The following is a 41,019-nucleotide window of genomic DNA, read 5'->3' on the forward strand; positions in this document are numbered from 1 at the left end:
CCAGCCAGCATGGTGAATCAGAAACAAGCTGATTTGGGAATCCCAAATCGATTCAACCTAACCCCATCCCGCTTTAGTTGCTTGATGAGCGTTTCGAGGCGCGAGGCCATGTTGACGGCAGGGCCTATGACGGTGAAGCCGGGAGCGCGAGCCGATACAGTTATCCCGAACGGCGGCGCTTGGCTCCATCCGGACTACGGCTTTCGGCAGCCTTCGCCAATCCCAGGTCGGCAAGGTTCGCTGGTTCCTGTGCCGCCTTTCGCCATTGCGCCGGCGTGATGCCCATGTGGCTCTTGAAGGCGCGCTGGAATGCGGCCTCGGATTGATATCCTGCTATCTCCGCAACGCCTGCGGTCGAGATCGAGGATTTCCGCAATTCGTTCGCCGCGCGCGCCATGCGGATGTCCGTCAGGAGATCGCTTGCAGACCGTCCCAGTTTCTCCTGGAATTGACGGGCGAGCGTGGCACGCGACATATTGCACAGGCGCGCAAGCTCGGGCAGCGACCACGCGCGCGCCGGCTCGTTGAACAGAACGGCGACGGCCGGGGCCACGCGAGGATGACCAGCCAGCGCGAGGAGACCCCGCGGCGCATCTTCGGTCTCACTTGCAAGGCGCAGCACGAGCGCGAACATCGCCGTTGAAAGCGCGTTGAGCATTGCACGGCCACCCAAGTGATCGTCCGCCGACTCGCTGCGCATCAGCGCAACGAGACCGCCAAGCTGCGCACCGGTGTCCCTTTGCACCGCGCGCGCGCCGGCATGCACGACCAGGCGTGGAGGGAGATAGCTGCGCAAAAACCGATCGTGCGGGGGCGCGATCGCGAAATGTCCGCACAGCAAGTCAAGCCGTTCGCCTCCGCCAGCGTTTTCACTGATCACGAGATTGAGCTCTCGGCGATTTCGTGCCGGCTTCGGCCGCGCGCCGCTCCCGTCGTGCATCACATGGCGCGGATTGCCGGGAAGCAGCAGGATGTCGCCCGTTTCCAGGTGAAGCGACCGTCCGCCCGCTGGATCTTCGAGCAGCGCCGAACCGCCGACAACCGCGTGATAGGGGATTTCGTTCGCCTCGCCCGGCCCCTGGTCGATGCGCCAGGGCGCACCGTAGGCGCAGCGCAGATCGAGGCGACCGTGCACCGGTATCATCTCGAACAGCCGGCTAAGCCAATCCACGACGACCTCCCGACCGGGAAATGAGATGATTGAGCATATATATGAGTTATTGCGACATTCAAAGACTCAAGCCGCGATCATATTGTCACTCCGCAATCGTTCACGAACCCAACGAAGGAGTGTCACCATGTCTCGTCTTACTGTCCCCAACCTCGAAACCGTCGCCGGCCCGTCCGGTCAGGTCTATGCCCAGATCAAGAAGGCCGTCGGCAGCGTGCCAAACACGTTTGCGGCCATTGCCGCCCACGGTCCCGCTGCGCTCAAGTCGGTTCTCGCCGCCGACGCCGTGCTCGCTGCGGGCAGCCTGACCAAGCGCGACCAGGAAGTGATCAAGCTTGTCATCAGCGCCGCCGGCGGCTGCGACTACTGCGTCGCCGCCCACAATTATCTCGCCAAGCTCGCCGGCGTGAAGCCGGAGGAGCTCAGGCAGATCCGCGAAGGCCAGCCCACCGGCGATGCCAAGCGAGACGCGCTGGTCGAGTTCGTGCGCAAGCTCGCTCGGTCCAGCGGCACCGTCAGTGACGAGGATTTCGCCGCGATCAAGGCTGCCGGCTACAGCGACGCCCAACTGGTCGAGATCAGCCTGGCTTTCGCAACCACCGTCTTCACCAACGTGTTCAACCGCATCAACGACACCGAGATCGACTTCCCCGCAGTCGCGTGAAGCGACCATGCAGTCAGATCTTGAATGAAGGACTCGCGACCATGACCGTGCTTGCCAAGACCACTCAAAAGACCACACAGAATTCCCTTGTCCGTGTGCTGCACAGCTCCGGCCTGCTCGCGGACGATCTCGACTATCACGTCGTCCGCGCCTCGATGGTGATCATGTTCTTCTTCTTCGGATATCAGAAATGGTTTCCGTACGAGTTCGAACGCCTGGTCCCGTTCATCAGCAACGGGCCGCTGATCTGGTGGCTGTACCCGGTGTTCGGCCACGCCGGCGCCAGCTACTTCCTGGGCGTTTCCGAGTGGACGTTCGGGTCCCTGCTGCTCGCGGGCTTCTGGGACAAGCGGCTCGGCATTCTCGGCGCCCTGGGCTCGACCGGCACGTTCATTGCGACGGTCACCATCATTCCGTTCATGCCGGAAGGCTGGGACATGGCCGCAGGAGGTTTCCCTGCGATGACGGGCAACGTGCCCTTCCTGATGAAGGATGTCGTTCTGCTCGCCGTCTCGCTCTACGTGCTGAGGCAGGACGTGGTTCGCCTGACGCGGCAATAAGGTGGCACTCTGCTGATGGCGATGCGTCGCCGGCCAGCTTCCCGCTCGCCGGCGATTGCGCGTCTTCGGCCACGCCGAACCGCGCAGCGAAATCCGGGAGGCCGACGCAAGTGGCCGGTCAATCTTCAGCCGTGATACGCAAACAGCTCGACCGGCTCGTTGAAGCCGCGCACCGGATGCTCGCCGACGCGCTCCAGCTCGAAGTCGTTCTTCACGAGATCGGCGAAGGCGCGCGAGAGCAGCACGGTTCGCCCAAATTGCTTGGTGAGAGTTTCGAGACGCGAGGCCATGTTGACGGCAGGACCGATGACGGTGAAGTCGAGCCGGGTGCGCGAGCCGATATTGCCGTACATGACGTCGCCGACATGGGCGCCGATCCCGTAATGCAGCGGCGCGCGGCCGGTGACGCTGTTGTTTTCGTTCAGCACAGCCATCGCCTGCCGGGCCTCGCTCACGGCCCGCAGCAGATTTGCCCCAGCCGAGGGCTGGCTGAGCGGGAAGATGGCGAGCAGGCCGTCGCCGATGAATTTCAGGATCTCACCGCCATGCCGCACGATCGGCTCGGACATCGCGTCAAAATAGTCGTTGAGGAGATCGATGACGTCGTCGCGCGGCCAGTTGTCCGAGATGCGCGTGAAATCGCGCAAGTCGCAGATCAGGATCGCGGCTCGCACCGTCGTGCCGCTGCCGCGCCTGGTGGCGCCCGCGAGAATGAGCTCGCCGGCATGCGATCCGACATAGGTCTCGAGCAGGGTGCGCGCCAGCCGGTTCTTGACCCGGATCTCGCTGACCAGCGCGAGGACCGGCATCAGTCTCCTCAGGGCTGCGATATGCGTATCGTCGAAACCACCGGGACGATCGGTTGCGAAGGTGACGAGATGCTGCTTGCCGAGCGTATGATAGAGCGGCCACGCCACATAGTCAGTCAGGCCCTTCGCCCGCATCTCGTCGTAGACGGCGTGCTTGCGCCGCTCTGACGGGTCCCGTTCGAGATGCTCGCGCACCTCGGTTGCACCGTCGTAGATTTCGTTGGCGGGACTGCCGATATATTCGGACCGCCCGCGCACATCGTAATCGACCCGCGAAATCTCCGCGCCCTGCATCCCATCGGCCCACATCATGCGCGCGCCCAGCCATTGCGGATGGTTGATCACGACATGCAGCGTCGCCCGCGCGACCGGAATGCCGGCCTGCTGGAGGCGGATGCACATCTCGGCAAAGATATTGTCGATGAAGCGCTGATCGCGCGTCTCGTTGGTCAGCCAGTGCAGGACCTCGCTGCCCGGAAGCGCGGCAGCAGGATCGATGTTTTGCGGCGCGTTCATGAGGTGCTCCTGGGCCGAGGGGCGGGTCGGGGGTGCAGGATATGTCGTGTCTCGGGCAGGCGACGTCAATGGAGGCTGCCAACCCGTAGGATGGGTAGAGCGGTCGCGAAACCCATCGAGGTTTGTCCGACGATGCAGCATGATGGGTTTCGCTAGTGCTCAACCCATCCTACGGGCGCCTGAGCCCTGGATCGACGCCACATCAGTGGACGGTCACCGTCTCGTCATCTCGGCTTCGTCGATCATTGCTCTGGTCGCCGCGCTAAATTTGGGGGCTCAAGATGCATTTGTTCAAGATGTTGTCGTCCGACCGCCGGTCGATCCTGAAGGGGCTCGCGGCCGCTGCGGTTGCGCCGCTGGCGGGGCCGGCCTTGGCCGCCGAAGGCTTGCCGAAAGCGCCGACGGGGCCGGCGGCTGCGATCGCCACCGACAAGGCCTATTGGGACGCGGTGCGCGGGCTCTATGCCGTGACACCTGACGTCGTGAACCTGGAGAACGGCTATTGGGGTGTCATGCCCGAGCCCGTCCGGCGCGAGTTCATCCGCCAGACCGACATGGTCAACTCCCAGAATTCCTATTATGCGCGGCAGCGCTTTGGTGCCGATTTCGAGGCCGTGCGCGTCAAGGTCGCGGAAGCCGTCAGCGCGGCGCCCGAGGAGATCGCGCTGACGCGGGGGGCGACGGAGGCGCTGCAGCTCCTGATCGGCGGCTACAACAGGCTGAAGGCCGGCGACACCGTGCTCTATGCCGATCTCGACTACGATTCGATGCAGTATGCGATGAACGCGCTGAAGGCGCGACGCGGCGTTGACGTCGTCAAGTTCGACGTGCCGGAGCCGGCGACCCGGCAGGCGGTGCTGGACGCCTACGCAAAGGCGATCGAGGCCAATCCAAAGACGAAGCTGCTGCTTCTCACCCATGTCAGCCACCGCACCGGCCTCGTGATGCCGATCGCGGAGATCGCGCGCATGGCAAAAGCGAAGGGCATCGACACCATCGTCGACGCGGCGCATTCGTCGGGGCAGATCGAGTTCAAAGTCGGCGAGCTCGAGGCCGATTTCGTCGGCTTCAACCTGCACAAATGGATCGGCGCGCCGCTCGGCGTCGGCTTCCTCTACATCAGGAAAGACCGCCTCGCCGACATCGACCGCGACATGGGCGACGAGGACTATCCGGAGAGCGATATCCGCTCCCGCGTGCACACCGGCACCGTGAATTTCGCGACCGTGCTGACGGTGCCGACGGCGGTCGCGCTGCATCAGGAGATCGGCGCACCCGCCAAGCAGGCCCGCCTGCGCTATTTGCGCGACTACTGGGTGAGCCGCGCCCGCGCGTTCAGGGATATCGAGATCCTGACGCCGGACGAAGCCGGCTCCTACGGCGCCATCACCTCATTTCGCCTCGCCGGCAAGACGAGCAAGGCAGACAACGACGCCGTCGTGACCAGGCTCCGGGACGGCTTCAAGGTGCACACCGTGCGCCGCGCGGGCGTTGCCAAGGGGCAATGCATCCGCGTGACGCCGGCGCTCTACACCACGGAGGCCGATCTCGACCGCCTGGTCGAGGCGCTTGCAATCATCACCGGCACGAAGGCGGGCTGAGGCCCGCCATCAGGCTTGGGGAACCTGAACATCCATTCAACAAAGTTTCTGCCGCGTTCCTGCAACGGCTGATGCTGGCGGTCGTTGACCCCTGCACGAACGATGCAAAGGAGGAACCGATGAGGAAGCTCACTTACGCGCTTGCAGCGGCAGCGACGCTTGCAATCAGTGCCCCGACCATCGCCAATGCAGCCGGCTTCGGGGTCTATATTGGCGGCGACCGAGACTACTACGGCGACCGCTATGATGGTCCGCGCATGCGCTTCTACGATCACGACCGCGGCTGGCATCATGGCTGGTACCATCATGACCGCGACTACGACCGCGGCGTTGTGATCCGCCGACACTACTGGGACGATTAGCGCAGACCCGGCATGGTTGAACAAGGAAGGCCTCGCTTCGGCGAGGCCTTTTTGTTTTGCGAAGTTTGGTCGAAACTTCTCGGGCGCAGCCCGAACCAGATCTCAGCTGACCGATACCAGCCCCCCGTCGGTCGCCACCATCGAAGCCCTCGTGCGCGGCAGGACGAAGTGAATGATCGCGGTTGCGATCAGGTAAACGCTGGCACAGGCGAAGAACACGAAGGTGTAGTTGTTGCCCGTTGCGTCGAGCACGCGGCCGATGGCCGCGGCGGAAAAGGCGCCCGCCACGGAACTGATGCCGCCTCCGAGCCCGACCGCGGAAGCGACCGCTCCGCGCGGCATGGTGTCGGATACCAGCGTGAACAGATTGGCGGAAAAGCCCTGGTGAGCCGCCATCGCGATGCCGATCAAGACGACTGCGGCCCACATGCTGTCCAACTGTGGCGCGAGAAACACCGGCACGGTGCAGGCTGCGCAGACCAGCAAGGTGATCTTGCGGGCGGTGAACACTTCCGTGCCGCGCTTGATCAGGGTCGACGAGATCCAGCCGCCCGCGATCGAGCCGATATCAGTGAGCAGGTAGATCACCACCAGCGGCAAGCCCACCGCCATCAGCGACACGTGAAACTTGCTGTTGAGGAAGGACGGAACCCAGTTGTTGTAAAACCACCAGGCCGGGTTGGTGAGCACACCACCAACGATGTAAACCCAGGTGCCGGGATAGGCCAGCAACTTTGCCCAGGGGACCTTTTCCGTCGCGACTTCGGGGTCGCTGTTGATATAGGCCAGCTCGCTCGGCGACACGCGGGGGTGTTCGGCCGGGCTGCGGTAGGCGATCAGCCAATACGCGACCCAGATCAGCCCCATCGCGCCGGTCACGTAGAAGGCTGCCTGCCAGCTGGACAGGCTCACGACCAGTGCACCGATCAGCGGCGCCAGCATCGCGCCGACATTGCTGCCGCTGTTGAAGATGCCGGTTGCCAAGGCACGGTCCCGCACCGGGAACCATGTGGCGATCGTCTTGATGCACGTCGGGAAGTTGCCACCCTCACCGAGGCCGAGCACGATGCGGGCGACCATGAATCCGGCGACCGATGCGACCAGGCCGTGCGCCATGGATGCGAGGCACCACAGGATGGCGGCTGCGGCAAGACCGAGGCGAATTCCGATCTTGTCGGTCAGCCACCCCATGCCGGCATAACCGAAAGCGTAGGCGAACGAAAAGCAGAAGATGATGTTGCCGAAATCTGTTTCGCTGAAATGCAGATCGTTCTGGATCGTCGGCTTGAGCACGCCGAGGATATTGCGATCCATATAGTTGATCGTGGTCACGGCGAACAACAAGGCGCAGATGACCCACCGATAGCGGGTGGACGCCTTGGTGAACGCCTGCAGGTTCGACTCGCGCATCAAATCCTCCCTTGAGCTGGCGCCTCGGCATTTTGCCCAGCCTCTGGCCCGGCCCCGGTTTTCCCGCGGCTCGTTCCGCCATCGCCTCGAACCTAGAAGACACCCCGCGTGCGATCGACTAGTTATTGGGCATCGATCAATTCAATTTCGACATTGAATGCAACCGATGGCGGTCGGCGTCTTCCATGCCGATCCGCGGCTTTGACCTGTTGGCAGCGGCGTCCGCTAGATCGGGTCGAACGCGCGGATCGGGGGCAGGTTGCTGGTGAACCGCTCCACCTCGACGGTCGTGAGCTGGCCGGTGCAGCCTTGCGCGAAGGACGAGGTGCCGATGTCGCGGGTGAGCACGTTCGGATTGCCGTGAACGCAAAGCGGCGCTTCTTCCTCCGGATCCATCGGGTCGTACCAGGCGCCGGTCGGCAGCTGGACTACACCGGGCGCGATGCCGTCGGTGACATGGACCGCGGCAAGGCAGGCGCCCCGCGCGTTGAACAGGCGGATGATGTCGCCGTCCTTGATCCCGCGAGCATCCGCGTCACGAGGGTTCATGCGCGCGGCCTCGCGGCCACGATGTTTTGCGCCTAGCGAATGTCCGCCGAAGTCGAGCTGGCTGTGCAGCCGCGTCACCGGCTGGTTGGCGACGAGGAAGCACGGCGAGCCGGGCGTCGGCACGTCGGTCTTCTCGAGCCAGACCGGATGGCCCGGACAATCCGCATCGCCATGGCCTGCGATCTTCGCCGAAAAAACCTCGATGCGCCCGCTCGGCGTCGGCAGAGCGTGTGCGACCGGATCCTCGCGGAAGCGGCGCAGCCTGCCGCCGTCGTCGGGCTGCTGCGGCACGACCAAGCTGCCGCGCTGCCAGAACTCCTCGAAGCTCGGCGCTTCGAGGCCGCGCTTGGCCAGCGAGGCACGGGTCGGCTCATAGAGATGTTGCAGCCATTGCCGCGCGTTGCGCCCCTCGGTGAAGGGTTCGCGCACCCCGAGACGATCGGCGAGATCGGCAAATATCTCATAGTCGTCACGCGCCAGCCCAAACGGCTCGGCGATCCCGTGCATGGCGACCATCAAGGGATCGTTGGCGGAATAGCCGATGTCCTCCCGCTCGAGCGTCATTGTCGAGGGCAGGACGATATCGGCGTGGCGGGCCGTCGCGGTCCAGGCGAGCTCGTGCACGACCAGCGTATCGACTTTCGCGAAGGCCTTGCGCAGGCGGTTGATGTCCTGGTGGTGATGGAAGGGATTGCCGCCGGCCCAATAGACGAGACGGATGTCCGGATAGATGCGCGTCTCGCCATTGTAGCGATAGGTGCTTCCAGGATTGAGCAGCATGTCGGCGATGCGCGCCACCGGAATGAAATCGGCGACACCGTTGCGCCCCTGCCCCAGCGTCGGCCCCGGCACGTCGTTGACGCGCCGGCCGTAATAGCCGATCGCCCCTAACGAATAGGCGTAGCCGCCGCCGGGAAGGCCGATCTGGCCGAGCGCTGCGGCCAGCACCATGCCCATCCACACCGGCTGCTCGCCATGCTCGGCGCGCTGCAACGAATGGGAGACGGTGATGAGCGCCCTTTTTCCGGCAAGGCGACGCGCGAGCTTGCGGATCGTGGGCGCATTGACGCCAGAGATCACGGCGGCCCATTCGGCGCTCTTGGCTTGCCCGTCGCTCTCGCCGGTCAGGTAGCGCAAGAAGACCGGCCAGCCTTCGGTGTAGCGATCGAGGAAGGCCTGATCATGCAAGCCCTCGGCTACCAGCGTGTGGACGATGCCGAGCATCAGCGCAGTGTCGGTGCCGGGCACGCACGTCATCCATTCGGCACCGGCCTCCACCGGCAGATCGTCGCGGAGCGGGCTGACCAGGATGAACTCGCAGCCGCGCCGGCGCGCAGCGTCCATGGCGCCGCGCTCGACGTGCTTGCTGATCGAACCGCCCGCCACCATGGAATTCTTCAGCGCCATGCCGCCGAACGCCAGCACGATTTTGGTCTCGGTCGCGATCTGCTCCCAGGTGACGTTGCGCTTGGTGATGTCTTCGTAGCCCGCCAAAATCTGCGGCAGCAGCACCGAGGACGCGCCTGAGGAATAGGAGTTGACCGACCGCACATAGCCGCCCATCGCGATGTTGAGGAAGCGATGCACCTGGCTCTGCGCGTGATGGAAGCGGCCCGCGCTCGCCCAACCATAGGAGCCGCCGAATATAGCCGAGGGCCCGCGCGTGTCGCGGATGCGCGTCAGCTCGTCCCCAAGGAGGTCTAGCGCCTTCTCCCAGCTGACGGAGACGAACTCGTCGCGGCCGCGGCGATCGTCGGGGCCGGGCCCGCGCTCGAGCCAGCCGCGGCGGATCGCGGGCTGGGCGACGCGCGCCTGGTGGCGGAGCGCGCCGGGGAAATTGTCGATAATGCCGCTCGGATCGGGATCCCCCGCATAGTGCCTGACTTCCAACCCGGCCTCGCCGTTGCGCGCCGAGAACACGCCCCAGTGCGAGGTGTGCGGCTTGAAACCGTCCGACAGGTCGAGGCCGGGATCGGGGTAGCCAATCGTATCATCCATCGCGTGGTCCTCGCCGGGGGGCGCCGAGCAGGCTGCTCCGGTCGCAATTGCCGAGACAATATAATGAAGCGCGGCTGTGAAGGGCAACGGATTAGCGATGTCGGGAACCGAGAGCATAGCGGCCTCGCGCAGATTGCACAGCCTTCATGCGTCCGGTCTCAACGTCGTCATGGCTGCGCGAGTTCACTCATTCGCTGATCGCCGTTTCGCCGCAGGGTTTCCCGGCCTTGTCGGCATTGCCGCCCCCGCCTTGATGAAACATGATGGGATTCAACCGGTGACGGGTTTTCTTTGAGGTGGAGGTCATCCGATGAACGAAAACGAAATCCGCGGGCTCATCTCGGAGGTGAAGCAAGGCACGCTGTCGCGACGCTCGTTCATCCAGTCAATGACTGCGATCGGCATCGCAGCGCCGGCCGCGAGCCAGATCCTGGCCTGGAACGACGTGGCGATGGCGGACGCCACGCTTGACTACAAGCCGACCAAGGCCGGCGGCGGCGGCCCGCTCAAGATCCTGCTTTGGCAGGCCCCGACGCTGCTCAATCCGCATTTCGCGCTCGGCACCAAGGACCAGATCGCCTCGCGCATCTTCTTCGAGCCGCTCGCCGGCTGGGACAAGGAGGGCAACCTCATCCCCTGCCTCGCCGCCGAGGTCCCGAGCAAGCAGAACGGCGGCCTTGCGCCGGACGGCATGAGCGTGACGTGGAAGCTGAAGCAGGGCGTGACATGGCACGATGGCAAGCCCTTCACCGCCGACGACGTCGTCTTCACCTGGACATACGCCGCGGATCTCGCGACCGCGGCGTACACCACGGGATCCTACACGAACATCACCGTCGAGAAGATCGACGACCACACCGTCAAGGTGAAGTTCAAGAGTCCGACCCCGTTCTGGGCCGACCCCTTCGTCGGCGCGGTCGGCCAGATCCTGCCAAAACACCATTTCGGCAACTATGTCGGCGCGAAGTCGCGCGAAGCGCCAGGCAATCTGAAGCCGGTCGGCACCGGCCCATACAGGTTCGTCGAGTTCAAGCCGGGCGACATGATCCGGGCCGAACGCCACCCCGACTATCACGTCAAGAACCAGCCGCATTTCGACACGCTCGAGGTGAAGGGTGGCGGCGACGCGGTCTCCGCCGCACGCGCAGTGCTGCAGACCGGCGAATACGACTATGCCTGGAACCTGCTGGTCGAGGATGAGGTCCTCAAGCGCATGGAGGCCGGTGGGAAGGGCAAGGTCGACGTCACGCCCTCCGGCAACGTCGAGTTCATCATCCTCAACACGACGGACCCGTGGACCGAGGTCGACGGCGAGCGTTCCAGCATCAAGACCAGGCACCCGACGCTGTCCGAGCCGGCCGTTCGCCGGGCGATCAACTTCTTGATCGATCGCGAGGCGATCCAGAAATTCATCTACGGCCGGGGCGGCATCGCGACGGCGAGCTTCGTCAACCAGCCTGCGCAGTTCAAGTCGGGTAAGCTCAAATACGCGTTCGACGTCGACAAGGCGAACAAGATCCTCGACGAGGCCGGCTGGACAAAGAGCGCGGACGGCATCCGCGAGAAGGACGGAAAGAAGCTCAAATTCGTCTTCCAGACCTCGATCAACGCCCCGCGCCAGAAGACGCAGGCCATCATCAAGCAGGCCTGCCAGCGCGCAGGCATCGAGATCGAGCTCAAGTCGGTCACCGCATCGGTGTTCTTCTCGTCGGACGTCGGCAATCCCGATACCTACTCGAAATTCTATGCCGACATGGAGATGTACAACACGACGCAGCCGCAGCCCGATCCGGAGCGGTTCTTGAACCAGTGCGTTTCGTGGGAGATCGCCAACAAGGAGAACAAATGGCTCGGGCGAAACATCTCGCGCTGGTCCGATCCAGAGGCCGACAAGGCCTACAAGGCCGCGCAGAACGAGCTCGACCCGGTCAAGCGCGCCGCGCTGCTGATCAAGGTCGACGAGACCTTCTGCGAGGCAAACGTGTTCCTGCCGCTCCTCTCACGCAACATCGTCGGCGCCGGCGTCAACAACCTCATGGCCGACATCTCGGGTTGGGACGTCACGACGTGGAATCTGGCGAGTTGGTATCGCAGCACGTAGCTCGAGCCGGTATCGCGATCAATCCAACTCAAAGGAGGACTTGACTGCTACCGATCCCATGCCCGGCTCGGATCGCCTCCATCTGCGCGATGACGCTGCCGCACTCGTAGCGGCGAGACATCGGCCGGCCGAGCACATTCCCGCCAGTTATGATCTCCTGAAAACTTGCAATTGGACGCAGGTTTGGTTCGCGAGTTAATCCCACGGCGAAGCACGGCCCCAAATCCGTGATGGCACCGATCCATCGCCGAATGCTTCGACAGGGAGAAACACGTGTCATCTCACGCTCACGCGGCGGGCAGCGAGCACGCGCCTCGATCGCTGGAGGCCACGCTCAGGGCGATCGGCGTTCCCCTCGCCATCGTGATCGCGGCCGCCATCTGGTTCAGTCCCACGCCGGAATCGCTGTCCTTGCAGGGACACAAGGCGCTTGCGCTCTTTGGCGGCATTTTCGTTCTTTACCTGACCGAGGCAATGCCGTTGGCCATTGCCAGCCTGATGGTTGTACCGCTTGCGGTCCTGACCGGAACGGCTACGCTTCGGACCGCGCTTGACGGCTTCTCCGCCTCGCCCGTGTACCTCATCGTGGGCGCCTTCATTCTCGCGACCGCCATGGTGAAGACCCGGCTTGCGGAGCGCATCACTTACATCATTCTGGCGCGGTTCGGCAGTGAACCGACACGGATTACGCTCGGGGTGACGCTCGTCAATATCGCGCTTGCGTTTCTCGTTCCGTCATCGACGGCGCGCACGGCAATCCTCCTGCCGGAGTGCCTCAGCATTCTGACGATCTTCGGAGCCGGAGCGCGTTCGCCATTTGCAATCAATCTGCTCCTGACCCTGACGATGACGAATGCGACGATCGGTGCCGGCGTGTTGACGGCGACGGTGCCGAACCCCGTGACGGTCGAGTTCGTCGCGAAGACGAGCGGCCATACGATCACCTACGCCGAATGGCTGCTCTACGGATTCCCTCCGGCGCTGGTCATGACCATGTTCACCTGGTGGTTCATCCAGCGTGTCTTTCCGCCGGAATTCAAGGCCGGTCATGAGCAGGCCGACGCGCGGATTTCGCAGAATCTCGCCGCAATGGGGGGGATGTCTTCCGCCGAATGGCGCGCCTTGACCGTCTTCGCCCTGGTGAGCTGTCTGTGGGCGACGCAGGGCTTGACCGGGCTCGACACGACAGTCGTCTGCCTGATGGGCGCCTGTCTGCTGTTTCTGCCTCGCTTCGGCGTGATCGACTGGAACGATGCCAACAAGGGCGTCTCCTGGCAGGTGCTGCTCATCGCGGGCGGCGGAGTCTCGCTCGGCGACATCCTTCTGAAGACAGGCGCCGCCAACTGGCTGGCCAATTCGATCTTCCTCGCGCTCGGCCTGGCCGGTTCGTCGGCGCTGATCGTCATCGTGGTCGTGATGTTCATCGTGCAGTTCATGCACGTGATGTTCGTCGGCACGACCGCCATGGCGACGGCCCTGCTGCCGATCATCCTGGCGATGGCGGGAACAGCTGGTGTCAATCCGGTCGCGCTGGCGCTGCCGGCCGGCATGATCATCGGCGGCTATCCGCTCCTCATGTTCTACAACACCCTGCCAAGCATCCTCGTCTATGGAACGGGCCGATTGCGCGTCGAGGATTTCCCGAAAGTCGGTGTCGTCGTCTGCATCGTCGCCTGCCTTCTCTACGCCCTGTGCGCCGCGACCTGGTGGCATTGGCTTGGACTGGTCTGATTTCTGTCGAGCGTCAATTCACATATCCGGAGCACAACACATGACATTGCCACTCGCCGGCATTCGCGTCCTCGATCTCTCGAACGTGCTCGCCGGTCCGTTCTGCGGCTATCAGCTTGCACGTCTCGGCGCCGAGGTCATCAAGATCGAAAATCCAAAGGGCGGCGATCTTGCGCGCCGACTCGGCGCCGACCCGGCGATGGCGAAGAATCTCATGGGGTTGTCGTTCGTCGCCGTCAACGCGGACAAGCAATCCGTCGCCATCGATTTCAAGGCCGATCAAGGCAAGGAGATATTCCTTCGTCTCGTCGAAACGGCCGACGTCGTGCTGGAGAATTTTCGCCCGAAGGTCATGGAACGGCTGGGGCTCGGCTATGAGGTGCTGGCAAGGCGCAATCCGCGCATCATCTATTGCGCGATCTCCGGCTTCGGGCAGGACGGACCCTGGGCGGGCCGACCCGCCTACGATCAGATCGTTCAAGGACTTTCGGGCGTCATGAGCGTCACGGGCGATGCCAACACCGCCCCCTTGCGCACCGGCTTTCCGATTGCCGACACGATTGCCGGTCTCACCGCATCCTTTGCGATCACGGCCGCTCTCGTGGAACAACGGCAGACCGGACGCGGGCGGCACATCGATGTCTCGCTGCTTGAATCAACCCTGGCTGCGATGGGCTGGGTGGTTTCCAACCACCTCAACGGCAATGTCGATCCGCAACCGATCGGCAACGAGAACTTCACGGCAGCTCCGTCCGGCACTTTCACGACGGGCTCCGGGCCGCTGAACATCGCGGCAAACGAGCAGAAGCAGTATGAGGCGCTGTGCGACATCGTCGGAAAACCGGAGCTGAAGTCCGATCCGCGGTTTAGCGAGCGGCAGGCGAGAAAGGACCATCGCGCGGCTCTGAAGCAGGAGCTTGAAGTCGCCCTCGCCGCCAAATCCGCGGCCGAATGGGAGACGCTTTTCAACGCCAACGGCGTTCCGGCTGGATGCGTTCTGAGCGTGCCGCAGGTGCTCAAGGAGGAGCAGATCGTCGGCCGCAAGTTCGTCGAAAGCCTGAGCGCGAAAGTGTCAGGCGGCCAGACGATGCGTGTCACCCGTCCGGGCTTCCGACTCGAGACGGATTATCCGGAACCGTTGCCGCCACCCCGCCTCGGCCAGGACACCGAGAAGTGGCTCAGGCAGCTCGGCTTCGAGCACGGCGACATCGAAGCGTTCGGCCAGCACGGCGTTGTCGCCTTCGACAACCGGCCGACGGTCAAGGAGTCGGTCAAGATGCCGGATCTGAAGGCACGCGCCGAGACGTCGAGCACCTGACAAGCGATCGAGGAGAGACTCATGACCGATCAAGGCTCCGCAGACCTGCTGCAAACGGCGACCCAATGGTGGTCGACCGGCATTATCGACATGAAGCCGGGCGTGATCCGGTTTCGCGGCTTTCCGATCGAGCAACTGATTGGCCGGGTGTCGTTCCCGCAAATGATATGGCTGATGCTGAAGGGCGAGCTGCCGTCCCCTGAGCAAGGAGCACTCCTGGAAGCTGCGCTTGTCGCCGCCGTGGACCACGGTCCCCAGGCGCCGTCGATCGCGATCGGACGGATGGCCGTGACATGTGGCCTTCCTCTGAATGGCGCGATGGCCTCGGCCATCAACGTGCTCGACGACGTGCACGGCGGCGCCGGCGAACAATGCATGGAGCTGTACGCCGAAATCGCGCGTCTTCAGGATGATGGTGCCGAGTTGAAAACAGCCATCGAACAGGGCCTCGACGCCTTCGTCGCAGCGAACGGAAAGATCGTGCCCGGCTTCGGACACCGCTTTCATCCGATCGATCCCCGATCACCCCGGCTACTCGAGCTGGTCGATGCAGCGCGAGGGCATAACGTGGTCACCGGGCGCTTTGCAGAGATCGGCCACGGGGTCGAAGACTTGATGCAGCGGCGCAAGGGTCGGAAGATCCCCATGAACATCGACGGGGCCACCGCCGTCATCTATTCGGAGCTGGGCTTTTCGCCCGCGCTGGGTCGTGGCCTGTTCATTCTCTCGCGTTCGGTCGGCATCCTCGCGCATGCATGGGAGCAATCGCAGCAAGGCGGACGGATCAAGGGACCCATGCCGCCGGGTATTCCCTATCGCTACACCGGGCCCGCTCCTCGGGATTTCGCAAAATGACTCAAAACCAAACCGAAGGCAGCGGCTCCGCCTCTCGGTCGGGAGGCGGCAACTATCTCGCCGTGCGGCCGGACTGGCTGGCGCGCGGCTTCGAGGAGGCGCTCGAACCTGATCTGCCCATCATCGACGCCCATCATCATCTCTGGGACAGGCAGAACTGGAGATACCTGTTCGACGAATATCTCGCCGACATCGCCGGAAGCGGTCATAACGTCACGGCAAGCGTCTTCATGCAGTGCCAGGCGATGTACAGGTCCGGCGGACCAACTGCGATGCGGGTCGTCGGCGAAACCGAGTTCATCAATGGTGTCGCGGCCATGAGCGCGAGCGGCAACTACGGTCCGCGGCGCCTTTGTGCCGGAATTGTCGGTCACGCGGATCTGCGTCTCGGAGACGAAGTGACGGCGGTGCTCGAAGCCCACGTCGCCGCCGCTCCCGACCGATTTCGCGGCATTCGGCACGTAGCCGCGTGGGACACCGATCGAAGCCTGATGAATCCGCTGAGCGCCGGTCCGCCCGGCCTCCTCGGCGACAGCGCGTTTCGAGCCGGGTTTGCGCGACTGGCGCCATTGGAGCTCGTCTTCGACGCATGGCTGTTCCACCCGCAAATCCCCGAACTGACCGAGCTCGCGCGGGCGTTCCCGCAAACAACGATCGTGCTCGATCATCTCGGCGGGATCGTCGGCATCGGAGCTTACAAGGATCGGCGCGACGACATTTTCGCCGCGTGGTCGGGCGCGATCCGCGATCTTGCAAGATGCGAGAACGTCTGCGTCAAGCTCGGCGGCCTCGGAATGCGTATCAACGGATTCAGATTCGACATGCGGGAGATCCCGCCGACGTCGGAAGTCCTCGCCTCAGTCTGGCGGCCCTACATTGAGGTTTGCATCGAAGCATTTGGCCCGCAACGATGCATGTTCGAGAGCAATTTTCCGGTCGACAAGGGCTCGTATGGATATGGATCGGCGTGGAATGCATTCAAACGCCTGACGCGTCACGCAAGCGAGAGCGACCGCCAGAGCCTGTTCAGTGGGACTGTCTCACGCGTTTATGGACTCGCTCCGCCCGACTGACCACGATGGGCGGCACTGCGTCGGAGGCGTCCGTCATGCCCGGCAACGTGACCTGCTCGAGGAAATCGCGCCCTTTGGATTTGAGCAGGCCGACGACCCGCTGCGCGGCCGGAGAGAGATAGCCGTCCCTGCGCGTGACGAAGCCGAGCGGCCTTCGCATCGTCGTGGTGTCGATCATCAAACGGTCGAGCTGGCTGCCCAGTCGAAGCGGATGAAGGTTTCGCGTGGACGTGAAGCTGAGCAGCGCCGTGTCGGCGATCAGCTTGGGCAACGTCGTGATCGAGTTGGTCTCGATCTGGACGATCGGCGGCGGCAAACCATGCGCTTCGAATACGTTGTCGAGCCACTGACGCATGGCGACGGTACGGGCCGGCAGCACCCATTTCGACGCGACCAGATCCTCAATGGCGAGCCGCTTGCCGCAAAGTGGATGATCCTTTGCTGCGACGACGACCACTTCGTCCATGCCGAACGCTTCGTGCCTGAACTCCTGCTCGTCCGAGGCAAGTATCGGTCCAATCGCGAGATCGAGGGTCCGCTCGCGAAGCGCTGCCCTGACGACGCCACTCATTCCAATCTGCACTTCGATCGCCAGTCCAGGCGCATCGGCGATGATGGCCCGGCATATCTGCGGCAGCAGGTATTCCCCCATCGTGGCGCCACAGCCGATACTGACGCGACCTGCCGCGCCGGCGGCGAAATCGGTGACCTCGCGCAGCGACTCCTCCATCGCCTCGCGCATTCGTCGCGCGCGTGCCAGGAGGACCTCTCCGACGCGCGTGAGGGTGATCCCACGCCCTGTTCGCTCGAACAGATCGGCGCCCACGGCTTCTTCGAGACGCTGGATACATTTTGTCAGAGCTGGTTGAGTGCGGCCGAGCTTGTCGGCAGCTCGGCCCATATGGCCCAAATCGGCAATCACCTCAAAATAGGTGAGGTCGCGAAGGTCCACTTCTTCCTCCCGGTTATCGGTTCTTGAACATTAGCGATTGGACCCTTGTCCGCTCGATCTGGCATGTCGAGCCTAACACGGCTGGGCCCCGTCAGGGTAACCGGCCCGGATAGCAGGGAGGACCAGCGGATGACCGAAATCACGGCCAACAGATCATTCACGGATGGAAGTCCCGATGCGGGACTGCTGGCAAGTGCCATTTCCAAGAACACCTGGCGTTTGGTCCCGCTTCTGGGTCTCGCCTATCTCTTCAACTACCTCGATCGCACCAGCGTCGGCTTTGCTGCACTGCAAATGAACAAGGATATCGGATTGAGCGCCACTCAATTCGGCTGGGGCGCCGGAATCCTGTTCTTCAGCTACTGCCTTCTGGAAGTCCCGAGCAACATGATGATGTACCGGTTCGGTGCGCGTCGCTGGCTGGCCCGCATCATGATCACGTGGGGCCTTGCTGCGGCGGCGACTGCGTTTGCGACGGGACCGTACAGCTTCTACCTGATCTGCTTTCTCCTCGGTGTATTCGAGGCCGGCTTCTTTCCGGGCGTGATCTGGTACATCTCGATCTGGTTTCCCGCGAAGCACCGGACGAGCGTGCTCGCCCTGTTCATGGCTGCGACGCCGCTATCCTCGCTGCTGGGCAGTCCGATCTCGGCGGCCCTCCTCGGCATGGATGGATTCTGGGGGCTTGCAGGCTGGCAATGGATGTTTCTGATCGAAGGCCTTCCAGCATGCGTGCTCGGAATTCTGTGCCTCGTTCTGCTCGCCGACAGGCCCGAGCAGGCTCAATGGCTCACGCCTCAGGAGCGACAAGCGCTTCTGTCCGCTCTTGCCGGCGACAAGCACGACAAGCCAAAAAAGAACCTGTGGGCCGCAATGAAAGATTCGCGGGTGCTGATGCTCACGGCGGTCACCTTCGCCTTCACGATCGGCTCCTACGGCATAGGCATCTGGTTGCCCTTGATCCTGAAGGGGCACGGTCTGAGCAACATGGAAGTCGGGTGGCTTTCGGCTGTTCCCTACCTCTTCGCAACGATAGGCATGCTGTTTTGGGCGCGTCTCGTGGATCGCAAAGGTCAGAAGGTCTACAATCTCATGGCCGCTTTGATCCTTGGCGCCCTTGGACTGACCCTCTCGGTCGTCTTCACCTCGCTCGCTCCGGCCCTGGCCTGCCTGACACTGGCGCTGGTCGGAACGATCTCCGCGCGGACTGTCTTCTACACGATCCCGCAGAGCTTCCTGACGGGCGCCGCGGCGGCCGGGGGAATAGCGTTCATCAACTCTGTCGGTGCGTTCGGCGGTTTCGTGGGTCCCTATATGGTCGGCCTTTTGAAGGACGCAACCGGCTCCTTCAACGCCGGCATGATCGGGATGGCGGTGATCCTTGTCGTGGCGACAGGAATTGCCGGCGCCCTCAAACTGGTCGCGGAGGAGATCTGAGTTGCAGCGAGCGCATGTTGGCTCGGTCGTCGACCGGCTTCACACTGTGGTTTCCGGGCGGCCGCGCGCTTCATACAAATGCTGGTGCTGCCGATGGGTTACCTCGACGTACAAAGCGGAACTATAAGTCCCGAAGTCCAACAAACAGCGTTTCGAATTCGGTATCTGCCCTATAGAAGACCGCGGGCCGTCCCAACGGCGCCTCGATCGATATTTCCTGGCCGCCAGCAAATGACTGGCCCGTCCAGAGGTGAATCCAGTCAGTCCCCGCCGGAAGGTAGAGTTTCCGCTCAACTTGTGATGCCTGCCAGACGGGCGCAACCAGCACGTCCCGACCATAGAGATAGCAATCCTGAATGCCGTAGGTGCGCCGGTCTTCTTCGTGATGCAGGAACAACGGACGCTGCACCGGGAGGCCCCGGCGGGTTGCTTCCAGCGACAATCTCCTGAGATAGGGCGAGAGTTGAACGTAGATCGCCGTCATTCTTGCAAAATGCGAAAGGACCACGGGGTCGCCGTCGATCTGCAAATTGTCACGGGGCCTGTTGCCTTCGTGACTACGCATCACCGGCGTGAATGCCGCCATCTCGGTCCAGCGCATGATAAGTTCGGGCGTGCGGACATTTCCGAACAGGCTCGTGTAGCCGCCGATATCGGAATGGTGAAACGCATTGCCGAGCAGTCCCGACGACAACGCGGCGCAGATGACCGTGACCAACCCGTCATGCCGCGAAAAGTCAACCGATTGATCGCCGGCCCAGAGCAACGGGCACGACCTCTGTATGCCTGTGAAGCCAGCCCGCATGAAGAACACTGCCTCACCTGTCCGGCCGCGACTCGCCACCGCCTTCGCGTTGACTTCTGCCCATAGCGTTGGCCAATGGTTGTGCGCCAGCCTTGCGTCGACACCGCTGGCGAGACGCGCCTCAACCGGTAGATACTCGCCAAAATCGGCCATCCACCCGGACAAGCCATAGTCGAGCATCCTCGCGCCTATGACCTCTTCGGAAAACCACGCCGCGGCGTCTGAATTGGTGAAATCAACGATGCCGCAGTGAAATTCGCCAAAATCGATCAGGGCAGTTCGCCCTGAAGCATCTTTGACGAAGTAGTCCGCATCCTCGGCCTCCTTGAACAGGGCACCATCGTCGCAAAGATACGGATTCACGTAACCGAGGAAGTGGATGCCCTCGCTGTTCAATTCAGCGATGCGCTGTCGCAGGCCCGGATACCGCGTCTCGTTTGCCTGCCAGTCCCAGAACAGCCGCGCGCCGAATGCAGTCGGCCGAATCCCGACCCAGTCTTCGCACCACAGACCAGCGACCTTGACGCCCGCCTCACGCATCTTCGCGAGGCGATCGAACGAGTTCGCTCCATCCTTTAAGCCGATTATCGCACCGCTGTAGATCCATTCCGGGAGTGGCGGCTGACGCCCAAAACGGCTGGACAGGATCTCCACCAGTTCGACGAACGAGGGTGCGGCAAACAGCTCAATGCGCTCCGGAACGGCCCAGACTTCAATCTCGTGAAACGAATCATCGCGAAAATCGAGCGCGCTAAAGGCGAATGTCGTGACGTGCAGCGCATAGCGCGCCGATGAGAGATAAGTCGGCTGGGGATAGTACGTGTGATAGTAGTCGCCGCCCGCGTGGCCCGCCACGTCCGCCTTGAATGTGATTTCGGTGTTCTTGTCGCGCCCGACGCCTGGCTCCGAGCCCCACAACGGAAAGCGCCGCCCGCGCAGATCAAAGTAGGAGAACTGCTCGCCTCCGCCCCAGACGTTCTCATCCCGGTCGGCAACGACACGCAGCCAAAATCGATTCACGGATGGTTCAAGGGCCTGCAGCACCAGCGCATTGCCCTCGAGCGTGACAGCCAGGCGCGGGGGCTGCCCCTTGGCAGCGGCAAACACGATCATTTCGCCATCCGTCTCGGCATGCGCTAGCGGACAGCGTTCAGCAAGGCGATCTTCGATCTCGAAGTGACCGCGATGCATCGCGATGCTATCGTGCCCTTGACCGACGAAGAAACATGGCGCTGCGGCACTGTGTGCAAGAACCCGGTGGCCACCAATGGAGATTGCGAAGCCGGATTGGGTCGTCTCAAGTTTTAAGTCCATTCCCCTTCATCCCTTCAGGTCAGGCCAGCATCGACGACGAAGTTCGCCCCTGTGCAGCCTGCGCTCTCGTCAGAGGCGAGGAACAGCGCTACGCGCGCAACGTGCGTGGCATCGAGTCGAATTTTGAGCGCCTGACTTTCGATGAACTTCCGATTGCTTTCGGGTGTCGCCCACAACCGAAGTTGGCGCTCGGTCACGATCGCACCCGGCACGATGCAGTTGACACGAATGCCCGCTGGGCCCAGTTCGCGGGCAAGCGTCTTGGTCATGCCGTTGATTGCCGCCTTCGCTGTTGTATAGCCGACCATTCCCGGGATTCCACGCATCCAGGAGACCGATCCGAACATGATGATCGCCCCGCGGCCGGCCTCAATCATCCGTCCACTCACGGCCTGGCTGGCGAAAAACTGATGATCGAGGTTTAACGCCAGCGCGCGCCGCCAAGCCTCAGGCCCAACGTCGGCCATCGCGTGGCGGTCATCGCGGGCGGCATTGTTGATGAGCACTGCGACCGGTCCATGCTTGTCTTCCACGCCCGCGATCGCAGAGCGGAGCGCTGCAATGTCGGTGATGTCGCAAGCAATGAACTCCGCTGCCGTCGCGGCCGCGGTCTCCGACCCCGCCGCCTCGTCGATATCGACGAAAGAGACGATCGCCCCTTGGGAAGTAAAGGCCCTCACCATTTCGGCGCCGATTCCAGATGCTCCGCCAGTAATTAGCACGCTGCGACCAGCCAATGAGGCGTAGCGAACCGAATCGTAAGCTGCCATCTTGGTAACCTCGTTAAGCATTAGACATCCGGATCGAAACGCGGCTTCTCGATATCGGGAACGTATGTTTGCGTATCTTTGACACGCTCATCCCTTGAGGCCGCCCGCCGTCAGCCCCGAGACCACACGCTCCTGGAAGATCACGATCAGGATCGCCACCGGTACGATGCCGACGACGAGCGCGGCCGAAATCACCGGCCAGGGGAAGGCAAACTCGCCCTGATAAAGCTGGATTCCGACCGGAAGCGTACGCAGTGCCGGATTGGAATTGAACGAGAGCGCGAGCAGAAACTCGTCCCATGAATTGACGAAGGCAAGGATACCCGCGGTAAATACGCCCGGTGCGGACAGCGGCACCACCACCTTGAACAACGCGCCAAAACGCGTGCAGCCATCGATCATGGCGGCATTCTCCAGATCGCGCGGAATGCCCTCGAAGAACGAAGTCAGCACCAACGTACAGACCGGCAGGCTCAGCACCGTGTAAGGCAAAATCAGCGCCACCCAGGTGTTGAGCAGATCGAGCGCGCGCATCGTCTCGAACAGCGGCACCAGGAGCGTCACCAGCGGGAAAGTCGAGACCGCGATGATCAGCGACATGATGAGGCCGCGAAATCTCAGATTCAGCCGCGCCAACGCATAGGCCGCGAGAACGGAAACAAGCAGCGTCAGAGCGGTCGACAACAGCGCAACCATGAAGCTGTTGAATAGGAACGTGAGCAGCGGTTGATCGGAGAACGCCTGGACGTAATTCTGCATCGTCGCCGCTTGCGGCAGCCAGGTGATCGGCTTCTGCGTGAGCTCCGCCTCGGTCTTGAACGAGGTCAGCAGAATCCACAGCGCCGGGAACAGGCCGTTCACGACGAGAATGAGCGCGGCGATGGCGCGCAACGGTTTGCCGGACAAGGCCGAGCCGAGAGTGGAGAAGGCAGCCGTGCTCATGATGCGCTCCCGCTGCCGCGGATCATGCGCAGGTAAAGCGCCGTGACGCACATCGAAAGGCCGAACATCACCACCGCAAGCGCCGATCCATAACCAAGGTCGAGGAACGACACGGTGTTCTGATGGATGTACATGGCCAACGTCGCGGTTGCTGTGCCCGGCCCGCCTCCCGTCATCATGTAGGGGATATCGAAGGTCTGCAGCGCGGTAATGGTGCGGAAGATCAGCGCGACCACGATCGTGGGCTTCAGCAGCGGCAGCGTGATCTCGAAGAACTGCCGCACACGCCCTGCCCCGTCGACGTCCGCCGCCTCGTAAAGCGAACGCGGAATGGTCTGCAATCCGGCGAGAATGATCATCGCCATGAAAGACGAGGCCTTCCAGATGATGGCGAGACAGATCGCGGCGAACGCGAGACGCGGCGAATTGAACCAGATCACGCCAGGCAGGCCGATCCGATTGAGCACGTCGTTGACGACGCCGTATTCCGAATGGAAGAACCAGGCGAAGATCAGGCCCGCGAATGCAAGCGGCAGCGCCCACGGAATCAGAAGCGAGAGCCTCACCGGCCATCGCATCTGGAACGGCAGATTGGCGAGCAGCGCAAGTCCGAGCCCGACCAACAGCGCGCCGGGCACTGTGATGAGCGTGATCAGGATCGTGTTCCAGGTCGCCTGCCAAAAGACCGGATCTTCCAGCATCTGCTGAAAGTTCGTGAGCCCGGCGAATCGCGCCGGCAGGCCCGACGTCAGCGAGAGGTCGAGGAAGCTCGTGTAGATGAGCCGGCCCACCGGATAGACGATGATCATACTGAGCAGGATCGCGGCGGGCGCGAAGAGAAGAACGGCGAGCGTCGTTTCGTCCGGATCAAACCAGCGCGACAGCCTCGCGCGTCGCGCATCGACGCGACCGGCTGCGTTCTTGGACGTGGATGTCATCGTCATTAGGTCCGGTCCGGATTGCGCACGAGGCGACCGCAAGAATTCGCGACCACGAGCGGGCTGCGTACGTAGGAGAAATACACCCACTCGTCGCCGGAACGTGCCTTAGCGGAGGATCCGCTTCAGGCGAGCCTCGATCTGGGTGGCGCCGTCCGCCGGCGTGGTCACGCCCGCGAGCACCGCGTTGACCGTGGTCCGGATCGCTTCACTGACCTCGTTGTAACGCGGCGTCACCGGACGCGGCTTAGCGGTCTCAACGATCGGCTGAGCGTCGGCGAACCACGGCACCGCCTTGGTCACGTCCGCGTCCTTGTAGAGCTTGCCGTAGGTCGGCAGCAGCGAGCCGTTGATGGCCATGAATTTGGAGACTTCGGAGCTCGACAGATATTCGACGAGCTTCTTCGCCTCCTCCTGATGCTTGGAAAAGGCGGAAACGCCCCATTCCCAACCTCCGAGGCAAGTCGCCTGTTCGCCGCCCTCGACCGCCGGGAGCCGCGCGACGCCGACCTTGCCGACCACGGCAGAGTCCGCGCCCTGCGTCATGGCCCACGCGTAAGCCCAGTTCACCGCGAATACGACGTTGCCGGCCTGAAACTCCTTGCGCGTGTCGTCGGTCGCAACCTCGGCAATGTTCTTCTTGGCAACACCACTATCGGCGAGGCTCTTCCAGAGCGCGAGCGATTTCGCGGCGGCCTCACGATCGAAGTCGAGCTTGCCGTCCTTCACGACCACCTTGCCCTGGCTCCAGTATGGTACGAGGAAAGTGCAGACTGCACCTTCGATCGCCTTGCCCTGGAACGAAAGGCCCTGCAGATTCGGATTGTGCTCACCGTCCGCGATCTTCTTCGCCGCGGCAGCGAGCTCGTCCCACGTCTTTGGCGGCTGGAGCCCGTATTTGTCGAGCAGGTCCTTGCGATAATAGAGGAACATGGAATCCGCAAAAGCGGGGAGCGCCACCACCTTGCCGTCGACGGTGTTCGCCTCGGCATAGGCGCGGAGATAAGCCGACATGTTTTCGCTTGCGAACGGGCTGGTCCAGCCAGCAGCCGCAAACTGCGCCGGCCGTATGACGTCGAGCATCAGCACATCGAGCGAAGCGTCCTTTGCCGTGAGGACCGTGTTGAGATATTGCGCCTGCAGATCCGAGGTCGCGCCGCCCAGATCGATAGCGACTTTGACGCCCGGATTGCGCGCTTCGTATTGATCGAGCACCGTGCGCCAGATGCCGGGCTGACCCTGGCTTGTGATGAAGACCTTCAACGTGGTTTCGGCGGACGCGGCGGCCGCGAATGCGAATGCTCCGAATCCGAGCAGCAGTCCTGTTATCTTTGAAATGCGTCCCAAACTCATGCCGTCCTCCCGATTAAGATCGCCGCTTGCTCGCGACATTTCTAGCTTGTGGTCGAAGCCCTCGCAGCGCAGCTCTCACTGCAGGGCACGCTCCGTCTCCGCATCGAACAGATGAATCTTCGCAGGGTCGAGGCCCAGCTTGAACGCCTCACCGGTTCGCGGGCGCAACTCGGGCGGCAGCCGCGCGGTCAGTGTCGCGCCGCCCACCGAAAAATGCACCAGCGTATCGGAGCCGAGCGGCTCGACGACCTGAACCTCGCAATTCAGTCCGACGTCGGACGTCCCCGATGTGAAATGCTCGGGCCTGATGCCGACGATGAATTCGCGCCCGTCAGCCGCCGAGATCCCGGTGCCAGGCAATGTCGCAAGCGGCAGACGGTTGCCGTCGGCGAAATCGAGATAGCCATGGGCAGCCCTGGCCTTGGCGAAGTTCATCGACGGAGAGCCGACGAAGCTACCGACGAACACGCTCGCCGGATTGTTGTAGACCTCATCGGGCGTTCCGATCTGCTCGATGTCGCCGCCGCGAAGGATGACGATGCGATCGGCCAACGTCATCGCCTCGACCTGATCGTGGGTCACATAGACGATGGTGGTCTTTATTGTCTGGTGCAGCCTCTTGATTTCCGTGCGCACCTGACCGCGCAGCTTCGCATCGAGATTGGACAACGGCTCATCGAACAGGAACACCTGCGGCCGCCGAACGATGGCCCGGCCCATCGCAACCCGCTGGCGCTGTCCACCGGAGAGCTGTCCCGGCCGCCGGTCGAGAAGATGGGTGATGCCAAGCATCTCCGCCGCGCCCCTGATCTTGGCGTCCGCTTCCGCCGCGTTCGCGCCCCGCACCTTCAGGCTGAACCCCATGTTCTCGCGCACTGTCTTGTGCGGGTAGAGCGCGTAGTCCTGAAACACCATGGCAATGTCGCGCTCGCGCGGCGGCAAATCGTTGACGACACGATCGCCGATCCGGATCTCACCGCCGCTGATGCTTTCGAGTCCGGCGATCATCCGCAGCGTCGTCGATTTGCCGCAGCCCGACGGGCCAACCAGCACCACGAACTCGCCGTCGGCGATCTCGAGGTCGATGGTCTTGACGACGCGAAACGCGCCATAGCTTTTCTCGAGCTTGCGCAGGCTGACCGAAGCCATGAGACCTGTTCTCCCGTCCCGCATCCTTGAAGCCGCGGTAGCCAATGGTAGCGCTACGATTTTCGCAAATCAACGGCCACAAAAAGGCTCACAGACTCCAGCTCTGTACGGCGAGTTAGGAGATGGAACACTATCGTATGCATCTGACTATAATCATAGTATTCTTCTGATAAGGAGAAATAGATTGTATCGCGACAAAGCCTCGGCTACATAATAGCGCTATTATTGTTGGAGCCATCAAGGGAATGGCGGCACCAAAGCCCACACGCACCCGGCGCAAGATGCAACGGGTCACGATCATGGACGTGGCGGCGCGCGCCGAGCTCTCGCCGTCCACGGTATCCCTCTATTTCAGGAAGCCCGCTGCGGTTTCGGCGGCGGCGAGCGAGTCGATCGCACGCGCCATCGAGGCGCTCGACTACGTGCCGAACCTGATGGCCGGCGGCCTGGCCGCGGCCTCATCGCGCGTCGTGAGCATCATCGTGCCATCCGTCCGCAATGCGTTCTTTGCCGAGACCGTCGCCGCCATGCAGGAAGAGCTCGGCAAGCAGCGACTGCAGGTGATGCTCGGCCACACCGAGTACAAGGAGCATGACGAGGAAAGTCTGGTGCGCACGGCACTGTCCTGGGCCCCCGCCGCCATCGTTTTGACCGGCCTCTCCCACAGCGCCGCAACGCGCAGGCTATTGCGCGACAGCAAGGTGCCGGTTGTCGAAATCTGGGAGCTCGGTTCCCAGACCATGGACATGGCGGTCGGTTTTCACCACGACCAGGTCGGTCGCGCCGCCGCGTCGCATCTCGTTCAGCGAGGACGCAAGCGATTGCTGTTTCTTGGCGCCCGCCTGCACGAGGATCGTCGCGCTGCGCGGCGCGCCCAGGGCTTCGTCGAGACGGCGCGGAACGTACCGGACGTCACTGCGGAGATCATTCAGCATCCCGCGCCGGCGAGCGCCGAGGTCGGCGCCATGCTGCTCGGCGAGGCCCTGCATCGCTTTCCGAACGTGAACGGGATTGCCTGCTCCAACGACCACATCGCCCTCGGCGTGATCTTCGAGTGCCAGCGCCTCGGCATCGCAATCCCCGAGCACCTGTCGGTGGTGGGCTTCGGCGACATGAGCTTCAGCGCGGCCGCCAATCCGTCGCTGACGACCATCCGCCCGCCTGGCGACCTGATCGGGAAGGAAGCCGCGCGGCTGATCATCGCAAGGATCTCTCACCCCGACGGCGAGCGGGAGCAGGCCGTCATCGACACGCGTTTCACCCTGCTGCATCGGCAGAGCAGTTAATTGGAACTACCTAAGGTCCTCGAACCTGGCCAAAACCAACCACTGTATAACGGCAAACACCATAGCGGCCGAAACCCCAAACATGAGGGCTCCGTTCGTTGCACGCGCCGGCAGTTATGTCATTCGAACCCACGCGCCTTTGCACGCTGAGGACTTCACCGCAGCATCGATGAACTTCACGCCTGCCAGGCCATCCTCAACGGTCGGGAAGATCACCTCAGGATCCGGTTCTTCGCCGGCCCTTGCCGCGCGGATGGCGCGGGCTGCCTCAGCATAGATTGTTGCGAAACCTTCGAGATAGCCTTCGGGGTGACCGGAAGGAACGCGGGTAACGCGGGCCGCCTCGCCCTTGGCGCCGGCGCCGCCGCGGGTCAGAAGCTGCCTGGGCCCGCCGTAAGGCGTGAACCAGAGGTGATTCGGGTTCTCCTGCGTCCATTCGAGTCCACCTTTGCTGCCGTAGACGCGCAGTGTCAGGCCGTTCTCGTTGCCGACGGCGACTTGACTCGCCCACAGCATGCCCTTGGCGCCGCCTTTCCACTTGAGAAGGATCTGGACATCGTCATCGAGGCGCCGTCCCTCGACGAAGGTCGACAGTTGCGCGAGCAGTTCGTCGAGCTCGAGCCCGGTGACAAAGCAGGCGAGATTATAGGCGTGGGTGCCAATGTCGCCGATGCATCCGCCGGCGCCGGCACGGGTGGGATCTGTGCGCCACGCCGCCTGCTTCTGGCCGCCGGCCTCCAATCGCTCCGTCAACCAATCCTGCAGATACTCCGCCTGGACAAGACGGATCTCGCCGAGATCGCCGTTCGCGACCATGGCCCGCGCCTGTCGGATCATGGGATAGCCCGTGTAATTGTGCGTCACCACGAAGACCCTGCCCGTCTTCCTGACCAGCGCCACCAGCTCCTCGGCTTCAGTGACGGTCGTCGTCAGTGGCTTGTCGCAGATCACATGAATTCCGGCTTCCAGGAAGATCTTCGCGACCGGACCGTGCATGTGGTTGGGCGTCACGATCGAGACCGCCTCGATGCCGTCCGCTCGCGCGGCTTCCGCCTTCGCCATCTCCTCGAAGGAGCCATAGGCACGGTCGTCGGCGATACCGAGTTCCTTCGCGGAGGCTTTGGCTCGGACCGGATCCGACGCGAGCGCGCCGGCCACAAGTTCGAACTGGTCGTCGAGGCGAGCGGCGATGCGGTGGACTGCGCCGATGAAGGCTCCCTGGCCGCCGCCGACCATGCCGAGCCGGATACGACCGCGATCGACGGCTTCGTGGCTTGCTTCGATAGTCATTTTCTTCTCCTCGCTCAGAAGATGCCGAGCATCCTGCGGTTCGCTGCGGCATCGGCGCCGGAGCCCGCATAATCGTCGAAGGTGTTCTCTGTAACCCGGATGATATGGCTCTTGATGAACTCGGCCCCCTCGCGCGCGCCTTGCTCGGGATGTTTCATCGCACATTCCCACTCGAGCACCGCCCAACTGTCGTAATCGTATTGCGTGAGCTTCGAGAAGATGGCGCCGAAATCGACTTGGCCATCGCCGAGCGATCGGAAGCGGCCGGCACGGTCGACCCAGCTCTGAAACCCGCCATAGACACCCTGGCGGCCCGTCGGGTTGAACTCGGCGTCCTTGACGTGGAATGCCTTTATGCGCTGGTGGTAAATGTCGATGTAGTCGAGATAGTCGAGCTGCTGCAGCACGAAGTGCGACGGGTCGTAGAGCAGGTTCGCGCGCTTGTGGCCCTTTACCCGCTCAAGAAACATCTCATAGGAAACACCATCGTGAAGATCTTCGCCCGGGTGGATCTCGTAGGCGAGATCGACGCCATGCTCGTCGGCATAGTCGAGGATCGGCCGCCAGCGCCTGGCAAGCTCGTCGAAGGCAGTCTCGATGAGGCCGGCCGGACGCTGCGGCCAGGGGTAGACATAGGGCCAGGCAAGCGCGCCTGAGAAGGTCGCCTGTGCAGTGAGCCCGAGCCGCCTGGAGGCCAAGATCGCGCGCTTGACCTGATCGACTGCCCACTCGGTGCGGGCCTTGGCGTTGCCACGCACTTCCGGCACGGCGAAGCCGTCGAATGCCGCGTCATAAGCAGGGTGAACGGCAACGAGCTGGCCCTGGAGATGGGTCGAGAGCTCGGTGATCGCAAGCCCGTGGCGAGCCGCGATCCCCTTCACCTCTTCGGCGTACTCCTGCGACTCCGAAGCTTTCTTCAGGTCGAAGAGCCGCCCATCCCAGCTCGGAATCTGAACCCCCTTGTAGCCGAGCGAGGCTGCCCAACCGCAGATCGAGTCGAAGGAGTTGAACGGCGCCGCGTCGGCCGCGAACTGGGCGAGGTATATCGCCGGTCCCTTGATCATCTTCATCGAATGCTTCCTTCCATCCTGGACGCTCCAGCAGCACGCGCCCGCTGAGCTCGATACCCCACCAAAACTCGCCTCCCTTGCTCGTTCCAGGAGACAGAGCGGGCATTTCATCCCAATGCCCAGACCGGGCGGCAATCACATCCTGGGACTGTCCCGCGTCAGAACGTCTCCCCCGCCCACAACGCCATCGCATCGACATCGGACAGCGGCGCCGGTCGCTCGACGCGCGAGCGCACCGCGATCTCTCCACCTTCGACGCTGGCCTTGAGGATCGCGTGCTTCACCTCCAGCGCGTGGCCCGCCAGAGCACCGGAGGAGCGGTGTGGCGTGCCACTCAGCACAGCACTCGCGAGTTCGGCGACACCCAGACAACGATAGTTGGCCTGGTTCGGCATGTGATCGGCCCAATTCGGCGAGCGCCAGTTGGGCCTGCCGAACGGCCGGTCGTCGGCCAGGACCGAGATCCAGTCGCCGCCCTTCTCGGTGTATTGCACCGCGCCGCCGAAGAAGTTGGGATCCGGCACGCGCAGCGAACCCTCGGTGCCGTAGAGCTCGATCGGCGGATGTCCGTGCTTCCAGACGTCCCAACTCATCGCGAAGATGATATCGGCACCAGACTCGAAATGCAGCAACGACATCACCGTCGTCGGCGTTTCCACCGCGATGGTCTTGCCGTTCATTGGCCCCTTCGAGGTGACGAGCCTCGTGGCGAAGCCGGCGCTCGCACGCCCCTGCACCAGCGCAACGGGACCCAACAGGTTGATGAGGGCCGCAAGGTAATACGGACCCATGTCAAGGATCGGCCCTCCGCCCCGTTTGAAGAAGAAGGTCGGATCGGGGTGCCAGTGTTCCATGCCATGCGACATGAGAAAGCAGGTGCCATAGAGCACTTTGCCGATCCGCCCCACATCCACGAATTCGCGCGCCATACGCCCGCCGCCGCCAAGGAAGGTATCCGGCGCGCAGCCGAGCTTCAGGCCGCGATGAGCCGCCTCCGCCACCAGCGTCGCCGCATCGTTGGCCTCGACCGTAATCGGCTTCTCGCCGAACACGTGCTTGTCTGCAGTCAACGCAGCGTGGCTTATCGCAAAATGTGCATCCGGCGTGGTGAGATTGACGATGATCTGGATATCGGGACGCGCCAGCAGCGCGTCGATCGACAACGCCTCGATCTCGAACTTCGCCGCCTGGGCTTGTGCAGCCTCTGGCCGCTGATCGGCGCAGGCGACCAGCCTTAGATCGCGGAATTTCGGCATGTTGTGCATGTAGATCGTCGAGATGTTGCCGCATCCGACGATGCCGACTCCGAGCTTGCTCATGATCCGCTCCCCATCACGTCCACGACGACACGGTCTCGCGCGCCCGACGCGCGAAGCGGGCAACGTCGTTCGGCTTATCGTGTTCGGCGACGAGCAGGCGGACCCCGGCCTCCTTCATCGCAGCGCGCAGCGCCGGCCAATTCATGGTGCCGTGGCCGGGATCGGCCCAGCCATCCTCATCAGTGCATTGTCCCAATGGCGCGAGATCCTTGATGTGGCAAGCGACCAGACGCTGAGCATGCTTCTTGATCTCGGCGACCGGATCGCCGCCACCGCGCACGATCCATGCGAGATCGGCCTCCCAGACGAGGTCGGGCGCCTCTTCGAACAGGCATTCGAGATAGGTCTTGCCGCTCCCGCTGCGGCCATATTCCCAATGATGGTTGTGCCAGCCGAATTTGAGCCCCTCGCCGGTCACTGCCCTTCCGATCTCGGCAAGCTCGCGCCCGATGCCGCGCCATTGCTTTTCGTCGCCCTCGCGTTCACCCAATGGCGGAGCCGGGGCGAAGATGGTCCCGATGCCAAGCTCCTTGCACATCCTCGCCGTGCCGACCGCATCCTCGCGCAAGCGGTCGAGACCGACATGGGCGCTCGGCGCGGTCATGCCGTGGCGCCCGAGCAGCCGCTTCAGGCTCTCGGGTTCGTTGAACAGCCCACCCCAAGGCTCGACCATCGTGTAGCCTAGGCTGGAGAGCAGCGCGAATTGCGCTTCGAGCGGGGCGATGGAGCGAGCGGAATAGAGCTGGATGGATAATTGGTCGATGGGCCTGGTCATGTCTTGCTTTCGTCAGGGATAGATGGATTTCAGAGGCGCTGTCCGCTCGTCTCATCGAACAGCGACAGGGTATCGGCGGGGAAGCGGACGGTGAGCGTGTCGCCCACATGTACCTGCGCGTCGGCGTCATGGCGGAAGGAGAAGGCGGTGCCGTCGGCGAGGCGACACCAGATCAGCGTGTCGGCGCCCATCGGCTCAACCATCTCGACGCGCGCGGACACGGAGGATGGGTCGTCGGATGCGGCAACCTCGATATGCTCGGGCCGAATGCCGAGAACGACCGGCGCGTCCGTCGGCTGGCCGCGGAACACGTAGCCGTTCAAGCCAAACCGGTTTACACCGGCGATGAATCCGACCTCGCTGCCGCGCGCGAGCCGACCGGGAATGAAGTTCATCGCGGGCGAGCCGACAAAGGAGGCGACGAACCGGTTCACCGGTTCGCGATAGATCTTCTTTGGCGTGTCGAGCTGCTGGATCACGCCGCCCTGCATGACCGCGATGCGGTCCGCGAGCGTCAGCGCCTCGATCTGGTCGTGCGTCACGTAGATCATGGTTGCGCCAAGCCGTGCATGCAGCCGCTTGATCTCGACCCTGAGCTCGGCGCGCAGCTGGGCATCCAGATTGGAGAGCGGCTCGTCGAACAGATAGACTCCGGCATGGCGCACCAGCGCCCGTCCGATCGCGACACGCTGACGCTGGCCGCCGGAGAGCTCGCTGGGACGGCGGTCGAGGAGACTGGTGAGCCGCAGCATCTGCGCGGCCTCACTGAGGCGGCGCTCGATCTCGCTCTGCGGCGTGCCCGCGACCTTCAGCCCGAACGACATGTTTCCTCGCACGCTCATGCGCGGATAGAGCGCGTAGCTCTGGAACACCATCGCGATGCCGCGATCCTTCGGTTCTGCCCAGGTGACATCGCGGCCACCGATATGGATTTCGCCACCCTTGACGTCGATTAATCCTGCGATCGCGTTGAGCAATGTCGACTTGCCGCAGCCGGACGGCCCAAGCAGCACGAGGAACTCGGACGCCTCCACGTGGAGATCAAGATTCTCCAGCACCTTCAGGCCGCCAAAGCCGATCTGCAGGCTCCTGATGTCGACGTTCGACTGCTGCATGTTGCGTTAGCCCTTTACAGCGCCAGCGGCGATACCGCGCACGAACCAACGGCCGGAGCCGAAATAGACGGCGAGCGGCAACAGCGCGGTCAACAGCGTCGCCGCCATGTCGACATTGTAGGCGCGCTCACCTTGCGTCGAATTGACGATGTTATTGAGCTGCACAGTCATCGGCAAATTGTCGCGGCCGGCGAAGACGAGCCCCAGGATGAAATCGTTCCAGATGCCAGTGGTCTGCAAGATCACCGCGACCACAATCATGGGGGTGGCCATCGGCATCATGATCTGCGCGTAGATCTGGTAGAAGCCGGCGCCGTCGACGCGGGCGGCCTTGAACAACTCGACCGGCAGCGACGCGAAGTAGTTGCGGAACAGCAGCGTCATGGTGGGAAGGCCGAAGATCGTGTGGACGATCACGATGGTCAGGAGCGACTGCCCGAGCCCTGTGAAGGAGAACACGCGCACCAGGGGGTAGATGAACACCTGATACGGAATGAAGGCCACCACCATCATCGCGCCGAACAGGATGTTGGCGCCGCGCACGCGCCAGAGCGACAGCGCATAGCCGGTAAGCGAGCCGATCAGGATAGAGATGAAAACTGACGGCACCAGGATGCGCAACGAGTTGAAAAAGCCGACCTTGATGCCCTGGCAGGTCAGCCCGGTGCAGGCCGAGGTCCAGGCCTTGATCCACGCCTCGATATCAGGGGCTGCCGGCAAGGCCAGCAGATTGCCCTGCCGGATCTCCGCCATCGGCTTCAGCGAGGTGACGACCATCACATAGAGCGGCAGCAGGAAGTAGAGCGCGGTGATGAGGATAAAGGCATAAAGGCCCCAGCGCGCCGGGCTCATGCGCTTCGGCCGCCGCGCCGCGGGCAGAGCCTGCGCCACCGCGGTCATCGCATCTCTCCCCTGCCCGCACGCCAGTAAAGATAGGGGGCGACCACCGCGATCACCGTGATCAGCATGGTGGTCGCCGCCGCCGTTGCAAGACCAATATTGGCGCGCTCGAACAGATGATCCATGACAAATTTGGCGGGTACCTCCGAGGCAATGCCGGGGCCGCCATTGGTCATAGATACCGAGAGGTCGTAGAGGCGCACCACGGCCGTCGACAGCAGCACCGCGGCGGTCGCAAAGCTAGCACCCATCATCGGAATGATGATCGACACATAGACCCGCCATTTCGGCAGACCATCGACCCGCGCCGCCTTCCAGATCTCGTCATCGACGCCGCGCAGCCCGGCGAGCATGATCGCCATCACCAGTCCGGAAGCCTGCCAGACGCCCGCGATGACCAGGCAGTAGATCGCAGTCTCCGGCCGCACGATCCAGTCGAAGGTCGCGCCTTCGAAACCCCAACTGCGCAGCACATGCTGGATGCCGAGCGTCGGGTTGAGCAGCCATTGCCAGACCAAGCCCGTGACGACGAAGGACATCGAATAGGGGTAGAGATAGATCGAGCGGATCGTGTCTTCGGCCCTCACCCGCTGGTCGATCGCAACCGCCAGCAGGAAGCCGATCAGAAGCGCGAGCGAAACGAACAGCACACCATAGATAACGATGTTGTGGACCGAGGTGATCCAGCGATCGTTATTGAACAACATCTCGTATTGCCGAAGCCCAACGAAGTTGCTGTTCGGAAGCATGCGCGAATTGGTCAGCGACATCCACACGGTCCAACTGGTGGCACCGATATAGACGATGAGCATCACCATCAGCGCCGGCAAGAGCGCAGAGAGCGCGGAAAGTCGGGAGTTCAGCGAAAGACGCATCGCATCGCCGGATTGAAGAGAGATCGACAGGAAGGAAAGGCGGCCGACGGTTCGTCGGCCGCCTTCTGTGGTACATCACTCCTGGGACTTCAGCACTGCAGCGACCTTGCCGGTGAATTCATCGGCGCTCATGTTGGTGTTCCAATATTGCGAGATGGCATCCTGGAGCGCGCCGATCAGCGCCGGCGGCGCCAGCATGTCGCCGGACGGCATTTGCTGAGCCTTGTCTGCGACGTAGCGCATGCCTTTTTGGGCGCAAGCGTCCAGTGCGGACGTATCGACATCGTTGCGCACCGGGATCGAGCCCTTCTTCAGCGCGAACTGGATCTGAGTCTCTGGCGCCAACATCAGTCTCGCCAATGCCATCTGCGCCTTGGTGGTGGATGGGTCCTTCGCCTTCGGAAATACGAACACGTCACCGCCCATCACATAACCGCCGCTGCCATTAGACAACACCGTGCAGCCATAGTCCTTGTCGGCGACCTTGCCCGCCGCGACGAATTCGCCCTTGGCCCAGTCGCCCATGATCTGCATTCCGGCCTTGCCCTGGATGACGAGGTTGGTCGCGTCATTCCAGTTGCGGCCGGGCGCGCCGGCATCGACATAGTCCTTGAGCTTCTTGTAGGTGACAGCGACCGTCTTGAACTCGGCGCTCCGCGCCAGCGACACATCATGCTTGCCGAGAATGCCGGTCCACATCTGCGCGCCGCCGACGCCGATCATGACCGAGTTGAACAGGTTTTGTTCCCAGTTCTTCTGGCCCGAGAAGGCCAGCGGGATCACCTTGCCTTCCGCCTTAAGCTTGTCGAGAATGGCTAGAGCGTCATTCCAGGTCTTCGGCTCGGCGGCGCCGACGGAGGCGAGCACAGCCTTGTTGTACCAGAGCCAATTCTGACCGTGGATGTTGATCGGCACCGCGTACATCTTGCCGTTGCGAGTCGCCGCGGCAACGATCGCGGCGGGCATCACGCCTTTCCAGTTGCCCTCAGTTGCAACCGCGTCGACATCGGCGAGCAGGTCGCCCTCCACCAGCTCGTCGAATTGCTTGCCGGTGTTGAGCTGCATCGCGGTCGGAGGATTGCCGGCGACGGTACGGCTGATCGCGGCGTTTCGCGCATTGGCGGCACCGGCCACGGCGCTATCGATCCACGTCCCACCGGCCTTGGTGAACTGATCGGCAAATACTTTCACTGCAGCGGCCTCGCCACCGGAGGTCCACCAATGAATGACCTCGGCTTTCATCTCTTCTGCGGAGACCGGCACAGAGGCCAATGTCATCGAAAAGGTCGTGGCGACGATCGCCACCGATGCGAACAGCGTGCGCTTCATCATTCCCTCCCGGATGCGCCTTTTGCAGGCGGTGTATTCGGCTTGCGGCCCTTACGGGCTCGTTGTTGCTCTACCGAATGTAATCGATTACATATTCACGATAGCAGAACCCTGGAATTTTGCAAGCCCGGTCATGGCAGTGAGATTGCGAGCCTCTCTATGGCAAAACGAAACAGAGTGACGCGCCAAAAAGTGACCAAGATCGCCGATGTCGCCCGGCTGGCGGGAGTTTCGGTGGCGACCGTCAGCCGGACGCTGGCGCGCCCTGAGATCGTGATCGAGGAAACCCGCACACGCGTGCTCGCTGCGGTGCGCGAGACCGGCTACACGCCGAACATTTCTGCAAGGAACCTGCGCGCACGGAAAACCATGGTGGTCCTGGTGGCGGTGCCGGACATCGCCAACCCGTTCTTTGCCGAGGTTTTGCAGGGCATCGACGACACCCTGTCGACCGCCGGCTATGGACTCATCATCGCCAGTCTGGCCGGATCGCCGGAGAAGGAGGCGCGCTATGTCGACCTGGTTTGCGCCGGCCAGGCCGACGGCGTGCTGCTCTTGTGCGGCCACGTGATGCGCAGCCCCGACCGCGACCTGCGCGACGCGCGCGTGCCGCTCGTCGCAGCTTGCGAGTACATTTCCGGCGAAAGCTTCCCCCAAGTCACAATCGACAATGTCGGCACCGCCAGCGAGGCGGTGCGACATCTGGTCGAACTGGGACACACAAACATCGCCTATTTGTCGGGACCAAAATCCAATATTCTGGAGCAGCAGCGTTTCGAAGGCTATCGGCAGGCCTTGCGCGAGGCGGGGATTGCGGCTGATTCAGGCTTGATCCTGCCTGGCGATTTCACCTTCCGCACCGGTGTCGAGGCCGGCCGGACGATGCTGGCGCTCGAGTCCGCAGCGCGTCCGACCGCGCTGTTTGCGGCCAACGACGAAATGGCGATCGGCCTGATCAAGACCGTGCAGGCGGCCGGCCTCCAAGTCCCGACCGATCTCTCCGTCTTCGGCTTCGACGGCATTGCCTATGCCGACTATTGCGAGCCGACCTTGACGACCGTCGTCCAGCCGCGCCGCGACCTCGGTGCCGCAGCGGCCGCCGAATTGATCGCGCTGATGACGACCGGCAGGGCGGGTCCACGGAAGAACATCCAGCTTCCCGCCACGCTGGCGTTGCGCGACAGCACGCGCCCGCTGCGGAAGAGTCCTGGCCATTCATCCCGGGGCGAGAGGTCCGGCTAGGACGGCGAAGAAACGGTGTAAGACCATCGCAGGCGGATGTGCGCCAAGAAGGGCCCTCCCCGCTAATTCGCAGTTTGATCCCAAGGCCGACATTGGCATGACACGTAGCAGTCGATAGATTGCGTTAGGTTCCTTTGCGCGAACTCGACGGCGTGCCCGCGCGGCGGTGGGCGCCGATACATGCAGACGTCGATTGGCGATCCTAGGCGTCAGGCCGTTATTTGGTCTGAATTGCAAGTCAACGTCTCTGACAATTTATCTCCGTCTGCACATCGGCCACTGATTTTAGTTCGCGCTCGGCAACGATCGAGGACGACAAATTTCAATTGTGTAACAGGAGTAATTTCAATGAAACGATGGGCAATTGTAGCCTTTGTAAGTGTTGGTCTTGTTGGAGGGGCATTCGCTCACCCGCTCGACCCTCCCGGCACCGTTTACATCGATGGGGTGCCGTGCAACCTCCCATGCCAGTCCTATATGGCGTGGAGCCGGCGGACGCTTAAGGCGAGCCAGGCTTCTGCCAAGGGGGCCGCGAACACATCCGTCGGCAAGGCGTCGATGGAAGCTCCCCGCAAACGCATTTCGAAGCGCGGTGAGTCGACCTCGGTCGATGCGCAGTCTCGGAAGAAGACCCGCGATTTTCGGGCCTCGCTCGCCGCGACTCCGAAACCGCCGCCTCCTCCAAGGCCGAGAACCCCTCCGCCGTGGCTCATCACAACTCCGGAGTCTCCGCCTGTTCCCGAAACCGGAAATGCTCCGCCTGCCGTGGAGACCAGCAATCCTCCAAAAGAGAGATCTCCTCAGGAGTTGATCATGGCTGCGTTGGCGATCGCCGAGCAAATCACGAACGCCGAAACGCCGAAGGCGCCGGGCAATGATCGCGCGGATGAGACCAAGGCTGGCGACGTCAATGTCTCGATACCTTTGGTCGCGCTCCTGCTCTCCCGACCGGATGTAAAATCGGTCGCCGCGCTCAAGGGCCAAAATGTTGCAATCGACAAGGCTCAGTCCGCGGTTGAGCAGGACATCCGCTCCGCTTTGGAGGCCGGCGGTGCCATGAACGCTCAGCTTTCGGTTGGCGACGGCGCCTCGCTAGATCGACTTATCAGCGGAGACGTACAAGCCGTAGTATTAAAACTAGTTTCCGCCGACGCGGCAGAAGCATTCCCTGAAATTAAGGGCTTCAAGGTTCTCCGCGTTCCCCTCTTGGCCCGTTGACGGCGTGCACATTACAACGGAACCGGTCGCGACCGTCCCCGAAAACGGGATAGTCGGTGCCGGCCGTTGGCCTGCCGGTGGGCGAGCCGTCTTCGGGCGGAATGTGATCGGCGTCACGGCGCATCAACGCCACATCTTACACTAGATGGCATGTGCTAATCGACGACATCAAAGATCGGAAGGTACGGCGGAGGTAACCGGCCTGATGATCTTGAAGGCCCCGACGTGCAACATCGTCGGGGCCTTTTGTTCAGGCCGTCTTGACGCTTAGGGCGGCTCTCGAAAGCGACGCCGAACTTATATACTCGGCCTGGCCCTACCGTTTTAACCCACTTCAGACATCGGCAACCCAACAATATTTGCTGCGGCCGAACCCGCACGTCTTTCAAGTTCAAGTTTGGACAATTAAACTGTCGCGTTGAAATCCGTGGAGGTCCGCATGCACCGGCGTGATTTCATCGGACTGATCGGCGCGACCGCGCTGAGTATTCCTCGACCGGGCTATGCCCAGAAGAAAACGGACATGCCGTTGGTCGGGTTTTTGCTGGTGCAACGGCTGGAGACCTCAAACTCCAAAGATAGAATTACCATGCTCCGGAAGGGCCTTCAGGAGGAGGGTTTCGTCGAAGGGACGAACTATTCCCTTGCCGTGCGGTCCGCCGAAGGAGACGTAGATCGTTATCCTCAGTTTGCTAGGGAATTGGGCGCGCTCAATGCACGCGTCATCGTCGTGAATGGCTCTCTCTATGGCTTGGTAGACTCAGTGTTGTGCACGGAAGGATCATACCGCGGAGAAAAGACACCGCCGAATATTGTGCGTCAGTGCGAAGTGTTTCATGAGTTTCGTCGATCTTTTCCAGCGCTGCCGCTTGTTTTTTGCAACGTTGCTGCCGACCTCGTCGCGCTAGGCATAGTCCCAAGCTATACGCACCCGGGCGGGTTGCTCACCGGAAACGTCATGAACGCAGCCGGTGGCGAAGAAACGATCACCCAAAAGCGGATCGCGTTCTTCAAGGAGCTTGTCCCAAATCTGGTGCGCCTCGGCATGATAGCGCCCGCCAACGGGGTATTGGCGATGCAGGAGAAAGATGCGCTGCAAAAGGTGTCCGCCCAGTTGGGCTTTGAGGTCGTTCACTACGATCTCAACACCTTTGACGATCTGGACAGCGCCGTTGCAGCGGGGCTTCGGGATGACGTGAGCGCGTTCTACATCTCGGGCGAGCCTCTGATGAGCGCTGATGTTTCACGCGTCATAAATTCCGTCACGGCCTCCGGAAAGCCAAGTGTCGCTCCCTATCCGTTCTGGGGACAGGCCGGAGTTCTGATGAGCTATTCGCCCGACCCGCTCGATGGTGTGCATCATGCGGGCACCTATGCCGGGAAAATATTGCATGGCGCGAAGCCCGGCGATCTCCCGATCGAGCAGGCGAGCAAGTTTACCCTCGTTATCAACCTTAAGACCGCTAAAGCGCTTGGCATTAGCGTGCCTCCCACGTTGCTGGCCGTCGCCGACGAGGTGATTGAATAGCACCCGGTCTACTGCAATGCGTGAGTCCGGAAGTGGCCCCAGGCCGAACAGCGCTTATTGCGATGTCGGCTGTCGGCGGTAAAACCGGACGCCGGGGTGTGCTTGCCTTGACCGCTGCTTGTGACCCAAGCCAGTCATCATGAACGACGCGAAACGTTCAGCCATCGATCTCAGCGTAGGTTCGGACTCACATCGTGCCGCCGTCACACATGGAGTGGCCGGACCTCTTGCGGCCAGCCACAAGCGATTGCGAGCTTGCCGGCCCAAAACTTCGCCGACTCTTGTTCGGAGACATCAACGACCGTGAAGCCACCGAGATATTCCGGGGCGTTGGAATACCGACCTTCGCTAAACCTCAGTTCGCCGCTGATGTTATTGGCATTGAAAGCCTTGCTCAGATCTTCATCTACTCCCGCGGCGAAGATGAGCACGCCCGCTTCCTTCATCTCGGCCACGACTGCCCTAGCCAATGGTCCGCGAGACCGAAACCACTCTTCGGAGTGATCGCCGACCCATTGCTGGTTGAAGTAGATAATGTAATGCGTCATGTGACCTTCCTATTATCTGCGGCTAGGAACATACTACCCCAGATCATCGGTGTTTGGCGTATTCCGCTTCTGTGAAGGGTTTCGGATGCCGGCCGCATGAGGGACGGGGCGGCGTATTCGGCGGCCGGCGTCCGAAAGCCTCCAAG

The 41,019-nt window shown here is 62.5% G+C and carries 34 protein-coding genes; 14 read left to right on the forward strand and 20 right to left on the reverse strand.

Annotated features, from left to right (window positions below; genetic code table 11):
* Positions 1–160 precede the first annotated feature (160 nt).
* Entirely contained in the window at positions 161–1,144 is a 984-nt protein-coding gene (locus SO140_RS37990; RefSeq protein ID WP_449383005.1) for an AraC family transcriptional regulator, read from the reverse strand.
* Between the two features lie 154 nt (positions 1,145–1,298).
* Here SO140_RS37990 and SO140_RS37995 point away from each other — a divergent pair, with 154 nt between their 5' ends.
* Positions 1,299–1,835: a carboxymuconolactone decarboxylase family protein gene (locus tag SO140_RS37995; protein ID WP_449383003.1), complete on the forward strand. Its 537-nt coding sequence runs from the start codon at positions 1,299–1,301 to the stop codon at positions 1,833–1,835.
* A gap of 41 nt (positions 1,836–1,876) precedes the next feature.
* On the forward strand, positions 1,877–2,395 hold the full coding sequence (locus tag SO140_RS38000; protein ID WP_449383002.1) for a YkgB family protein: 519 nt from the start codon (positions 1,877–1,879) through the stop codon (positions 2,393–2,395).
* Between the two features lie 125 nt (positions 2,396–2,520).
* Here SO140_RS38000 and SO140_RS38005 read toward each other — a convergent pair whose 3' ends face one another.
* A complete protein-coding gene (locus tag SO140_RS38005; RefSeq protein WP_449383001.1) occupies positions 2,521–3,720 on the reverse strand; it encodes an adenylate/guanylate cyclase domain-containing protein in 1,200 nt (399 codons plus the stop codon).
* A 281-nt stretch (positions 3,721–4,001) separates the two neighbouring features.
* On the opposite strand from SO140_RS38005, the gene SO140_RS38010 reads away from it, so the two are divergent.
* Positions 4,002–5,321, forward strand: a complete 1,320-nt coding sequence (locus SO140_RS38010; protein ID WP_449383000.1) for an aminotransferase class V-fold PLP-dependent enzyme — start codon at positions 4,002–4,004, stop codon at positions 5,319–5,321.
* Positions 5,322–5,440: 119 nt separating this feature from the next.
* Positions 5,441–5,683: a hypothetical protein gene (locus tag SO140_RS38015; protein WP_449382999.1), complete on the forward strand. Its 243-nt coding sequence runs from the start codon at positions 5,441–5,443 to the stop codon at positions 5,681–5,683.
* A 102-nt stretch (positions 5,684–5,785) separates the two neighbouring features.
* Here SO140_RS38015 and SO140_RS38020 read toward each other — a convergent pair whose 3' ends face one another.
* Positions 5,786–7,093 (reverse strand): MFS transporter, encoded by a 1,308-nt coding sequence (locus SO140_RS38020; protein WP_449382998.1) that lies wholly within the window; start codon positions 7,091–7,093, stop codon positions 5,786–5,788.
* A 225-nt stretch (positions 7,094–7,318) separates the two neighbouring features.
* Positions 7,319–9,640 (reverse strand): molybdopterin guanine dinucleotide-containing S/N-oxide reductase, encoded by a 2,322-nt coding sequence (locus tag SO140_RS38025; RefSeq protein WP_449382997.1) that lies wholly within the window; start codon positions 9,638–9,640, stop codon positions 7,319–7,321.
* Between the two features lie 310 nt (positions 9,641–9,950).
* Between SO140_RS38025 and SO140_RS38030 the strand changes: the two genes are divergently transcribed.
* From SO140_RS38030 to SO140_RS38050, 5 genes are all read left to right on the forward strand, one after another.
* Positions 9,951–11,741 carry a peptide ABC transporter substrate-binding protein gene (locus SO140_RS38030; protein WP_449382996.1) on the forward strand — a complete coding sequence of 597 codons (1,791 nt, stop codon included), beginning with the start codon at positions 9,951–9,953 and terminating at the stop codon, positions 11,739–11,741.
* A 273-nt stretch (positions 11,742–12,014) separates the two neighbouring features.
* Entirely contained in the window at positions 12,015–13,472 is a 1,458-nt protein-coding gene (locus SO140_RS38035; protein ID WP_449382995.1) for an SLC13 family permease, read from the forward strand.
* A 40-nt stretch (positions 13,473–13,512) separates the two neighbouring features.
* Positions 13,513–14,790: a CaiB/BaiF CoA transferase family protein gene (locus SO140_RS38040; RefSeq protein WP_449382994.1), complete on the forward strand. Its 1,278-nt coding sequence runs from the start codon at positions 13,513–13,515 to the stop codon at positions 14,788–14,790.
* A gap of 21 nt (positions 14,791–14,811) precedes the next feature.
* Complete coding sequence (locus SO140_RS38045) at positions 14,812–15,645, forward strand: citryl-CoA lyase (protein ID WP_449382993.1); 834 nt, start codon at positions 14,812–14,814, stop codon at positions 15,643–15,645.
* Positions 15,642–16,718: an amidohydrolase family protein gene (locus SO140_RS38050; protein ID WP_449382992.1), complete on the forward strand. Its 1,077-nt coding sequence runs from the start codon at positions 15,642–15,644 to the stop codon at positions 16,716–16,718. The genes SO140_RS38045 and SO140_RS38050 overlap by 4 nt, the downstream gene beginning before the upstream one ends.
* On the opposite strand, the gene SO140_RS38055 is transcribed toward SO140_RS38050, so the two are convergent.
* Positions 16,672–17,670: a LysR family transcriptional regulator gene (locus SO140_RS38055; RefSeq protein ID WP_449382991.1), complete on the reverse strand. Its 999-nt coding sequence runs from the start codon at positions 17,668–17,670 to the stop codon at positions 16,672–16,674. The two genes, SO140_RS38050 and SO140_RS38055, sit on opposite strands and share 47 nt — an antisense overlap.
* A gap of 129 nt (positions 17,671–17,799) precedes the next feature.
* Between SO140_RS38055 and SO140_RS38060 the strand changes: the two genes are divergently transcribed.
* Positions 17,800–19,107: an MFS transporter gene (locus tag SO140_RS38060; RefSeq protein ID WP_449382990.1), complete on the forward strand. Its 1,308-nt coding sequence runs from the start codon at positions 17,800–17,802 to the stop codon at positions 19,105–19,107.
* Between the two features lie 121 nt (positions 19,108–19,228).
* On the opposite strand, the gene SO140_RS38065 is transcribed toward SO140_RS38060, so the two are convergent.
* The 6 genes from SO140_RS38065 to SO140_RS38090 all read right to left on the reverse strand — a co-directional run bounded on the left by SO140_RS38065 (position 19,229) and on the right by SO140_RS38090 (position 26,378).
* Entirely contained in the window at positions 19,229–21,226 is a 1,998-nt protein-coding gene (locus SO140_RS38065) for an alpha-glucosidase (RefSeq protein WP_449382989.1), read from the reverse strand.
* Between the two features lie 14 nt (positions 21,227–21,240).
* Positions 21,241–22,017 carry an SDR family NAD(P)-dependent oxidoreductase gene (locus SO140_RS38070; RefSeq protein WP_449382988.1) on the reverse strand — a complete coding sequence of 259 codons (777 nt, stop codon included), beginning with the start codon at positions 22,015–22,017 and terminating at the stop codon, positions 21,241–21,243.
* A gap of 66 nt (positions 22,018–22,083) precedes the next feature.
* The gene (locus SO140_RS38075) at positions 22,084–22,938 is read right to left on the reverse strand and encodes a carbohydrate ABC transporter permease (RefSeq protein ID WP_449382987.1); all 855 of its coding nucleotides are present in this window, start codon (positions 22,936–22,938) and stop codon (positions 22,084–22,086) included.
* Positions 22,935–23,882, reverse strand: a complete 948-nt coding sequence (locus SO140_RS38080; protein WP_449382986.1) for a carbohydrate ABC transporter permease — start codon at positions 23,880–23,882, stop codon at positions 22,935–22,937. Before SO140_RS38080 ends, SO140_RS38075 begins: the two co-directional genes overlap by 4 nt.
* Positions 23,883–23,984: 102 nt before the next feature.
* Positions 23,985–25,229 (reverse strand): ABC transporter substrate-binding protein, encoded by a 1,245-nt coding sequence (locus SO140_RS38085; protein WP_449382985.1) that lies wholly within the window; start codon positions 25,227–25,229, stop codon positions 23,985–23,987.
* 75 nt (positions 25,230–25,304) lie between these two features.
* A complete protein-coding gene (locus SO140_RS38090; RefSeq protein WP_449382984.1) occupies positions 25,305–26,378 on the reverse strand; it encodes an ABC transporter ATP-binding protein in 1,074 nt (357 codons plus the stop codon).
* 299 nt (positions 26,379–26,677) lie between these two features.
* Here SO140_RS38090 and SO140_RS38095 point away from each other — a divergent pair, with 299 nt between their 5' ends.
* Positions 26,678–27,664: a LacI family DNA-binding transcriptional regulator gene (locus SO140_RS38095; protein WP_449383004.1), complete on the forward strand. Its 987-nt coding sequence runs from the start codon at positions 26,678–26,680 to the stop codon at positions 27,662–27,664.
* A gap of 114 nt (positions 27,665–27,778) precedes the next feature.
* On the opposite strand, the gene SO140_RS38100 is transcribed toward SO140_RS38095, so the two are convergent.
* From SO140_RS38100 to SO140_RS38135, 8 genes are all read right to left on the reverse strand, one after another.
* A complete protein-coding gene (locus tag SO140_RS38100; RefSeq protein WP_449382983.1) occupies positions 27,779–28,954 on the reverse strand; it encodes a Gfo/Idh/MocA family protein in 1,176 nt (391 codons plus the stop codon).
* A gap of 14 nt (positions 28,955–28,968) precedes the next feature.
* On the reverse strand, positions 28,969–30,024 hold the full coding sequence (locus tag SO140_RS38105) for a sugar phosphate isomerase/epimerase family protein (protein WP_449382982.1): 1,056 nt from the start codon (positions 30,022–30,024) through the stop codon (positions 28,969–28,971).
* Positions 30,025–30,182: 158 nt separating this feature from the next.
* Positions 30,183–31,343 carry a Gfo/Idh/MocA family protein gene (locus tag SO140_RS38110; protein WP_449382981.1) on the reverse strand — a complete coding sequence of 387 codons (1,161 nt, stop codon included), beginning with the start codon at positions 31,341–31,343 and terminating at the stop codon, positions 30,183–30,185.
* Between the two features lie 13 nt (positions 31,344–31,356).
* A complete protein-coding gene (locus SO140_RS38115) occupies positions 31,357–32,118 on the reverse strand; it encodes a sugar phosphate isomerase/epimerase family protein (protein ID WP_449382980.1) in 762 nt (253 codons plus the stop codon).
* A gap of 29 nt (positions 32,119–32,147) precedes the next feature.
* Positions 32,148–33,233 (reverse strand): ABC transporter ATP-binding protein, encoded by a 1,086-nt coding sequence (locus SO140_RS38120; protein WP_449382979.1) that lies wholly within the window; start codon positions 33,231–33,233, stop codon positions 32,148–32,150.
* 6 nt (positions 33,234–33,239) lie between these two features.
* Complete coding sequence (locus SO140_RS38125; RefSeq protein WP_449382978.1) at positions 33,240–34,133, reverse strand: carbohydrate ABC transporter permease; 894 nt, start codon at positions 34,131–34,133, stop codon at positions 33,240–33,242.
* Positions 34,130–35,008 carry a carbohydrate ABC transporter permease gene (locus tag SO140_RS38130; RefSeq protein ID WP_449382977.1) on the reverse strand — a complete coding sequence of 293 codons (879 nt, stop codon included), beginning with the start codon at positions 35,006–35,008 and terminating at the stop codon, positions 34,130–34,132. The genes SO140_RS38125 and SO140_RS38130 overlap by 4 nt, the downstream gene beginning before the upstream one ends.
* Positions 35,009–35,083: 75 nt before the next feature.
* Positions 35,084–36,337, reverse strand: a complete 1,254-nt coding sequence (locus SO140_RS38135; RefSeq protein ID WP_449382976.1) for an ABC transporter substrate-binding protein — start codon at positions 36,335–36,337, stop codon at positions 35,084–35,086.
* A gap of 177 nt (positions 36,338–36,514) precedes the next feature.
* On the opposite strand from SO140_RS38135, the gene SO140_RS38140 reads away from it, so the two are divergent.
* The 3 genes from SO140_RS38140 to SO140_RS38150 all read left to right on the forward strand — a co-directional run bounded on the left by SO140_RS38140 (position 36,515) and on the right by SO140_RS38150 (position 40,325).
* Complete coding sequence (locus tag SO140_RS38140; protein WP_449382975.1) at positions 36,515–37,579, forward strand: LacI family DNA-binding transcriptional regulator; 1,065 nt, start codon at positions 36,515–36,517, stop codon at positions 37,577–37,579.
* 813 nt (positions 37,580–38,392) lie between these two features.
* The gene (locus SO140_RS38145) at positions 38,393–38,797 is read left to right on the forward strand and encodes a hypothetical protein (protein WP_449382974.1); all 405 of its coding nucleotides are present in this window, start codon (positions 38,393–38,395) and stop codon (positions 38,795–38,797) included.
* A 439-nt stretch (positions 38,798–39,236) separates the two neighbouring features.
* Positions 39,237–40,325 (forward strand): ABC transporter substrate-binding protein, encoded by a 1,089-nt coding sequence (locus SO140_RS38150; protein WP_474802380.1) that lies wholly within the window; start codon positions 39,237–39,239, stop codon positions 40,323–40,325.
* Between the two features lie 203 nt (positions 40,326–40,528).
* Here SO140_RS38150 and SO140_RS38155 read toward each other — a convergent pair whose 3' ends face one another.
* On the reverse strand, positions 40,529–40,873 hold the full coding sequence (locus SO140_RS38155; RefSeq protein WP_449382972.1) for a YciI family protein: 345 nt from the start codon (positions 40,871–40,873) through the stop codon (positions 40,529–40,531).
* Between the last annotated feature and the right edge of the window lie 146 nt (positions 40,874–41,019).

The sequence above is a fragment of the Bradyrhizobium sp. UFLA05-108 genome (assembly GCF_059803455.1).

What these genes read in the sequence shown, in the direction of transcription:
- SO140_RS37990 (WP_449383005.1), bottom strand. Translation starts at nt 1,144, where the DNA reads ATGATACCGGTGCACGGTCGCCTCGATCTGCGCTGCGCCTACGGTGCG.
- SO140_RS37995 (WP_449383003.1), top strand. Translation starts at nt 1,299, where the DNA reads ATGTCTCGTCTTACTGTCCCCAACCTCGAAACCGTCGCCGGCCCGTCC.
- SO140_RS38000 (WP_449383002.1), top strand. Translation starts at nt 1,877, where the DNA reads ATGACCGTGCTTGCCAAGACCACTCAAAAGACCACACAGAATTCCCTT.
- SO140_RS38005 (WP_449383001.1), bottom strand. Translation starts at nt 3,720, where the DNA reads ATGAACGCGCCGCAAAACATCGATCCTGCTGCCGCGCTTCCGGGCAGC.
- SO140_RS38010 (WP_449383000.1), top strand. Translation starts at nt 4,002, where the DNA reads ATGCATTTGTTCAAGATGTTGTCGTCCGACCGCCGGTCGATCCTGAAG.
- SO140_RS38015 (WP_449382999.1), top strand. Translation starts at nt 5,441, where the DNA reads ATGAGGAAGCTCACTTACGCGCTTGCAGCGGCAGCGACGCTTGCAATC.
- SO140_RS38020 (WP_449382998.1), bottom strand. Translation starts at nt 7,093, where the DNA reads ATGCGCGAGTCGAACCTGCAGGCGTTCACCAAGGCGTCCACCCGCTAT.
- SO140_RS38025 (WP_449382997.1), bottom strand. Translation starts at nt 9,640, where the DNA reads ATGGATGATACGATTGGCTACCCCGATCCCGGCCTCGACCTGTCGGAC.
- SO140_RS38030 (WP_449382996.1), top strand. Translation starts at nt 9,951, where the DNA reads ATGAACGAAAACGAAATCCGCGGGCTCATCTCGGAGGTGAAGCAAGGC.
- SO140_RS38040 (WP_449382994.1), top strand. Translation starts at nt 13,513, where the DNA reads ATGACATTGCCACTCGCCGGCATTCGCGTCCTCGATCTCTCGAACGTG.
- SO140_RS38045 (WP_449382993.1), top strand. Translation starts at nt 14,812, where the DNA reads ATGACCGATCAAGGCTCCGCAGACCTGCTGCAAACGGCGACCCAATGG.
- SO140_RS38050 (WP_449382992.1), top strand. Translation starts at nt 15,642, where the DNA reads ATGACTCAAAACCAAACCGAAGGCAGCGGCTCCGCCTCTCGGTCGGGA.
- SO140_RS38060 (WP_449382990.1), top strand. Translation starts at nt 17,800, where the DNA reads ATGACCGAAATCACGGCCAACAGATCATTCACGGATGGAAGTCCCGAT.
- SO140_RS38065 (WP_449382989.1), bottom strand. Translation starts at nt 21,226, where the DNA reads ATGGACTTAAAACTTGAGACGACCCAATCCGGCTTCGCAATCTCCATT.
- SO140_RS38070 (WP_449382988.1), bottom strand. Translation starts at nt 22,017, where the DNA reads ATGCTTAACGAGGTTACCAAGATGGCAGCTTACGATTCGGTTCGCTAC.
- SO140_RS38075 (WP_449382987.1), bottom strand. Translation starts at nt 22,938, where the DNA reads ATGAGCACGGCTGCCTTCTCCACTCTCGGCTCGGCCTTGTCCGGCAAA.
- SO140_RS38080 (WP_449382986.1), bottom strand. Translation starts at nt 23,882, where the DNA reads ATGACGATGACATCCACGTCCAAGAACGCAGCCGGTCGCGTCGATGCG.
- SO140_RS38085 (WP_449382985.1), bottom strand. Translation starts at nt 25,229, where the DNA reads ATGAGTTTGGGACGCATTTCAAAGATAACAGGACTGCTGCTCGGATTC.
- SO140_RS38090 (WP_449382984.1), bottom strand. Translation starts at nt 26,378, where the DNA reads ATGGCTTCGGTCAGCCTGCGCAAGCTCGAGAAAAGCTATGGCGCGTTT.
- SO140_RS38095 (WP_449383004.1), top strand. Translation starts at nt 26,678, where the DNA reads ATGGACGTGGCGGCGCGCGCCGAGCTCTCGCCGTCCACGGTATCCCTC.
- SO140_RS38100 (WP_449382983.1), bottom strand. Translation starts at nt 28,954, where the DNA reads ATGACTATCGAAGCAAGCCACGAAGCCGTCGATCGCGGTCGTATCCGG.
- SO140_RS38105 (WP_449382982.1), bottom strand. Translation starts at nt 30,024, where the DNA reads ATGAAGATGATCAAGGGACCGGCGATATACCTCGCCCAGTTCGCGGCC.
- SO140_RS38110 (WP_449382981.1), bottom strand. Translation starts at nt 31,343, where the DNA reads ATGAGCAAGCTCGGAGTCGGCATCGTCGGATGCGGCAACATCTCGACG.
- SO140_RS38115 (WP_449382980.1), bottom strand. Translation starts at nt 32,118, where the DNA reads ATGACCAGGCCCATCGACCAATTATCCATCCAGCTCTATTCCGCTCGC.
- SO140_RS38120 (WP_449382979.1), bottom strand. Translation starts at nt 33,233, where the DNA reads ATGCAGCAGTCGAACGTCGACATCAGGAGCCTGCAGATCGGCTTTGGC.
- SO140_RS38125 (WP_449382978.1), bottom strand. Translation starts at nt 34,133, where the DNA reads ATGACCGCGGTGGCGCAGGCTCTGCCCGCGGCGCGGCGGCCGAAGCGC.
- SO140_RS38130 (WP_449382977.1), bottom strand. Translation starts at nt 35,008, where the DNA reads ATGCGTCTTTCGCTGAACTCCCGACTTTCCGCGCTCTCTGCGCTCTTG.
- SO140_RS38135 (WP_449382976.1), bottom strand. Translation starts at nt 36,337, where the DNA reads ATGAAGCGCACGCTGTTCGCATCGGTGGCGATCGTCGCCACGACCTTT.
- SO140_RS38145 (WP_449382974.1), top strand. Translation starts at nt 38,393, where the DNA reads ATGGCTGCGTTGGCGATCGCCGAGCAAATCACGAACGCCGAAACGCCG.
- SO140_RS38150 (WP_474802380.1), top strand. Translation starts at nt 39,237, where the DNA reads ATGCACCGGCGTGATTTCATCGGACTGATCGGCGCGACCGCGCTGAGT.
- SO140_RS38155 (WP_449382972.1), bottom strand. Translation starts at nt 40,873, where the DNA reads ATGACGCATTACATTATCTACTTCAACCAGCAATGGGTCGGCGATCAC.